Raw genomic sequence first — 57671 nt, forward strand, 5'->3', positions numbered from 1 at the left:
AGCGTCACCTGGCAGGGCCAGCACTATGCCCTGCCGACTCCAAGTCACTAATCGGCCCGACGGCCATAATCTGACGCTCTTGTTCACCTGGCCCCCTGCCCTGTTTGTCGACACGCTGACGACGATGGAGTACGCAGGCTATGTATCACACCGGGCCGGAGAATTCACTCGCCACGCAAGGGGGAGGTAGGAATGGGAGGGTGGCGGATTTAAACGATAAGAGTTAACGGGGCAAAATGTATCCATGTAACTGATGGCTTTTTATTGCGGGATCGCCTGTAGCAATAATCGACGCGCCAACTCGCCCAGGCTCAGGCTGTGTTGCATGGCCGCGCTACGTAGTGCCTTGAACGCCGCATCTTCGTCCAGCCCATGCTGCTTCATCAGCAACGCCTTGGCTCGGTCTATGAGCTTACGCTCCTCCAGCTTCTGGCTCATCTCCGCCACCGCCTGGCGCTGGCGCTGTAGCATGGCTTGCTGACCACGGGCCTGCTTGATCCAGGCCTCGACCGGTTCTTTCTCGGTGAGACGATGCGGCACCAAAGTGACGCCCCCATCCAGCAACTGCTCCTGGATCGCCTCGGGCAGCGGCTCGGCAAACAGCACCACGGGCAAGCCCTGATTAGCCAACGCCAAGCTGAGCACCCGCCACTCGGCAGTCAAACGACGACAATCGAGCATGGCACCATTGAGCCCAGAGGGCAGCCGCAGCGGATCACTGGATGAAGCCAGTACGGGATCATGCCCATAGCGGCTCAGCAGTAGCGCCAGACGATTAGCCTGGGCCACCTCATCGGCATGGATCAATATTCTGGAAAAACTCACCTGAGGGCCACTCCATCACATCACGCACACAAGAAGCCTGGAGCCGACTCTCGCATCTAGACCCAAGCGCTCAAGTTGCATTAATGTGGAATTATTATGCATCTTATGCGCAAGATTATTGGATATTCGCGGAAATGGATAGCATCCGCTGCGACTTATTCCCAGTAGCCTGGCTGACCATAGCGTAACCAGCGTCACTCAAGCCACCTGCTGCCACACCTCACGACTCACCTGTGCCAGCTGCTCACGTAGACGCACCACCTCGCCCACCATGATAAGCACCGGGCTTTCCCCCTTGAGCCGTGCCGCCTGAGAGGCCAGATTAGCCAGTGAACAGGTGACTACTCGCTGCCGGGAGCTAGTTCCAGCCACGATCAGCGCCACAGGTAGCGAGGGTTGAGCGCCGACACTCAGTAGCCCGGTGCATATGGAATCGGCCTGCTCCAACCCCATGTAGAACACCATGGTATGGCCGCCACTGACGAGCGAGCGCCACCCTTCAAATTGTAACTGCGCCGAGTCATCCGCCTCCTGCTGCAGATGTCCGGTCACCAGAGTCACAGAGCGCGCCAAGCCTCTGTGGGTCAGCGGGATACCGCAGCTGGCGGCACAGCCCAGTGCGGCGGTGATCCCCGGCACCACAGTAAAGGCAATGCCCGCCTGTTGCAGCACCAGCGCCTCTTCCCCTCCGCGACCGAAGACATAGGGATCGCCCCCTTTGAGACGCACCACCCGCTTGCCCTGTCGAGCCAAAGCCACCAGCAGGGCACTGATCTGCGGCTGTGAAAGCGTCTTAACCCCACAGCGTTTCCCCACATCATGGCGCTCAACATGCGCAGGGATCAGCGCCAGTATCTCCTCTCCCACCAAGCGGTCATAGACCACCACCTCAGCCTGCTCGATATGCCGCAGCGCCTTGATGGTCAATAACTCCATATCACCTGGGCCCGCCCCGACCAGTGCCACCGAACCTTGTTGATCTGCTCTCATCCGTGAACTCCTGTGATTCATTCCACCCACTAGCCGGTTAAAGGACTCTATGTTTATCCAGCAGCTTATCTACCTCGACCACACAGGTACCGCAGTTGGTGCCGCACTTGAGCAGCGCCTGCAATCCGGCCCGTTCGTTGACTCCCTGCAGGGCAATGGCATCGACTATTTGCCGCTCGCTGACCCGGAAGCAGGAGCAGACCATGCGGCTATCGCCAGCCAACGCCTGCTCCACTGTGGTAGAGAGCAGCGCCCCGGTCAGCGGCACCGCCAGTAATCCGGCTAACAGGCCCACATTGACCCGCCAGGGATCATCGCCACACAGCAACAGACCCGCTATGCGTCCCTGGTTGAGGGAAACCGCCACCCAGCCATTGCCCTTGAGGGGCAACTTGATCCACTGCCCTCGGCTTGCCAGGGCTTGCCATAACTGCTCGGCTCCCGACTCGGCATCAGCCAACAGACGGCACTCCCCCCCATCGACCGGACGCCGACTCCACCAGTTAGGCTCCCGGCCTAACCCGCAGAGATCGGGCTCATGTTGCCCTATCCAGATGGCATGCCAACGGGCGGCAAACGGTTTGACCTGCACCTGGGTCTGTTTGAATTGTGGCTGGCCTGAAAAGGGATCCACGACAGGGGCCACCAGACGGTTGACCCCCCCCCGGGCGGTGAAGCTGTCGCTCCAGTGCATGGGCATGAAGGCGTGGTTATCGGCCAGGCCATCATCCCGATCCAACCGGGCTAACAGCTGATCCCGCCGAGAGCCTAACCAGACCAGTTGTCCCTGCTCCAGGCCACTGGCCAGCAGGGTATGATGATTGACGCTCACTCTGGGGTAGGGCTCATTCTCCATCAGCCGAGGCAGGTGACCAGTGCGGGTCATGGTGTGCCACTGATCCCGCAACCGGCCGGTGTTGAGCAACCAGGCTCCCTGCTGCCACTCTGCCCCCAAGGCCAGAGTCTCATCCAATACCGGATCCTGCGGCTGGGTGGCCAACAACCTGGCCTTACCACTAGGCGTAGAGAAGCGCCCCTCCCCAAACAGGCGATCCGTACTCTTGATGCGGGCAGGGCCTGCGATACTCAGCTCAGCCGAGACCCGCAGCGGCCAGCGGGCCGGTTGCCAATTATCCAGGGCGGCGTCATCCAATCCCGCCATGGCACCCAAGTCCAACAGACGCTCCCCCTCATTCTCAAAGGCGGTCAGGGCGGCAAACTCGCGCAAAACATCATTGAGCCCGGTATAGGCAAATCCCTGGCTAAAGCCCATGCGTTTCCCCACCTCGGCCAGCGCCCACCAATCGGGTTTGGCCTCACCAGGGGGCGAGGTAAAGGCCCGCTGTCGGCTGATGCAACGCTCAGAATTGGTCACAGTGCCGCCCCGTTCTCCCCAACCAGCGGCTGGCAGCAGCAGGTGTGCAAACTTGGCTGTATCCGTGTTGGGAGTCATCTCAGATACGATCAGAAACTCACAATTAGCCAACGCCTCACGCACCCGAGCCGAGTCAGGCAGGGAGATGGCTGGATTGGTGGCAATTACCCACAGGGCGCGGATCTTCTTCTCCCGTACCGCCTCAAACAGATCGACCGCCTTGAGCCCAGGCTGGCGAGCTATACTTGGTGAGCCCCAGAAGCGTTGTACCCGTTCACAATCCCGCGCAGTAAAGCCCATGTGCGCCGCCAGTTGCGTGGCCAGGCCGCCCACCTCTCGCCCCCCCATGGCATTAGGCTGTCCGGTCATAGAAAAGGGAGAGGCGCCCGGTTTACCCACCCGCCCCGTCAATAGATGGGCATTGATGATGCTATTGGCCTTGTCGGTTCCTTGATTGGATTGATTGACCCCCTGGCAAAATAGGGTGACGCTCTTGGGCTCACGGGCAAACCAGCGGTAGAGGGCACGCAAATCCACCTCGCTCACCCCACACTGTTCGGCCACGGCCGCGAGCTCATACTCCGGACCATCCAGCATGCCGCACAGGGCGTCATATCCCTCCACATGGGCGGCCACATAGGCCTCATCCACGGCCCCGCTCTGCAGCAAATACCGACAGAGGCCATTGAATAGCCAAACATCACTACCCGGTCGAATGGCCAGATGCAGATCGGCCTGCTCGGCACTCATGGTCTTGCGCGGATCCACCACCACCAGTTTCATCTGGGGGTTACGAGCCCGCGCCTGCTGGATACGGCGAAAGATGACCGGGTGGGTCCAGGCCGTATTAGCCCCCACCAGCACCAAGAGGTTGCACAGCTCCAGATCTTCGTAGCAAGCAGGAACCCCATCCTCCCCAAAAGCCCGCAGGTGTGCGGTGACGGCTGATGACATGCAAAGCCGCGAGTTGGTGTCTATATTGGCCGCGCCTATGTAACCCTTCATCAACTTGTTGGCCACATAGTAATCTTCCGTCATCAGCTGGCCGGAGACATACAAACCAATGGCCTCAGGCCCGGACTCGGCAATGATTTGGCTAAAGCGCTGGGCAATCTCATCCAACGCCCCGTCCCAGCCCACATGTTTACCATGCAGTCGCGGGTAGAGCAGGCGGTTAGGATAAGCCATGGTCTCCAGCAGGCTCGCGCCCTTGATGCACAAAGCGCCCTGATTGGCAGGATGAGAGACATCTCCGGTCAGCTCTCCGGCCTCGATGCGGATGCCACATCCCACGCCACAATAGGCACAGGTAGTGAGGGTGGCGCCACTCACAGGCTCTGCGTTCATCGGCTTTATGCTTGTTGGGTCTGAGCTTGGGTCAGTCATACATCGGCTCCCTTCCCGGTTGGCGGGCAAAAAAAAGCGTCCCCCCTCTTGGTAGAGGGTCAGGGACGCCAGTGTCCAAACGTGCATTTAAAAACTAACAATTAATTAAAAGCAAAAGCCATGCCGTTTAACACTTTAGCCAGCCAGTGGGCACTCTTATCACTCCCACCCCACTTAAAGCTGGTAATAACTCACCACTTTGGGGCTTTTTGCCCGAGCAATGCATTAAAATAAGGCAAAGCAGGGCAACTCACCCCAAGCTCCATATTCCGCTCGCCCCCTGTGCTATTAACCGTTAGGGTATGCGCTAGGCTCGCGGCCTCAGCCATCCTCGGACCGGTTAGCGCCGCCTCACGACATTAGGGAGCAAGACGTGTCCATTGACTATGCCATACTGGAAAACAGCTTAAAAAAATTGGAGTGCCGTACTAACTTCCGGTTAAAAAAAATCACCGAATACATGTTACCCCACTGCAAACATGCCTTCTATCTGCATAGGGAGGGAGAGCATGGCAAACTGGTGTTGATGCCCGCCCTACAACCCTTTGTTGCCGATCTGGCCGCTATTCCTGGGGTGCGAGCTAAGGCCGACTTCTACCACAATGCCGAGATGACCCGCTTTCCCAAACGCCTGCATACCGGCAGGAGTGAAATTCACTATGGTTTGCCCTTTGAGTTCGATAACGAAGCGGCCGTCGAGGCCTTCATCGGCATGCTCTGTAGCATAGTGAACCCGAGTCAAGCGCCAGAAGATGAAGAAGAGAAAGCCCCTGACTGAAATTCAGAGAAGAAGCAGGCAAGACGCAGCATAGAGACAGCCTCAATGCAGAGGCTGATGATCACGGGCTCAACACCGGGCAGATCACTAATCCGGGAATTGAGTGTAAATCTCTTCCACGGCGGGGAGATGCGCCAAAAAGAGCTCCACCAGTTTCGGATCAAATTGATTGCCTCGACCCTGGCGGATATAGGCAACCGCATCGGCAAACGTCCAGGCACCCTTGTAGCAGCGCTTACTGACCAGGGCATCAAATACATCGGCCAAGGCGACAATGCGACCGGCTAGGTGGATTGCCTCCCCTTTGAGGCCTCGGGGATAACCACCACCGTCCCAGCTCTCATGATGTTCATGGGCTATGATAGCCGCCAGTTGCAACACCCGCTTTTCTGATTTAGTGAGTAACTCGAAACCAATTTGCGAGTGGGTTTGCATGGTTCCCCACTCTTCGCCATCCAGTTTTCCCGGTTTGTTGAGTACGCGATCCGGTATGCCAATCTTGCCCACATCGTGCAGGGGGGCGGCCTGACGTAAAAACTCCACATCCCGCTCACTCATCCCCACCAGCCTACCCAGCAAGGCCGACAACTCGCCTACCCGTTTGACATGGGCACCTGTCTCCTTTGAGCGGCGCTCCACCGCTTCACCCAATAGGTAGATGGTCGAACGCTGGGTCTCTTCAATCTCTTCCCGCAGCAACAGACTCTCATAGGTGATCGCCACGTTGGCCGTAAAGATCTCCAGCAGTTCGCGTGCATCACTGCTGATATTATCGGCAAAAGTCATATAGACCACGGTCTCGGCACCGGCCTTACTGTGGTAATAACAGGTAAAAAAGTGGGCGCCAAACTGACTGCGCCTATTGCGTAAGGCTGTATGGAAGGCTTCTCTCACTTCTGCTGGCAGGGTAGCCACATCTTCGTCAATATGCAGCTTGGAATAGGCATCGGTCGCCGCCAGCACCTTGTAATGCCCATCCTCGGCCGAGGCAGCATAGGCCTCGACTCGGCTCGCACAGACGCCATCGCCATTGAGATTGAGCAGGTAGTTAACCTGCTCCAGCACAGCCGAGGCAAACTTGCGCAAATTATTGGAGTCATACACCTCACTGATGGCATCAATGGCTCGCCTTAGCCCTTGCCGGGCTTTCTCCAGCCGCATTATGTCCCGATAGCCACGCAAGGCGGAGTAGAAGACCGTCAGCAGCTTGCCATGCGTTAGGTCCGTTTTCTCCTTGTAGTCGTTGATATCATAGGTTTTGATCACATGCTCTTCCGGAGCCTGCCCAGGCTGACCCGTACGCAGCACTATACGCACGTTGTGATTTTTGAGGTCTTCGCGAATAAACCGCGCCAGATCCAAACCAGCTGTTTCAGTTTCCATCACCACATCCAGCAGGATCAAGGCGATATCATTCCGAGCAGCCAGGACGCCACAGGCTTCGCCTGCGCTATAACAGTCGATAAAGGCCAAGCCGCGGCCATCAAAGGTAAACCCGGACATGACCAGCCGAGTGACATCATGCACGGCAGGCTCATCATCCACTATCATCACCTGCCAACAGGCAAGCTCATTGCGCTCCGCAGAGGGAACCGGTTCATCATCGATGAAGAGCAGATCATCACTCATGCGCTAACACCTCGTCAGATCGGACAGTCAAACCTCCCATTGGGGGCTTGGTGATCAGGAAGGAGCATGCCTCAACCTGAACGCCAAGACAGTTACCGCCACCCTACTGATACGACTACTTCACTGTTCAGATTAGTGCATATTTTCCACTTCAGGGGCCATCTGGTGACTTATTGTGAGCCGGCTAACAATGCGATTTGCTCACTCTGGCTCACTCTCGAGTGACAAAAACTGGGCAGGGTCATCGGTAAAGATCCCGTCCATGCCCCAGAGCCAGTGTTGAGACACGACGGCAGGGTCATTCACCGTGTAACAGAGCAGGTGATAACCCGCTTGCTTGATGGCCCGGGCCAAGTCGGCATCCAGGGCCAGATAGTCACAGTGCAGGCTGTAAGCGGCGATATCACGGAGCGCTTGCTGCCAGTTGGCAGGAACTGACTCATACAGCTGCCCGCGCCGCAGGTGCGGAGCCTGCTCCAGACAGAGGCGCAACGCCTGGTGGTTGAAGCTGGAGAGCAGCAACTTCTCATTCTCCTGCCACTGAGCAGCCAAGGTCTCCAAAACGGTCGTGACCAGTTGCTCAAGTCCTGGCCCCTCATGTTTGATCTCCAGGTTAAGCCCTAGCCCCAGCCGCTGAAGTTCAACTAAGGCCTCACTCAGGGTCGGCACCCGTTCGCCAGCAAACTCGTCACCAAACCAGCTACCGGCATCTAACGTTAGCACGGTAGCGAGCGGGGTTTGGCACAGCAAGCCATGACCATCGGTGCAGCGATCCAGCTCGTCGTCATGAAAGATCACCGCCGCCCCATCAACCAGTCGTGACACATCCATCTCGACCCAGCGCACCCCCAGTGCCGCTGCCGCCCGAAACGAGGCCAGCGTATTTTCCGGTGCCACCGCCGCGGCCCCTCTGTGCCCGATAATGCGCATATCGCGCTGGGCTCTATCTACCATCTCGCCCCCTCCTCATGACAACATCTCCCCGGCATAGCTCAATTGAGATAGACCAAACGATTAGGCAGCTCATTCTGCGGCGCCGTTGCCGGGAAGGTGGCGATCAGCAACTCACCTACTTGACGCACACAGGCGGCGAAACCCACCTCAGTTGCCCCCTGTTTTACGCTTTGGGTAAACGCGCTGACCATTTGCTGCCAACTCTCATCACTAATCCGTGCGGCTACCCCCTGATCGACCAGGATCTCCACATAGCGCTCAGCCTCAGAGACAAAGATCAGCACCCCCAGTCGGTCCCGGGTATGGTGTAACCCTTGCTCTAAAAACTGCTGACGTGCCATCAGGCTGGCTCTATGCCGCCGCACGCTCGAAGGCACCAAGCGCATCATCAGGGGCTGCCAACGAAACAGCAGCGAGGCAAACAACCAGATCAGCCATTGGTAGAGAAAGAGCTCCTGCCACTCCAACCAGAATCCCAGCTCATGAGCCGCAAATGGCGTCAACATGGCGATAAATGCCGCCCACAGGGTGGGGATATAGAGATACTCATCGCTCCTGCGTGCCAGCACAGTAACGATTTCAGCATCTGTCTGTTGCTCCACCGTCTGGATCTGTAATGCCAACGCATCGGCAAACTTGCTACTAATCAAACTCATATCGACTCCGTCACCAACTACCCGAGGCCCCACCGCCGCCAAAACCGCCACCCCCGCCACTAAAGCCGCCACCAGAGCCTCGCCCCGAACCGCCCCATCCGCCGCGCGAGGAGGTCCCACCGCGCAGTGCCTCTCTAAGCCAGAAAGGACCGAACAGGTGGAGCAGGGGGATACCGATAAAGATGCAGACAAACAGCAAAAACAGCAGTTCGTTATGGGAGGCGGCGCTGACTTTCTTGGGTTTATACTCCCCCTGGGTCGCCTGTATGATGGCCGCTACCCCGGCGCTCACTCCCGCAGCCATATTGCTATGCTTGAATGCCGGCAGGATCTGGCTCTGGATAATATTAGCCGCTATGGCATCGGGTAAGGCGCCTTCAAGGCCATAGCCGACCTCAATGCGCACCTTGCGCTCGTTGGGCGCTATGATGAGCAACACCCCATTGTTGTGCTCGCGGGTACCAATCCCCCAGGCCCGCCCCAATTGATAGCCATACTCCTCTATGTTGAGCTCCCCCAGCGAGGAGAGCGTCACCACCACCAGTTGGTTGCTGGTACTGCGCTCAAAACTGGCCAGTCTCTGGCTTAGATCATCGCGTTCACTGGCGCTCAACAGCCCGGCCTCATCCACCACCCGCCCGGTCAAAGCGGGAAAGGTCGGCTCGGCAGACAGCGCAAACGACAGGGATAACAGCAGTGTCAGCCCCAGCGTTTGCCACCACAGCCGCCACATCAGAATTTCACCTCAGGAGCCTCGGCGGCACCTGGTTTGGTCGCCTCATAACTGGCTCGCGGTTGCAGCTCGCTGTAGAGCAACTTATGCCAAACCAGACCGGGGAAGGTGCGCAGCTCGGTATTATAGGATTGCACGGCCGCTATGTAGTCGCGGCGCGCCACGCTGATCCGGTTCTCCGTACCTTCCAACTGGGCCTGCAGGCTCAGAAAGTTCTGATTGGCCTTGAGATCTGGATAGCGCTCCGCCACCACCATCAATCGCTGCAAGGCTCCGCCCAGTTGCGCCTGAGCCTGCTCAAACTGCTTGAGCTTGACCGGATCGGCTAAGGCGGCCGCATCCAACTTCAATCCCCCCACCTTGGCGCGAGCCTCGGTAACCGCCTGCAGGGTTGACTGCTCGTGAGTCGCATAGCCTTTAACCGTGGCGACCAGGTTCGGGATAAGATCGGCCCGTCGCTGATACTGATTTTCGACCTGTCCCCATGTGGCCTTGACCTGCTCATCCAGCGTCGGGATGCGGTTCACATCACAGCCGGATAGGCTCACCGCCAACCACAACACCCCCACACTCATCACCATACGGCGCCATAACATCATGCTTTCTCCCTTATTTAGGTTCCAGTTAACCCCAATCTACTCGCCAAACCCCCGACTGAACAGGGGCCAAGCCTAACGCTGTTGTTTATCCAAAGAGGTGTGCTCGACTGGAGCGACTCTTGGTGCAGAGGCGCGCTCCAGAACCGAGCCTAGTTTGCTAAGCAAGAGCGTCACCAACTCGCTGCGGATCTGCCCCAAGCGTGGCCGCTCATCCGTAGCAAACGGGATGGGACGGCATACCTGCATGGTTTGTAACCCCAGACGCGCGGTCAGCAGGCCGGCCCCCACCCCCTGAGCGACCCGAGCCGACAACCTGGCCGTAAGCTCAGCCCCCAACCAATCCAACCCCACATCTGTGATGAGCTCAGCGGCCCCGGCATAGAGCATGTGCCGGGCAATCTGCTTGAGCAGCCGAATACGACTCCAGTAACCCAGGCGAATGCCATAGCAGGCGGCGACCTCGTCAATCATCTTCAGGCTGCGCCAGAGAATGAGCAGCATATCGACGCTAGCCAACGGGCTCACCGCCACCAGCACGGCCGCCTCGCCACTCCAGCGCGAGACCCGAGCCCGCGCCTGACTATCCTGCTCAGCCAAGACACGCTGGCTGTAGAGTTGCAACTGTTCGGCGCTGCTATGGTGGAGTTCGCACTCCTCCTGCCAACGCGCAAATCCTTCCTGACGTAACGCCCCGGTCTGTGCCGCCAGGCGCTGGCAGAATTGACGCGCCCCATCCGACTGATTGTCACTCTGCAGTATTCTCGCTTGGCTCTGGCTGTCCTGCCGCTGCTTTAGCTGGCGCAACTCCTTGAGCTCGCACCACACTACGCGCACCCCGCCCAACAGCAGCAGACTCAAGGCCATGGACCAGAGCCCGCCAATAAGCCAGGACGCCTGCAGCCAGTGCCAGACAAACAGCAGTAACTGCAACAGACTCAGAACGGTGACACCCAGCAACCCCCAGCCCAAAGCCCCCAGGGGACGCTTAAGCAAGGTCGCCTGGATATCCGGTGTGGCGCCCGGCAAGGGGTCGAGATCCTCCGGCAGCAAGGCCTCGCCGGCCGCCATCTCGGCCGCGCAGAGGGTGATGGCCCCCTCCAGCGTGGGCTCTTCCTCATCAATCGGCAGCGGCAGATCGATGCGCCCCTGGGGCTTGGCACTCTCATGTTCCACTGTCATCGCAACTTGTCTCCCAGCAAAAATTCCAGCACCTGATCTAGTCGCAAATGAGGCATGGCTACGCCACGCCGCATGAGCGGAGGTTGCAAGGCAATGAAACCAAAACCTGAGTCGGCCTGGGCGGACCAGAAGTGCGCGCCAGGTCGGCGATTAGGAACTTCGCCGGGGAACAGGTGTACCGGCTCCCCGCTCAGGGTGGTGCCCTGCAAAGCATTAAGTAACCGCCCCTCATGGTTCACCTGCCGATACTCACTGGCTCGCACCGACGCTATGGGTAGACACTCGATCTCTATGCCCTCAAAGCGGGCTACGCCATAAGCCCGCTGTACCAGATCCCGCAGCAGGCTCTGCAGATTGCCGTGTTGGTCCGGCGTCACATGATCCGCCTTACTGGCGGCAAACAGCAGCTTATCGATGCGCGGGGCAAACAGTCGCCGTAACCAGCTGCTTTGACCATAGTTAAAACTCTGGATGAGTTGCGCCAGCGTCTGCTCCAGATCGAGCATGGCCGACTCTCCCGACTGCAGGGGTTGCAAGCAATCCACCAACACTATCTGGCGATCAAACGAAGCAAAATGGTCGCGGTAGAAACCCTGCACCAGGTGATGCTTGTAGTGGGCAAAACGCTCCTCCAGCATGGCCTGTAGGGAGCCAGGGGCCGCACTGGTAGACAGAGGCCCCCACACCCAGGGGACAAACTGCAACATGGGCGCGCCAGCATGTTCGGCAGGCAAGATAAAACGCCCTGGCTGGATCAGCGACAGACCCAGGGTACTCTTGCAGTGGTGCAACCAGCGGGTGTAGCTGGCCGCCAGGGCTCGCAGCGCCTCATCATCATGGGGGGCGGACAGAATGAGGGTAGAGCCCAACTGTAACCAGTCGGCCGCCGCACTGCGCAACTCTGAACGCTCGAGTTGAGCGCGCACCTGCTCGCTCCACTGCTGGTAGCTCATCTGTAACAGCGGTAAGTCCAGCAGCCACTCCCCAGGGTAGTCGACTATATCCAGAAACAGCGAACTGGCGTCACGACTCAAATGACGCAGCAGGGGGTGGTGAGTATGAAAGCGTAACTCCAGACGGATTTCACTCACCGCCCGGGTCGGCGCAGGCCAGGTGGGCGGCGCGCCATATAGGGCATCCAAACCCGCCTCATAGGGGAAGGTCGGAATATGGTGATTGAGTTGCGGCACTCGCTTGGCGCCTAACAGCCGTCCACTCTGCACCACTTGCCAATGGGGCAGGCGAGCGGAGAAGCCCACCTGCTCCAACTGTTGAACCAGTGCCGTGATAAAGGCGGTCTTGCCACTGCGTGACAAGCCGGTCACCGCCAGGCGCAGGTGCCTATCCAAGGAGCGATTGACCAGGGTTTGCGCCTGCTCTTGCCATTGGTGCCATTGATGCTTGTCAAACAGACTCATCATAACCTCTGCAAATCACGACGCAGTTGGTACTCTCGGGAGGTCACACACCGCTCCAGTGCCTGCAGCCGTTTATCCAACTGATCTAACTGCTGCTCCACCCGCTCCAGAGCCTCGGTGGGCATCAATCCCTGCTGCCAACCATGCTGTTTGACCTGAGCCGGGCCATGCCTCTTTCCTGAGGTCGACTGCGGCTTTTTATCGAGGAAAGCCCAAGCCGCCAGATAGAGTACCAAAGTAAGAAAGGAGGCAAAGATGAGCGCGGTGACGGCTACCAGACGCACGACCCATATCTCCACCCCCAGATAATCGGCAATACCGGCGCAAACACCGCCTAACGCCCCCCGACGGGGGTCTCGATAGAGTGGCTTACTCATGAAAATCTCCTTGACCCGCCTCGTTGGCCGCACGCCAACCCGGGGTTTCCACATCCAACAACCGCTCTAGTGTATGTACCCGCTCCTGCAGCCGCTCGCTTTGAGCCACTAGCGCATTGAGGCGCGCCATCTCCTGTTCATTGAGGCCCGCCCCCAGTTGGCGGTTGCTGCGGTAGTGCAGGATCAGCCAGATCGGCGCCACAAAGATCATAAATAGGATGGCCGGCACGACCAACACTAACCAAAACACTCCCATGTTACTCCTCCTTAGCGGGTGATGACGCCGTAGCTGCTGGCCCGGTAGCAGAGTGCAACTGCGCCTTCATAACGGCCAATTCACGCGAGATGGCATCATCGGCCTCCAGTTCGGCAAACTGCTGATGCAGACTGGGATTAGGATGATATACATCGGCCTTGCTCTCCATCTCCTCTATCTTGCGCTCCATCCGATCAAATTTCTCCATGATGGAATGGGGCGTTGCGCGCTGGCTATGTTGTTGCACATTGAGACGGCTCTCGGCGGCGGCAGAGCGCAATAGCATGGCTTTTTGCCTAGCCCGAGCATCCGCCAACTTAGCCTCCAGAAGCTGGATCTCGGCTTCAAGTTTGGCAATGCCCTCCTCGACTGCCTGGAACTCCTGGGCTAGGGCCGTGACCAGTTGCTGCTGTTTGCCCTTTTCGATGAGGGCCGCCCGCGCCAAGTCTTCCCGCCCCTTCTGCAGTGCCAGCTCAGCCTTGCTCTGCCACTCTTGCAGTTGCGTCTGATAGCGCTCCTGTTGACGCCAGAGTTCTTTCTTATCGGCCAGGAAACGAGCCAGATTCGCGCGCTCCCGCACCAACCCCTCCTCCATTTCCTGAATGATCAGCCGCACCATCTTGGGTGGATCTTCCGCCTTATCCAACATGTTATTGAGATTGGCATTCACAATATCGGCAATACGCGTAAACAAGCCCATGATCTTCTCCTGCTTTAGTCATCACGCCACGCTGGGCGACTCATGAGTGGCGACCATTTATTCAGCTTAGGCGGCCACTCGTCATATCTCTGCACATAATCTGTATATGGCAAGAGTCAGGCCAAGAATCAACGGCACATAACCTATTGATTTTTATCAGGCAAGATACCAAGAACGTGATGATGTGGTCTAAATCATGATTAAATTAACCAATTGTTGGTAAAATTAACCAAGCGTGAATCATACAAGGAGAGGCCATGCAGGATGAACGACTACTCGGTGAATCCAATGTCTTCGGTGAAGTCCTCGAGCAGGTATCACGTCTGGCCGTGATCCCACGCCCCGTCCTGGTCATTGGTGAACGAGGGACGGGTAAGGAGTTAATCGCTCACCGACTCCATTACCTCTCGGCCCGCTGGCAGCAACCCTTCATCTCGCTCAACTGTGCCAGCCTCAATGAGAGCCTGTTGGAGAGTGAGCTGTTTGGTCATGAAGCGGGCTCTTTCACCGGCGCCCAGAAGCGCCACCCTGGGCGTTTCGAGCGCGCCGATGGGGGCACCCTATTTCTGGATGAACTGGCCACCATGAGCGAGCGGCTGCAGGAAAAACTGCTGCGGGTCCTGGAATATGGTGAATTTGAGCGGGTGGGCGGCCAGCAACCCATACGCGTCGATGTTCGCCTGGTTTGTGCTACCAACGCCAACCTGCCACGACTGGCTGCAGCAGGACAATTTCGCGCCGACCTGCTGGATCGGATCGCCTTTGATGTGATCACGCTACCGCCGCTGCGCGCTCGCCAGGAGGATATCTTGCTGCTGGCCAGACACTTTGCCGAGCAGCTCTGCAGTGAACTGGGGATCGGTGACTTCAGCGGCTTTACACCTCAGGTAGAGCAGCAACTGCTGGCTCACCCTTGGCCGGGCAATGTTCGCGAACTGCGTAACGTAGTCGAGCGAAGTCTCTATCGCCAGGGAGAGCCGAGCCACCCCCTGCGACACCTGGTACTGGATCCCTTCTCCTCCCCCTGGTCGGACTCCGCCTTAGCGGCCCCCCAGGTGCCCGGCGTACTCGCACCCAGCTTTCCACTCGACTGGAAGGCCTATATGGCCGAATGCGAGATTCATATGATAACAAAAGCCCTACAGTTATCCCGTTACAATCAGAGAATGGCTGCACAATCCCTTGGCATCAGTTACGATCAGCTCAGAGGATTACTGAAAAAATATCGACTCTCGACCAAATCGGGAGCAGGGATGGATAGATGATGACTCGCTGGATTGGCCTTTTGCTTGGCCTGCTACTACTGGCACTGACCGGGTGCAAGCAGGATGATTTCTTTGCCAAAAATAGCGTGGTCTACTGCGTGGAAAGCTCACCCCAGGGCATGAATCCGCAACTCTACAGCGCAGGATCCTTGGGCTCGGCCCTCTCCCAACAGATCTATGATCGTCTGCTAACAATCAATCCCCATACCCAGCGTTTGGAAGGCGCCTTGGCCAGCAAGTGGCAGATGAGCCGCAATGGGCTGACCTATACCTTCACTCTGCGCCAGGGTGTTCGGTTTCACGCTGTCCCCTGGTTTACTCCGACTCGTACTTTCAACAGCGCTGACGTGCTGTTTAGCTTCTCCCGCCTGATTGATGAACAGCATCCGTTTCACGCTGTTTCTGGTGGCCGCTACCCGTTTTTCGATAACGTCAATTTCAAAGAACAAATTAGCTCCATTCGAGCGCTTAACGCTCAGCAGATCCAGTTTGAACTCAAACGGCCCAATGCCACATTTCTTGCCAATCTGGCCAGTGATTATGCGGTTATCTTGTCGGCCGAGTACGGCGCACAACTGCTAGGCAGCGGACATCCAGAACAGATTGATACCCTGGCAGTCGGTACGGGCCCGTTCTTGCAACAGGAGTTTCGGCTCGACGAGTTCATTCGCATGCATGGCAACCCCCACTATTGGGATGTGCCACCGACTCTAGAACGCTTGCTGTTTGACTACACCCCCAAACCCACCAAACGGCTGGCCAAGCTGCTGACCGGGGAGTGCCAGGTGATGGCCTATCCCGCCGCCAGCCAACTGGCCTTCATCCGCAAACAACCGAACCTGCTGCTAGACATAGAGAACAACCTCAATACTGCCTTCTTGGCCATCAATACCGAGCGGCGACCATTTAACGACCCCCTGGTTCGCCAAGCCATCGCCATGGGGATCAATCGAGATAACCTACTGAATGCGGTCTACTATGATACCGGCGAGTGGGCCAACAGCCTGCTGCCGCCCATCTCATGGGCCCATAATCCTAATCTGACGGAACATGATTATGATCCAGCAGGGGCCCGCACCCTGCTCAAAGCAGCCAATCTGCCCGCCGAGTTAACCATGAATCTTTGGATACCGGCCGGGGCCAAACCCTATAATCCCGATGCCTTGAAGACAGCTCAGCTGATCCAGGCCGACTTGGCCAAGATCGGGATCAAAGTGAAATTCACTCAGATGCGCTGGCCGCAGATGCGCACGCAACTACGTGAGGGGCGGCACGATGCGCTGCTCTTTGGCTGGTCAGCCGACACCTCGGATCCCGATAACTTCTTCCGACCGCTGCTCAGTTGTGGAGCCATCTCAACCCAGGGTTACAATTTTTCCCGCTGGTGTGATCACCATTTCGATGATTTACTGGATCAGGCCGCCGCCACCCCACATCTGGGTAGTCGGATTGAAGCCTACCAGCAGGCTCAAAGCCTGATCAGTGATCAGTTGCCGCTGATCCCCCTGGCACACTCACTTAACATCTATGCAGCCTGGAAAAACCTGCATAATCTGGAGCAAACCCCACTGGGGGGGCTCTCTTTTCAACGGGCCTTTCGAGATTAAACCATGCTGATCTATACCCTACGGCGTATCAACTTGCTGCTGTTTACCCTGTTGCTGCTCAGCTTTTTCGCCTACTGGCTGGAGTATGAACTGGGTGTCGATGAACACACCTCATTGTGGTCTGGCTATCTAGAGTACCTGCGCCATCTATTTGCCGGGGATCTGGGCATCTCCTCGCTCTCCGGGCGGCCTGCGCTGGAGATGATAGTCATCCATTTCCCGGCCACCTTTGAGCTGTGTCTAAGTGCTCTCATCATTGCCTTCGTAGTAGGGGTAACACTCGGTACCCTGGCGGCCCTGAATCAGGGTAAACCCCTAGATATAGTGATTAGCAGCTTCAGCGTGCTGGGTTCATCCATGCCCGTCTATTGGCTGGCCTTGCTACTGATCCTGATCTTCTCCATGACCCTGGGACTACTCCCCTCTTCAGGACAACTGAATCTGCTCTATGAAATAGAGCCCGTGACTGGGCTGACTCTGGTTGATACCCTGCTGAGCCAGGATGGTCACCAACTCTCGGCATTTTACAATGCCCTGCAGCACCTGTGCCTGCCCGCCGCCGCCCTGGCGCTGTTACCGACCACAGAGATCACTCGCCTGGTGCGTAACTCCATGATTGACGTGCTCAAGCAAAACTATATCAAGGCGGCATTCAGCCGTGGCTGGTCACCCTGGCGCGTCATCACCCGCCATGCCTTGCGTAATGCCCTGCCCCCCATATTTCCCATGCTCAGCATGCAGTTCGGGGCTGTGGTCACCTCAGCCATCATCATAGAGATGATCTTCGAATGGCCGGGTCTGGGGCGCTGGCTTATCGCCTGTATCATGGGGCGAGACTATGTGGCAATTCAGGCCGGACTCCTAGTGATCTCCAGTGTGCTGGCCGTTCTCAACATCAGTACCGAACTGCTGACAAACCTGTTATACCCAGTTAAGAGGAAAGAGCTGTATGGCCAGCAAGGTTAGGGCTTATCCCGAAATCCGCATCCCATCCCCCATTTGGCAGACCTGGCAAGCCTACAAGGAGAGCCCGGTCTCAATGGCCGCGTTTTGGGGATTAACCGTCCTGTTGCTGGTCATTGTCTTGGGCCCCTCGTTCAGCAGCCATGATCCGCTGCAGCAGAATCCGAATATGCTGCTGCAACCCCCGTCATGGGCGACAAAAGGAACCATCAACCACTTCTTTGGCACCGACGACTTGGGTCGTGACATCCTGGCACGCCTGGTTTACGGCGCGCGCCTGACTGTTGGCAGTGCCTTCATCGCAACCCTCATCGCCATGCTACTGGGGGGCACAGTGGGGGTGTTGGCGGGCATGAGTCGGGGGCTCAAATCCAGTGTCTTGCACCACATGCTGGATATGCTGCTCTCCATTCCATCTCTGCTGCTGGCCATTGTCCTGGTGGCAGTCATGGGTGCCAGCCTGGCCAATGCTACCTTGGCCATCACCCTAGCCCTGCTGCCCCAATTCATCCGCGCCACCCACAATGCGGTCAGCAATGAGATGCAAAAGGAGTATATAGTCGCGGTGCGCCTCGATGGCTCCCCACCCTTTCGTATCCTACGCCTGGCCATACTGCCGAATATAGTCGATACCCTGGTGGGTCAGACCACCCGCGCACTCTCCACCGCCATTCTGGATATCAGTGCCGTCTGCTTTCTCGGCATAGGTGCCCAGACGCCACAGCCTGAGTGGGGCAGCATGCTGGCTGATGGCATGGATTTCATCTACGTGGGTTCGTGGACCGTTACCCTGCCTGGACTGGCCATACTGCTCAGCGTGCTTGCCACCAATCTGGTCGGGGATGGGTTACGCAGAGCGCTGCAAAAAGGAATTGACTGATGCCATTGCTCGATATTCGCAACCTCACCATCGAGATTGACACTCCCCAGGGCCGCGTCAAAGCGGTCGACAAGGTCAGCATTACCCTGAACGAGGGTGAGATCCGCGGGCTGGTGGGCGAATCAGGGTCTGGTAAGAGTCTGGTTGCCAAGGCCATCATAGGGATGCAAAAAGAGAATTGGCGGGTAACCGCAGATCGTATGCGCATCGGTGACATAGATCTGATGAGCCTGAGCCCCCGAGAGCGCCGCAAGGTGATGAGTCGTGACATCGCCATGATTTTCCAAGAGCCCGTCTCCTGTCTGGACCCCTCGCTACCCATTGGTGAGCAACTGATCGAGGTTATTCCGAGTCGGGTCTTCGAAGGGAAATGGTGGCAGCGACTCTACTGGCGCAAGGCCCATGCCATAGGCCTGTTGCACCGAGTTGGCATCAAGGATCACCGCAAGGTCATGTCGGCCTACCCCCATGAGCTCTCCGCTGGGGTATGCCAAAAGGTGATGATCGCCATGGCGATCGCCATTCAGCCGCGGTTGTTAGTAGCCGATGAGCCCATCAGTGCCATGGAAGCCACCACCCAAGCCCAGCTGCTGCGCCTGCTGGATCGCATGAATCAGTTGCACAACACCACTATCTTGCTCATCAGCAATGACATCTCCACCATTGCCAATCTAACCGAGAGCATCACAGTCATGTACTGTGGTCAGATGGTGGAAACGGGCAGCCGGGAGCAGATCCTCGAAGAGCCCCATCACCCCTATACCGACGCCCTGCTCAACTCGATCCCTGATTTCAGCGGCCGGCTACCCCACAAGTCGCGGCTCAATGCCCTGCCCGGCGTCATCCCGCCGCTGCAGCACTTGCCGATCGGCTGTCGACTCGGACCCCGCTGCCCCTATGCACAACGACTCTGTATCCAGACCCCCCCCCTGACTCGGATCAAGGGCCACCAATATAGCTGCCACTTTCCACTCAATCTGGAGGAGCCGAAAAAATGAATGCAGAGCCTCTGCTGCGGGTTGAGAACATAGGCAAGAGCTTCATGGAGCAAGGATGGCTCTTTCAACGTCATCAGGTGACAGCCATTGAATCGGTCAGCTTCAGTCTCAATGCCGGTGAAACCTTAGCGCTGGTGGGTGAAGCCGGTTCGGGCAAGAGCACCTTGGCCAAGATCCTGGCCGGAGTGGTCACACCAAGCCATGGCGAGATCCTGGTCGATGGCGCCGCCATCCCCCATGATGACTACGAGCAAAGGTGCAAGTTGATCCGCATGATTTTCCAGGATCCCAACACCTCGCTTAATCCGCGCTTACGCATCGGTCGCATCCTGGAGGCGCCGCTGATGCTCAACACCGACATGTCACCTGAAGAGCGTGCGCACAAGGTGCAAGAGACCCTGCGTCTGGTGGGCCTGCTACCTGAGCATGCGCTGTTTTACCCCCAGATGATCTCGACTGGACAGAAGCAGCGGGTCTCCTTGGCCCGAGCCTTGATCATGAATCCCAAGATCATAGTAGCGGATGAGAGCTTCTCGAACCTGGATCTCTCGGTGCGCTCCCAGATCATCAACCTGTTGCTGAAACTCCAGGCTGAGTTGGGGATCGCCTATGTGATAGTGGCCAATGACTTAGGTCTAGTACGGCATGTCAGCGATAAGGTGATCATCATGCACCAGGGCAAAATGGTGGAAGCCGGTGCGACACAAGAGGTGTTTGCCAACCCGCAACAGGCGATCACCAAACGGCTGATCCAAAGCTACGGTCATGAGTATCGCCGCTAGCTGTAGATAGCGTAAGGGACGAGCCCATTGGCTCGTCCCTTAATGCCTCGACCAAGCATAGTGCAACGGCGGTACTCCCCGTAACATCAGCTGCTCAAGAGCCAAAATGCTGGCGGATCAGTTGCCCAAACAACTCCATGTGAGCAGACGAGGCATTGAGCGCTGGGATATAGTGGTAGGCTCGCCCTCCTGCCGCCAAGAACTCCTGTTTACCCGCTTCGGCTATCTCTTCAAGCGTCTCCAGACAGTCGGCCGCAAAACCCGGGCAGATAATATCCAGCTGAGTTTTACCCCCTTTGGCCAAGGCCACCAGGGTTTCATCCGTATAGGGGCGGAGCCAGGGCTCACGACCAAAGCGGGACTGAAAGGCTAACCCCCACTCCTCGGCTGAGAGCTCAAGCGCCTCCGCTACCAGCTGCGCCGTGGCATGACACTGCTCTGGATAGGGGTCCCCACGCTTGGCATAACGCTCCGGGATGCCATGAAACGAGAACAGCAGATAGCCTTGACCCGTTTGCTGCCACTGAGCCCGAACACTCTGAGCCAAAGCCGCAATATAGGCAGGATGGGCATGATACTCATCCAGAAACAGTTGTCGCGGTAGTCTCGGCTCGCGGGCCATGACCTTGGCCCAACCATCAAAGACGGAAGCCGTGGTGGTGGAGGAGTATTGAGGATAAAGAGGCAACAACATCACCTCACTCACCCCTTGGGCCTGCAATCGCTGCCAAGCCTCTCTGAGTGAGGGTTCACCATAGCTCATGGCCAGCTCGACCCGTTCACTGCGCCCTAGGCTGAGCAGGCTCTGCTGCAAGGCCTGCTGCTGCTGTCGGCTTATCACCATAAGTGGAGAGCCGCCTGCCTGCCAAATTTGGCGATAAGCTTTCGCCACCCGGCGGCAACGTAACGGCAGAATGAGGCCATACAACAGCGGCCACCAGAGCCAGCGGGGCAGATCTACCACCCGTTGGTCGGCGAGAAACTCGCGCAAGAAATCACGCACGCCCCGGGCCGTAGCGGCTGTCGGCGTCCCCAAATTAACCAGTATCACGCCTCGCAACGGCATATGACTCTCCTAAAATGCAAAAGGCGCCCGAACTTGACAGTACGGACGCCTAGTTGACTGGGATCAGTCGCTTAACCCAATAAAGCCGCCAACTGTTGGCTCACCGCCTCAACCGCTTGAGTACCATCCAGGCGCTCATAACGGGTGCGTGCTGCCGCAGCCTCTGCCTTGTAGTAACCCACCAGCGGTTCGGTCTGTTGATGATAGATATCCAGACGCTTGCGTACCGTGGTCTCTTCGTCATCGGCACGGATCACCAGATCCTCTCCGGTCACATCATCTTTACCTTCAACCTTGGACGGATTGAAAACCACATGATAAACACGCCCTGAGCCAGGATGAACACGGCGACCACTCATGCGCTTGACGATCTCTTCATCCGGCACATCAAACTCCAGCACAAAATCCACCACCACACCGGCTTCTTTCATGGCATCGGCTTGAGGAATAGTGCGCGGGAAGCCATCCAACAAGAAGCCTTTGACACAATCTTCCTGGGCGATGCGCTCCTTAACCAGACCAATGATGATGTCATCCGAAACCAACTGTCCCTGATCCATCACCTCTTTGGCCTTCAAACCGAGGGGAGTCCCAGCTTTGATAGCGGCACGCAGCATGTCACCGGTTGAGATCTGCGGAATACCGTACTTATCCATCAAAAATTGGGCTTGCGTACCCTTACCTGCGCCTGGAGCACCGAGCAGAATAATGCGCATAATAAAATCCCCTTTGGTTATGCGATGTAGGTCAAAAAGTCAGAGGCGAAAATTACACGCTTTCCTGCGATTGCTCAAGCCTTTGCTCACCATCCATTCGTTTGTGCTCGTAATAAGCCTGCTTTTGCAAGTACATGGCTTTATCCGCCATCTTATAGAGCAAGGAGAAGGGGGTGTGCAGGCTATCGGCATAACCCACACTGAAGCTGATGCCATGCTCCCTGCCCGCCAAGGTAGCCGGCATGAATTGCACCTCCTGCAACTTCTGCTGCAATGCCTCCTTGCAGGCCAGCCCCTCACCCTCCAGCAGAATGACAAACTCATCCCCACCAATCCGGTACAGTGAGCCGGAGCTCTCCTGCACACACAACCGCAACCGCTGAGCCACAGCCCGCAACAACGCATCCCCCGCCTCATGGCCCCGGCTATCATTAAGCGTTTTGAGACCATTGACATCAATGAGAAACAGACCGGCCTCCACATCCAGCGAGGTTTCCAGATCGCCCATGGTCTGCTCGAAGGCAATTCGGTTCCCTAATCCGGTCAACCCATCGGTACGGGCCCAGAAGGCCAGGCGATTGGTTAGGGCTCGATTCTCCAGGAAACTGCCCAACTCCCGGGCAAACAACAGCAGGCCCTTCAACTCCTCTTCGCGCAGGCTCGGGCTCTGCAGCAAAAACCAGCCCCCACCAAATGGCGGTGGAAAAGGGATGCTGTAAAGCCCATCGGCATAGCAATAATCTGTGATCCTAGGGAGCAGAGGCAGCATGATCTCCCCCTGATAATCAGGGTGGCGATACGAGTGTTTGGGTTCACTACCAATCTGGATAATAACCGCAAAGGGCAATCCTAACTCGCAAGCATGCAGACGCTTAACCACATGGCTCATGACGGTGTCGTCATCGCTGCCATGCCCCAGCTCCTGACGCAACAGGATAAGTTGGTTATAAAAGCGGTTGGTGATCTCGATACGTTGAAGAATGAGCGCCAATTTGTTGGTACGCTCCTGAACCTTCTCTTCCAGACTCTGGTTTAAACTACTCAGCTCCTGTAGATAGCGATCCTTGTCATTGGCCAGCATCGCCAGTTCGGCATTATTCTGCTCCAGGGTCGCCAACTGCTGACGGATGCGCCCCTGCATATCGATCAGTAATCGTTCGGTATGGGCAAATTCCCAGATCCGAGAAGGACGCCCCTCGATGGGCAAGCCAGACTCCATCTGCTGAATGGTACGGTACAGCGCATTAAATGAACGCAGTATGGGACGCGCAAATAGCACGAACACCCCCACCAGAATCGCCATCACCACCAACTGATAGCTGATGAATGGGCTGATCGCCTCGGCAACGGCCGCCCCCATATTTTCAGAGGAGCGGCTCACCTTGATGAGCAGATTTACATTGGGGGAGTAATCCTTCTCGCCCACCGCCAAACGTTCGCTCTGGCTTATCAAGCCAGGCGCATCTGGAGGTAACGCCAAGCCGATCTGCGTGATGGAGCTCTTGGCATGAGGGATCCCTTCTGTCTGCGCCAACAGATTGGACAAAGGCACGACAGCGATGAGAAATCCCTGCACCGACTCACTATTGCGTACTAAGAGGCTGGTAACGGTAGAGATAAACAGCAAAGCCTGGTGATCGCCATCCGGCACCAGATCCCGATCCTCGATGACCACGACTCGCCCGCCCAATACCCCCATCTCATAATCCCGGGCCAGGTTATTAATCAGCTCCTTGACCTCGGTGTTTCGCTCTATGGGCCGTAACTTGCCCCCATAGCTTTCCCGCACCCGCCCATCACGGGTAACCAGGTACATGGAGGAAACCACACTATAGCGGTTCATAAAAGACTCAAAGCGGGCGAGCACCTGGCTGGAATAGAAGAGGCTGGAGACCCCTTTGATGATGGTCTCATGTCCCGTCAAGAGCCGCAGTCCACCGGTCAGCGCCCCCATTTCATTATTCAACCCCTCCTTGATAACATAGGCCTCACTACCGAGCTCAGTCATCAGGGTCTGGGTGGCATATTGCTTCATGCCTTGATAGTGGACATAACTCAAGACGATGACAGGCAAGAGCGTCATGCAGAGGATTAACAACACAAAGAGCCGACTGAGTCGGATCATTGCCGTTTGCCCTCTTCAGCTAAGGACTGCATATAGGCCGCCGTCTCTTTGGCGTCATACTCGCCATCCAGAAACAGACGCAATGCCTTGCCCATGACCAACCAGACAATCAACATGTTACGATCGTTGGGCATCGCCAGACTCTGCTCAAGTTGGGTATGTAACACCTGCATATCCGGTGACATCTCTTTACTCATCTTATTCCCCACCTGCGCCACGGCCGGAAACAGCTTGGAGCGTTCATAGAGACGACGCTGGCTCTCCTCAGATAATAAAAAGCTAACCAGCTGCTCGGCCACAGCCTTTTTTGCCGGGGAGATATCCTCGCGGATAGCCAAGACATAGGAGCTACTGAGCGGCTTCATCGTCTTACCGCCCAGTTTGGGTAGTAACGCCACACCCAGCTTGTCACCCAGAGGTTCATGGAGCATCTGGTAGGCCCAATCACCATCAATCAGATAGTCCACTTCACCGCGCAAGAAAGCATGTTCATTACACATAAGTTCACACTTGGTACCCGGGAAACGGGCCAACGCCTGCTGGTAAGCCGCCAACGCCGCCACCATCTGCGGGGTATCCAGGGTAAAGTGGCTTCCCTTGAGCGGCCACCCCCCCTGGGCTGTCAAAAAAGGCATAAACCAGAAGGCCTGATCCGCAGGCCAAGCTAGACGCCCGGCGGGAATGTCATTCAGCTCATCCTGCGGCTTCACCTTGTCTTTGCGATAATAGAGCACCAGTTGGTTACCCATATTGATGGGTATGCCATACCAGAGACCATTGAGTTTGCCATCCTGACGCAAACCGTGCTGCTGCGCTATGGACTGTGGCCAGCTACCCAAACGGTACTCTTGTTGATTGCTTAGTTGATCGCTGGGAATGAAATAGAGATCCGGCAACAGGATCGAAGAGATCACCTTGTCGCGAAATTGATCCGCCCGAAAGTGTTGCTGCAATATTTGATGGCCTGTCTGCGTCTGGAAACGTTTGAGCTCGGGCTCTAGATGTTCAAGACTGTGGCCGTTCCACAAAGCTAAGGTTTCGGCCTGCAAATTAGCCGGAAGGAGAATAAACGAGAAGAGAAACAAGAGAGTCCGTAGCACAACTAACCCCTACCAGATCACCGACTTGATTTAATTGTCGCATCAAGTCGGTGATTGGCAACGACTAGTTTAGCAGGATGTGACTAACAACAGTCGATTGACTCGGGAGACAAAGCCCGCCGTATCGGGTAAGCCACCCTGCTCAGCCAATTGAGCCTGTTCAAGTAGCAACTCGCTCCACTCGACAAACAAGGAATCATCGCTCAGGCTGGCAATGCGTTTCACCAAACCATGTTCCGGATTCAGCTCCAGCACAAACTTCTGCTCTGGCACTTTCTGACCGGCGGCCTGCATCAACTTCATCATATGGCTACTCATACCATAGGCATCAGTGACCACACAGCTGGGGGTATCAGTGAGACGATGACTGATGCGGACATCCTTCACCTTGTCACTCAACGCCGCGCGTACTCGCGTCACCAGCCCCTCGTACTCTTTGGAGAGCTCTTCTTGTTGCTTGCGGCTCTCGTCATCTTCCAACTCACCCAGTTGCAGATCACCCTGAGTGACTGAGACAAACTGCTTACCGTCAAACTCAGTCAGATGGCTCATCAACCACTCATCGATGCGCTCCCACAGCAGCAGCACCTCCACCCCTTTCTTGCGCAACAACTCCAGATGCGGGCTCTTACTGGCCGCTAAATAGTTGTCAGCTATGATGTAGTAGATCTTGCTCTGCTTCTCTTTCATCCGCGCCACATACTCTTCCAGCCCGACTGTCTGGGCATCGGAGTCGGTGTGAGTGGAGGCGAAGCGCAACAGCTTGGCGATATCTTCCTGATGAGCATGGTCTTCAGCTGGCCCCTCTTTGAGCACATTGCCAAACTCACCCCAGAAGCGCTGATATTTTTCACTATCGTCCTTGGCCAACTTGTTCAGCATACCCAGTACCCGCTTGGAGCAGGCTTTGCGGAGCTGGGCCGTGATCTTGTTATCCTGCAGGATTTCCCGCGATACGTTGAGCGGCAGATCGTTGGAGTCAAGAACCCCCTTAACGAAGCGCAGATAGGTGGGCATGAATTGCTCGGCATCATCCATGATGAAGACCCGCTGCACATAGAGCTTCAGGCCATGCTTCTGCTCACGATTCCACATGTCCCAAGGCGCACGCGCTGGCACATACAACAGACTGGTGTACTCCTGGGAGCCTTCAACCTTGTTGTGGCCCCATACTAGCGGCGCCTCAAAATCATGACTGATATGCTTGTAAAACTCTTCGTACTCTTCATCTTTGATGTCGCGCGGAGTCCGGGTCCACAGTGCCGTGGCACGGTTAACCTGCTGCCACTCCCCGGTAGGGACGACTTTTTCAGCACCCTCTTCAGCCTCTGGCGCTTCAGGCAGCGTCCACATCTCCACGGGCACACTGATGTGGTCAGAATATTTCCCAATCACCGAACGCAGACGCCAATCGTCGAGGAACTCACTCTCCTCCGCTTTCAGGTGCAGTATCACATCAGTACCGCGAGTCGCCTTATTAATAGTGGCAACACGGAAAGAGCCTGAGCCATCAGACTCCCAGCTAACCCCCTGATCAGCATCGGCACCTGCGGCACGGCTCAGCACAGTCACCTTATCGGCGACGATGAATGCCGAGTAGAAACCAACCCCAAACTGGCCAATCAGTTGAGAATCTTTGCTCTGATCCCCCGACAGGTGGCTAAAAAATTCAGCTGTACCGGAGCGAGCGATAGTCCCCAGATGTTCAATCGCCTGGTCCCGGGTCATGCCGATACCGTTATCTGAGATGGTCAGGGTGCGCTGATCTTTATCGATGAGCAGGCGGACCCGCAACTGGCCATCCGCTTCATACAGCGCGGCATCGGAGAGGGCCTTGAAGCGCAGCTTGTCAGCCGCATCGGCTGCGTTAGAGATCAATTCGCGAAGAAAGACCTCCTTGTTCGAGTAGAGGCTATGCGCCATCAGGCTCAGCAGTTGCTTGACTTCGGTCTGAAACCCATGAGTTTCCATATGAACAGCTTCGGTCATCTTTGCTTTCCTTGGTATACCAGTGTGTTGAAACGACAAAAACTAGATGGGGGGCATAGCAGAGGTTTTCAACCCCGCACAGCGTCGGGGCTCGAAAAATGTGACTTACTCCAAGGGACGGCGGCCACTCAGGGAGTGAGAAAGGGTAGTGCCGTCGACCAGTTCGAGCTCACCACCGACAGGTACGCCATGGGCAATACGCGTCACGGCTACACCCGCTTGGCGCGCCAGGTTGGCAATGTAAAAGGCAGTGGCCTCCCCCTCCATGGTCGGGTTAGTCGCCAGGATCAGCTCATCCCATGGCTCTTGCTGCAAGCGCTGCTCCAGCAGATCCAATCCCAGCTCGCGCGGACCTATGCCATCCAGAGGCGAAAGATGGCCCATCAGCACAAAATAGCGCCCCGAATAGAGATGAGTCTGCTCCAGGGCCGCCACATCGGCAGGCGACTCGACCACACAGAGCTGCCGATTCTCGCTGCGCTTGGGATTGGCGCAGATAGCGCAACTCTCGTTTTCAGTGAAGGTACGGCAGTGTTGGCAGTGTCCTATCTCGCTCAGTGCTCGCGCCAAGGTCTGGGCTAACTTATGACCTCGAGTGCGTTCACGCTCCAGTAACTGGAACGCCATGCGCTGGGCTGACTTGGGGCCAACCCCGGGCAGAACCTGCAATTCCCGGATCAGATCATCCAGCAAAGGGCTGAACTTCATGGCAACTCCACAAACAACAAGGGGGGAAATTCCCCCCATTCAAGCTGGTTCACCCTATTCACCACTCGGCAACAGGGGAAGCACTCAGGTTAGAAAGGCATCTTGAAACCAGGAGGCAGTTGCATGCCACCAGTCACATCACCCATCTTGCTCTTGCTCTGCTCTTCGACCCGACGCACCGCATCATTTACCGCGGCGGCGATGAGATCTTCAAGCATCTCCTGATCATCAGCCATCAGACTTGGATCTATGGCCACACGGCGCACACTGTGACTGCCAGTCATGGTGACCTTGACCAAACCGGCACCGGATTCACCGATCACCTCCATGTTGGCCAACTCTTCTTGCATCTTCTGCATGCGATCCTGCATCGCCTGCGCCTGCTTCATCAGGTTACCCATCCCACCTTTACCAAACATGGCTCATCTCTCTGTAGGGTTGTCGATTAGTGCTTCAGTGGCAGGATACTACCAGCATCCAGTTGCGCACCAAAGCGTTGGATTAAAAATTGAATATGGGGATCCTGGGCTAACGCCTGCTCAGCCTCGATCAGTAATTGGGCATAGCGCTGCTGCTCGATCTGGGCGGGCGTCAACCCCGGCTGGCCCAATTCTACCTCGAGCTGCACCGCTTGTTGCAGATAGGAAGCAAAGGTTTCACTCAGGGTTTGCACGGCTTTGTCCGAAAGCAAATGACGCTGCTCGGCAGGCAGCGTCAGCACCCAGCGCCCCCCGTCCACCCTGCGTGCGGCGTGCAGCGCCAGTTGCCGCAGACGACCGCCTAACTGACAGGCCGCAATCAACTCCCCCCAAGCATCGCCACAACCCGTCAGCAGATCGTTGGAGCTCCAGCGAGCCTCGGCATCTGCGGCGCCCTGGGCTGACAGAGTCGCCGTGGCTGCTGCCACAACAGGTTTACTGGGGTGACTCTGTGCCGGACGCGTCACAATAGTGGCCTGGGACTGTGGCACCATGGCTGTGGCGGGGGTAACGGCTAACTCAACACGATTCCCGGCCTGACTATCCCATTCGTCTTGGTATGCCGCCAATGGCGGCAACTCCCACGGCGGCATATCCCCCGGCTCATCATGGGGTACAGGCGATGGTCCATTATCCGCAAGAGCCGCGGGCGGCGCTGGCGCAAAAGATGGCCCCGGGGCATGGCTCGACGCGGGTGATGCGCTTGCTTGGGCTGCAGAGAGTGGCGGGGTTGTAGCCAAAGGTGGCCGCAGTGAGCGCGCAGCAGATGTGGTCGGCGGCGGAGCGACGACGCTGGCGCCATCCGTGGCCTCTTTCTGCTGGCTGCGTAATCGATTACGCACCATCAGTAACTGTGAAATCCCCGACTCTGGCTGGGCCTCTGCTGGACTCGCCGCCTTCTCCACAACTATAGCCACAGCGCTCGCGCTATTTACCCGACCGGCCCCAGGCTCAACCGCAGGCGGCTCATCCCCCAAGCCCAAGGCAGCGGCCTGATCGATCAGCGCTTGCTGCTCAGCAAACAGGGCTTCCTCTTCCGGCTGCAAACGCTCGGGCTCCGCTGCTGAAACGGCAGCCTCTCTCATCGACGCCGGCATAGTCACAGTTGGCGCAGGAGAGGCTGACACTAGTTGACTAATCGTGGCGGGATCCCGGCCCTGGCTAGCGACGGGTTGCGACTCAACCACGAGCCGGGAACCCACAGCCTCGCCAGCACTCAGTGCGCCGGCTGGTCGCAGCTGAGCCGATGCCGGAGCGCGCCGCGGCGAAAAAGCCAGCATCCGCAGCAGGGTCATCTCCAGACCACTGCGGCCATCAGGCGCATAAGGTAGCTCTTTGCGTCCAGTCAAAGCGATTTGGTAATAGAGCTGGATCTCCTCGGCGGTGAAGAGTCGGGCCAACTCCTGCAACGGCTCATTGTCCAGCGCCAGTGGATCCAAGCCCCGCCCTAATAACTGGGCCAGCGCCACACGATGCAGCAAGGAGGCGAGCTCGGCATGCAACAGCTCAAAATCCGGCCCAAGTTGACTCACTTCGGCCACCTTGGCCATTAAGCCAGGGCCATCCAGTTGCTGCAGCTGATGCAACATCTGGTGCAGATGGCGATGATCCAAGGTGCCCAGCATGGCCAACACCTGGGCAAGATGAACCTGGCCATTACCATGAGCCAGCGCCTGATCGGTCAGACTCAAGGCATCCCGCATGCTGCCATCTGCCGCCTTGGCCAACGCCATCAAAGCCGGAGGCTCATAGGCTTGGCCCTCGGCATCCAGCACACGCGCCAGTTGTTCTATGATCTGCTCGCGATTAAGCGCCTTAAGATGGAACTGCAGACAGCGAGAGAGAATGGTCACTGGCAACTTCTGAGGGTCTGTGGTGGCAAGCAGAAACTTGACGTAAGGCGGCGGCTCTTCCAGGGTCTTCAGCAACGCATTGAAACTATGCCGCGAGAGCATATGCACTTCATCTATAAGGTAGACCTTGTAGCGCCCGCGGGCCGGACGGTACTGGACGTTATCCAACAGTTCCCGGGTATCTTCAACCTTGGTTCGCGAGGCGGCATCGATCTCCAGCAGATCAACAAAATTGCCCTGATCGATCTCGCGGCAACTGTCACACTGGCCGCAGGGAGTACTGGTAACTCCCTGCTCGCAGTTGAGGCACTTGGCCAGGATCCGGGCTATGGTCGTCTTACCCACCCCCCGCGTGCCACTAAACAAGTAGGCATGGTGCAGCCGCCCCTGCTCCAGGGCATTGATGAGAGCCGTCAGCACATGCTGCTGCCCTACGACTTGGTGGAAGGTATGAGGACGCCACTTGCGCGCCAGGACCTGATATCCCATGGCCTATATGTTTCCCTGTTTTATTAGCAATTACTCGCCGGCAAACTGCACCAGGCTCAAGGGCTCGACACCCGCGGCGATAAGCCGAGCCTCACCACCCAACTCAGGCAAGGAGATGACAAAGGCCGCCTGCTCGACAATGCCGCCGCAACGACGGATGAGTTTAACCGCCGCCTCGACTGTACCGCCGGTAGCCAGCAGATCATCAATCACCAGCACCTTGTCGCCAGGCGAAATGGCATCTTTGTGCATCTGCAGAGCGTCTTCACCATATTCCAGAGTGTAACTCTCCTCGAACACGGAGCGAGGCAACTTGCCCGGCTTGCGCACCGGCACAAACCCCAACCCCAGAGCCGCCGCCACCGGTGCGCCGAAGATAAAACCCCGCGCCTCGGTGCCCACCACCTTGTTAAGTGGCACATGGCGATAGTGTTCCACCAGCAGATCTATGGTGGCTTTGAACGCCTGGGGATGCTCCACCAAACTGGTGATATCGCGAAACTGGATACCCGGTTTAGGGTAGTCAGGGATGGTCTTGATGCATGAGGCGATAAAAGAGAGGGTTTCTGGCTGCATTAATAGTACCGGTTAAATAGATAGAAGCCCGCGTGTTAGAGATATCGGGCCCAACACTCACAGTGGCGCTAGCTTAGCAACCCCACTCTTCATTGCAACCTTTGCGGTGAGGAAGTCGTGGCGCACAGGGAAATCGGCCAGTTAGTAGACTTATCTGAATGAAAAAAGGGCAGCCTTATGGCTGCCCTTGACGAGTTGTATGGTGCTACAACCTGATCGGTATGGCTCTTAGAAGTTGTACTGAGCGCCCAGAGAAACGGCGTCGTTGTTATCTACACCTGCGGACTTACCATCTTCAATGCGGTACTCAACATAAGAGAAGAAGTTGCTGGTGAAGTTATACTGGGCATCGGCAACATAATAGCCGGTCACATCAGCACCTTGATCCTTCTGGTAGTAGCGGTTGTAGCCGCCCATGAAGGTCCACTTGTTCTCTGTGGTGTAAGAGCCATAGAGCTCCCAACCTTGCTCATCGGTATCAGCAGCACCAGCGTAGTAAGTCTTGGTGGCCGCGGTGTACAAACCGGCTGCATAGAAACCAGGAGCGCCTTGGGTACCGTAGGAAGTAGAGATAGCCCAACGATTGTTAGAATCCAGGTTGGTGTTGCTACCTACATTTTGATCAAAGTTACGGCTTTCAGCGCCCAGACCGACACCCATGCCAAAACCGAAGGTATAACCCAGGCTGGCGTTATAGGCATTGCTCAGGCCTTGAGAGGCATCGGCAAACTGGTAACCGGCAGAGGCACGGTAGCCACCCCAAGAGCCGCTATAGATAGCCTGCCCTTCTTGACGACCAGAGGTGTATGACTCATCACCCCAATCGTTGAAGAAGTCGGTCGCCGCCAGGGTGTCATAGAAGGCGGTGTCGGTCTGACCGAACAGGACCTTACCGGCTTGACCACCGTCAAAACCTAGATACAGGTGACGAGCGTAGAAATTTTGTCCCTTATCGCCAGCTTGAGCATCATTGTTGGCGGAAGATTGCTCGGCATTGACATGCCATTCACCACGGGCAAAAGCAGAAACCTGGCTGTTGATGGCGGTAGTGCCCTTCAGGCCAATACGACCAGTACCGATCAAGGTGGTCTTTTCTGCAGTCTTATCAAAACCACTCAAACGAGCCGCTTCTTTGTCGGCGATGTTAGCTTGGGCACGGCCATATACATCAAACTTTTGGCCATCTTTCTCATAGACGGTGGCCGCATTGGCGGATACTGCAAACAGAGCTGGAATGGTTACTGCAAGAAGAGTCTTTTTCATAATCGTTTGCCTACTGTAATTAATCACTAAGTCCTTGTTATTCCCTGTGGTAGTAGCGTTTCCGCCACTCAATTTTGAGACTAGCATACAAAATGTGAGGCGAGCAACAGAAAAAAGTGAACTATTCTGTTTCCTCGTTGTCAGCAGCATATTCGGTTAGCATTCAACGCCATATGCTGTTTCTCTGGCCATAACCATGGGTTTAGCACAGAGATTCAACTGCCTCACTCTCTCAAAATCGCCACGATTTTTGTTAGCCTGCTCACAACTCGCTATACTTACCCACCCCGGCCAGAGAGTCATCGATGATCCCCGATCCGATCAAAAAAGCAGTCAAGCTGAGTTATCAGAAGCTGGGTCAAGAACTAGCAGGTTTCATGCCAAGAAAGGAACAAAACTTTCTGGTGGCCGAGATAGTTAAGACCCTGTGCGGCGAATATGCCAGTAACAAACGCATTCTGGTGGCCGAAGCCGGCACCGGCATAGGCAAGTCCCTGGCCTACGCCCAGGCTGCCATTCCCTGTGCCAAACAGCTGAACAAGAAGCTGGTCATCTCCACCGCCACGCTCTCCCTACAGGAGCAGCTTATCCATAAGGATCTGCCCTTTTTCCGCTCGTTTAGCGCCACCGAATTCAGCTTTACCTTAGTCAAAGGACGTCAGCGTTACTGCTGCGTCCAACGGCTGGCTGATCTAACGGCCCAAGAGCAGCAACTCTCCTTTAGTGAGCTGCTGACGGTGCGCCCCAGCCCGGAGCAGAGCGCCTTATACCGTGAGCTGTGGCAAGCCTATAATGAAGGACGCTGGAGTGGCGACAGAGATAGCTGGCCAACCCAGTTGGACGAGGCATTCTGGCAGAGCATAGCCGCCGAACGACATCACTGTAATCCCATCCTCGGCCACCATGCTCAGTGTCCATTCCATCACGCTCGCAGCCGGCTAGATGAGATGGATGTCCTGGTCGTGAACCATGCGCTACTGCTGGCGGATCTGGCCTTGGGGGGCGGCGTGGTGCTACCGCCCCCCGAGGAGTGTTTCTATATTCTTGACGAAGCTCACCACCTACCAACTATTGCACGGGATCAGGGCGCAGCCCTCTGCAACCTGCAAGCGAGCCAAGCTTGGCTCACCAAGATGCCCCATCTTGGGGAAAGTGCAGCAAAAATAGTGCAAAATGGTCACTTGGCTCGTGCCGTCGAAGAGATCAGCCATCAGGTCTATGCCTGCCAGCACGATATCAAGCAGCTCGTTAGCCTGATCAACAGCCAGTCCGCTTGGTTTAAAGAAGATCCCCACCACCGCTTCCCCATGGAGCCGCTGGCTCCACCCTTGGCTGAACTGGTGACCAGCCTGGCAGAGCAAACCCGCAAGCTGGCTCGCAATCTGGAACGCTGCCAGCAGGCATTGACCGAGTCGATCAAGGAGGGGAAAGGCCGTCAACCTGCCGAGGAGCAGTTACTCGCCGAACTGGGATATGCCCTGAATCGAGTGACGCAGATGCAAGAGTTATGGCACCTCTACCGCAGTACAGGTAATACCCCGCCGATTGCCAAGTGGATTGTCAAAGAGGAGGCGAGCCAGGAGCTGACCCTCCATGCCGCCCCCCTGGAGATGGGCGGTTGGCTACAACAACAGCTCTGGTCACGCTGCCAGGGCGCGATCATACTCTCGGCCACCCTGACAGCCCTGAACCGCTTCGATCACTTCCGGGCACAAGCCGGATTGGGGTCTGAGGATGGCACTCGCTACCTGAGGCTGAAATCCCCCTTTGATTACCAGCAGGCTGAGCTACTCATCCCAACCATCTCCTGTGAACCGAGCGATCCCGGCTACACCCTGGCGCTCATCGAGCGGCTGCCCGATTTTCTGGATGGTCAATTGGCAACACTGATCCTGTTTGCCTCCTACTGGCAGATGCAGGAGGTGGCCAGCGGACTGCGCGCCCTAGGCCATACGCTGTTAGTGCAAGGCGAAGCATCGCGCGAGGCCCTGCTAACTTTACACAAGAGCCGCTGTGAATTCGGCACCCCCAGCATACTGCTGGGCACAGGCAGCTTCTCTGAAGGGCTGGATCTGCCGGGAAACCAACTGACTAACCTCATCATCACCAAGCTCCCCTTCGCCGTTCCCACTTCCCCTATTGAAGCGGCGCTCGCCGAGTGGGTCGAGCGCAAGGGCGGCAATCCCTTCTTGCAGATCACCCTGCCCGATGCCTCACGCAAATTGATCCAGGCCTGCGGCCGACTGATCCGCAAGGAGGGGGACAGCGGCCGGATAGTCCTGCTGGATCGTCGCTTGGTCACCCGTCACTACGGCAAGGGGCTCCTCGATGCCCTGCCCCCTTTCCGTCGATCCATCCACTATTGAGACCCTGTTCCCTTGTGTCAGCGTTCCATCCACGCCTGAGGCCCTGATCCCTTTGCCTCAACGCGCCATCCACTATTACTAGCTCTCTGTTGCTGGGACAGGGTAAAGCTGCAAGAATGGCCAGGCGTCATCAGTTCGACGCCAAAAATATATTTAAGGAGAGACGATGCGCTTGACACACTGTTTCATCGGAGTCGGGAGCCTGCTGTTTGCCATCGGCGCTTGGGCTGCGACCGCCATTGCCATACCGCACCCTTATGTGGCCTACCTGCTGGATGGCAAGCCGGTTAGCAATGATCTCTTCTCTTCTCGCTCATCCCTCACTCTCTCGCCTGGCCCGCACCAACTGGTGATCCGTTTCGAAGGGACCTTCAAGGATCAGAGCGAAAGCCGGTTGCTCAGCGGCGAGCCTGTTGTCATCAACCTGGTCACCAAACAAGATCAACAACTGGCCATCGAGTTTAGCTATCCACGCAGTTACAGCGCAGCAGAGCAATACCTGAAGCAACAGAAGCTGCAGTTTATCGACCAGCGTACTGGGCATGCGGTAAAGGCTGACTATTTCGTGATGCCAAAGAAAGAGGGCCTGCAAATAGGCCGCAACTATCAAGAAGAGCTGATCGCCATGGGTAAAGCCTTCGCGCAACCCGCAGGCCAAGCAGCGGCCCCCCAGGTCACAGCTCAAGCCGTGGCGGGCACAGCAGCCGTTGCCGCAGCAGCACAAATCACACCGCAAACAACCGCCAAAGGGCAAACCCTGGATAAGAATACCCAGGCGCTTGAGATGCTTAAATACTGGTATAACCAGGCTAATGGCGATACACGCAAGGCGTTTCAGTATTGGGTCATATCCCAGCAATAACCACGCTGACACACACCGAGCTTAGTCGGGAAACAGATGTAAAAAAGGCGCCTAATGGCGCCTTTTTGTTTAGTGCTCAAATTCAGATCACCTTGGCGATGGCCTGACACAGGGCATCTATGTTGCCACTGGTGATCCCTGCCACGCTAATGCGCCCTGAACCCACAATGTAGACAGCGAACTCATTCTTCAGCCGCGCCACCTGCTCCTTATTCAGACCAGAGAAGGAGAACATGCCATTTTGCTCTGTCATAAAGCTGAAGTCCTGGCTGACGCCATGGCTCTTCAACTTGGCCACAAAGAGCTCACGCATTTGCCATATGCGGTCCCGCATCTCCTTCACCTCGGCCACCCATTGGGCTTTGAGAGTCGGATCCTTGAGCACTGTGGTGACGACAGCGGCACCATGAGCTGGCGGGTTGGAGTAGTTGGCTCGGATCGCGGCCCGCACCTGGCTAAAGGCCACACCGGCAACACTATCTGACTCAGTCACCAGAGTGATGGCACCAACCCGTTCATTGTAGAGACCAAAGTTTTTCGAGAAGGAGCTAGCGACCAACAATTCCCGATTGTAGCGGGCAAACAGACGCAAGCCTGCGGCATCTTCATCGACCCCCCGAGCAAAGCCTTGGTAGGCGAAATCGAAGAAGGGCAGCAGTTTGCGTTCGGCGCAGAACTTGGCCAGCGCTTCCCACTGCTCCATAGTGGGATCTATGCCGGTGGGGTTATGGCAACAGCCGTGCAGCAGGACCACATCCCCCTCTTTAGCGGCAGCCAAAGAGCTCAACATGCCCTCAAAATCCAGGCCACGCGTAGCCGGGCTGTAATAGGTATATTCACCGGTTTCCAGACCCGCGGCACCAAATACCTGGAAGTGGTTTACCCAGGTAGGATTGGAGATCCAGACCTTACGGCTCAACTTTTGGCGGGAGAGAAACTCGGCGCCGATGCGCAAAGCACCAGTACCACCGGGCGCCTGTGCGGTACGGGCACGTTTGCTGGTGACAATTTCATTGTCAGCACCAAACAGCAACTGTTGCACCAGTTGGCCATAGTCGGCATTGCCTTCGATGCTCAGGTAGTTTTTGGTTTTCTCGGTTTCCAGCAGGATCTGCTCAGCCGTCTTGACACAATTGAGAATGGGCGTGTCACCAGCATCATTCTTGTAGATCCCTACACCCAGGTTGATCTTGTGGCTACGGGTGTCATTTCGAAACTCGTCGGTCAGACCCAGGATGGGATCGGCGGGTGCAGCTGTTACCTTTTCAAACATGTTTGTCCCTGTCTTTGCTTGGTTTGTATCGATGGCGGCAGGCCGAGTCGAGGACCTGGGCGTCAATAGGGCGCACCAGACGGGCGCGCCAGCCAGTTATACCACCCAACGGGGTGGTAAAAAATGATTTTTGCCTCTGATAACCCACATCTGAGTCATACATTCTCCCCCGAGAGTTGATGGCTAGAAAACAGCACCAGACTCTCCTGCTCCAACCACAGTTGCTGGCTGATAAGCGGCGCCAATAAATTTTGCAAGCCTGAGGGTAACTTGATCTCATCCCAAGCCACATCAGCAGCCAAAGGGCGGCCATAACAGGCAGCCAGTTGGCTGACATCTTGGGGTAACGGCAACCGCAAGGGACGCTTTAGCCGCTCGGCTAACGCCATGGCTTGGGCCAACGCCTTCGGATGCCAGTCACACAGATGCCCCCAGGCAAAGCCGGGTGTTAATCGCAAGAGAAATTGTTCGGCCAGTTGCGTATGGGCAGCAGGGGCCAGCAGCAGCAACTCGTCGGCGGCAGGCGCCAAGGTTACAAAGGCAGCCCGGCTATCCACTGTGATGAGCCGCGCGGGGGCTCGCTCCTGCCACAACACCTTGTGCAGGCGCTGTAGCGCAGCCTCAGGCAGGATCAGCTCGCCGAGTAACGCAAGCTGCGGCCTAGCATCTAACAGTTCACCCTGGGCAAAGAAGAGTGAAAAGTGGCCATAGCCTCGCAACCTGAGCAGTCCGTCCTGCACCGGCTGAGTGCCCTCAGCGACCAGGGCAGCAAGCTCGAGCTCAGACCAGGCATGCTGCCGCCCACCTTTAAGCAGCGCCGCCAGTACATGGCGGTGGCAACGCGCAGGCAACTCCAAGGCCAAGGTTTGCAAAGCGCTCTCGGCATCTGGCCGAGCTAACAACGCGTGCTCTAGTAGCGCCTGTTGCAGATGATAACGTCCGGCTCTGGTGGCTTGATAGCAGCCGAGTTCCGGCAACGCCTCCACCCACCCCTGCTCTTGCCACAGGGTCAGTTGCATCAAGGCCCAACGCTTGCGAGCCTTAATGCTGGGTTGCGCCACCAAAGCCTCCACCAGCAAGCGGGTCGGCTTATCCTCCAGTCCGTCGATCTTCACCCTGCATCCCTGCTTTAAGAGAACTTATTGCCGCTGGCGTATCTTGCGGATACCCGCCTCGTAGAAGCCTTCACTCCCCCCTTCCGGCCGGGTCTGAAAATACTTGAGAAACCACATGTACTGTTCACGGCGCGGCTCCAGCAAGATCTCAATCTCCTCATTCATCTTACGCGTGTCGGCCACCAGATCGTCTGTCGGGTAGGGCTGCAATGCCGGACGGAAGATGAGCTCATAACGGCGTGATCGCTGATCATACGAGCAAAACAGCGGGAATACGGTGGCGCCCGTCAATTTGACCAGCTTGGGCAGTGCCGGCAGCGTCGCCTTGGGCTGACCAAAAAATGGCACAAACAGGCTGGCCTCTGGCCCATGATCCTGATCGGGTAAATAGAAGAAGTGAAAGCCATCGCGCATGGACTTGATCACCGGCTTGATGCCGCTACTGCGCTCATACACCTTGCCGCCGAAGCAGGCCCGTTGCCGATTGATAAACCAGTCATACACCGGATTCTTGGCACTGTGCATCATGGTGCACATGGTAAGGCCTTGAGCTGTGAGATAGAGCCCGGCCATGTCGATGGCCCAGGAGTGAGGGATCATGAAAATCACCGGTTTCCCTTGCGCCAACACAGGCGCCACATGCTCCCACCCCTGCAACTTGAAGCGCCGCAGGAATAGGGCTCGCGGTAAAAAGGTAGCTTCGGCGAAGGCGAAGAAGGTCTTGAGTCCAACCTTGATGGAATCCAGGAGCAGGGCTTCACGCCCCACCTCATCTAACTCGGGAAAACAGAGCTCAAAGTTGGTGCGCGCTATGTAACACTGCTTCTTGGAAAAACGGATCACCAAAGGTGCAAAACTGCCCGCCATGGCGTCACGCCATCTGACTGGCAGCCAGGAGAGCAGCGCCAGCAGACCCAGACTAAGCCAGGTTAACCCATGTTTAGGATGGAGAAACGCCCACTGAAAGCGATGATCAAAAACCGGATCGCGAGATATCGACATGAAAAATCCGTAGCAGATGAAAGAGGTGACGCCTGGCATGATAAAGAAAAGCCCGAGCAAGATCATCTGCCCGGGCCTATTCGTGTTGACTCAGACGTAAGCCAAAATTTGCTGTGCTAATGCCTGCTTGGCCTTCTCATCCAACCAACTGGCTTCGACAGAATTGAGTGCCAACTGCCGTAACTGCTCTTTGGATGCCTGCAGGTGATCCACCAAGGCCTGGTAGTTAGCCCCCATATAGCCCCCGAAATAAGCCGGGTCATCGGAATTGACAGTGACGCAGAGCCCCTTATCCAACAGCGCCAGAATATTATGTTGTGCCATATCCGAAAAGACACGCAAACGGACATTGGAGAGCGGACAGACGGTTAGTGGCATCCGCTCTGCAGCCAGACGCGCAATCAATAAGGGATCATCACTACTGCGCACACCATGATCGATACGATCCACATGCAACAGATCCAAGGCATCCCAGATATAGCTGGCAGGCCCCTCCTCTCCGGCATGGGCCACCAGGCGAAAGCCCAGTGACTTGGCCTTGGCAAAGACACGGGCAAATTTTTCCGGGGGATTACCCAGCTCGGAGGAATCAAGCCCGATGCCGTGGATAAGTTGCCGATAGGGCATGGCCTGCTCCAACACGGCAAAGGCCGACTCCTCACTCAGATGACGCAAGAAACTGAGGATCAGGCGACTGGTGATGCCATACTGCTGCTCCGCCTGCTCCAGAGCGGCCTGAATACCGTGAATAACGGTTGCCAAGGAAATGCCGCGCTCTGTGTGCGTCTGCGGATCAAAGAAGATCTCGGTATGCAGCACCTTATCTTGGTGACAACGTTCCAGATAGGCCCAGGTGAGATCGTAAAAATCCTGCTCCTTTTGCAACACGGCCGCCCCTTGATAGTAGAGGTCGAGGAAGGATTGCAGATCAGTGAACTGGTAGGCCGCCTGCAGCGTCACCACATCAGGATAGGGCAGCACCACCCCATTCCGTTTGGCTAGGGTAAACAGTAACTCAGGTTCGAGCGTCCCTTCGATATGCAGATGCAACTCAACTTTAGGCAACCCGGCAACAAACCTGTTCATTCAACACTCCCCCACACAACTCAGCGCCAACAGGCATAAATAAAAGCGGCCAATTGTAGGTGGATGTCACGGGAAAAACCTCGACTAAATCGAGATTCGGCTTCGAAACCAGGTAAAAATCGCGCTCAATCACAGAGGCATGGAGATATTGCGCTCATGACGCCTCTGGTTTGTCTTGCAATGCCCTCCCCAGCCAGTTACAAACAGCGAGTATCGATTATCTCTTGCTGAGGAGTGTTGTTTGAGTAACAAGCGAAGTGTCATCTGCGATATTGACGGCGTGATCCTGCACAATAATACGCTCATCCCGGGAGCCAATGAGTTTGTGCACCGACTGATTGAACAAGAGACACCCCTGCTCTTTCTCACCAACTATCCGGGCCAAACCCCCAAAGATCTACAAAACCGTTTCCAGGCGGCAGGGGTCAATGTTCCGGAGGAGTGCTTCTATACCTCGGCCATGGCCACCGCGGCCTTCCTCACTCGTCAGGAGGGGCGCAAAGTCTATGTGGTGGGTGAAGGGGCGCTTACTCATGAGCTCTACATGGCAGGCTTTAGCATCACGGATATAGATCCTGATTTTGTGGTAGTTGGCGAAACCCGAAACTATAACTGGAACATGATCCAGCTGGCGGCCCAATTTGTGGCCCGTGGGGCCCGCTTTATTGCCACCAACCCGGACACTCACGGACCCCACATGTACCCGGCCTGTGGGGCCTTGTGTGCCCCGATCGAGCGCATGACTGGCAAACAGCCCTTTTATGTGGGCAAACCCAGTGCCTGGATCATCCGCGCCGCGCTGAACAAGATGCAGGCCCATTCGGAGAGCACGATCATCATAGGGGACAATCTACGCACCGATATTTTGGCCGGATTTCAAGCGGGTCTGGAGACTGTGCTGGTGCTCTCGGGCGTCAGCAAGATGAGTGATATCGACCAGGTACCGTTTCGTCCTAATCACATCTTCGAGTCTGTGGCTGACATAGATCTGATTTAAGACGTCTATTTTCCAGCCATTCGCACCATTCTTGGCCCTCAATGACCCGAAACTGACATTTCTGCTTGCAGAGGGTTGGCGCCCTCTGGCAGATTGGCGGGTGAGGAATGAAAAGGACAAGTGGGCCAACGTGGGGCCCAACTATTCGAGGATAAAGGAAGCATGTGTTCTATTTTTGGTATTCTGGACATCAAGTCCGATGCAGTAGCCTTGCGCAAGACTGCGTTGGAGATGTCCAAGCGTCTGCGTCACCGCGGCCCTGACTGGTCCGGTATTTATAGCACCGACAAGGCGATTCTGGTTCACGAGCGTCTCTCTATCGTGGATCCGGGTAATGGTGCGCAACCGCTCTATAACCCTGAACGAACTCACGTCCTGGCCGTTAACGGCGAAATCTATAATCACAAGGAACTGGAAAAGACACTGACTGTCGACTTCCAATTCCAGACTGGCTCGGATTGCGAAATTATCCTGGCCAAGTACAAGGAAAAGGGTCCGGCCTTTTTGGATGAGATCAACGGTATCTTTGCCTTCATCCTCTACGATGCCGAGCAAGACGCCTATCTCATTGGCCGTGATCACATGGGCATCATCCCCATGTACATGGGTTACGATGAAAACGGTAACTTCTATGTTGCCTCCGAAATGAAGGCGCTGACCCCAGTCTGCAAGAGCGTGCAAGAGTTCCCACCAGGACACTACCTGTGGAGCAAAGACGGCGAGCTTACCCGCTACTATGAGCGGGACTGGATGGAGTACGACAACGTCAAGGACAATGTCACCGACAAACTGGCGCTGCGCGATGCCTTGGAAGACGCGGTCAAGCGTCAACTGATGTGTGACGTACCCTACGGTGTGCTGCTCTCTGGTGGTCTGGACTCCTCCATCATCTCTGCCGTCACCAAGCGCTATGCGGCTCGTCGTGTGGAAGATGATGGCAAGTCAGAAGCCTGGTGGCCCCAGTTGCACTCCTTCGCCGTAGGCCTCAAGGGCTCACCGGATCTGGCCGCGGCGCAAAAAGTCGCCGACCATCTGGAGACCATCCACCATCAGATCACCTTCACGGTGCAAGAGGGTCTGGATGCGCTGCGTGATGTGATCTATCACCTGGAAACCTACGACGTCACGACGATTCGTGCCTCTACCCCCATGTACCTGATGGCTCGCTACATCAAGGCCATGGGCATCAAGATGGTGCTCTCCGGTGAAGGCTCCGATGAGCTGTTCGGTGGCTACCTCTATTTCCATAAGGCTCCTGATGCCAAGGAGTTTCACGAAGAGACAGTGCGTAAGCTCTCCCAGCTGCACATGTATGACTGCCTGCGTGCCAACAAGTCCATGGCGGCTTGGGGCGTGGAAGGCCGTGTACCCTTCCTGGACAAGGAGTTCATGGATGTGGCCATGCGCCTCAATCCTAAGGACAAGATGTGTGGCAACGGCAAGATCGAGAAGCACCTGCTGCGTGAGGCCTTTGAGCACTACCTGCCTAAGGAAGTGGCATGGCGTCAGAAGGAGCAGTTCTCCGATGGCGTGGGCTACTCCTGGATCGATAGCCTGAAGGTGCATGTTGAAAACGAAGTGAGCGACCAGATGTTTGAAGCGGCCGCGTTCCGCTTCCCGATCAACACCCCGTTGACCAAGGAAGCCTACTTCTATCGCGCCATCTTCGAAGAGCACTTCCCACTGGAATCAGCTGCCCGTTGCGTGCCTTACGGCAAGTCTGTCGCCTGCTCCACGCCCAAGGCATTGGAGTGGGATGAACAGTTCAAGCTGATGGCCGACCCCTCAGGCCGTGCCGTCATGGGTGTGCACAACGAGGCACTCAAAGCCGATTAAGGTTAGTTCATACTGCAACCAGTAAAGGCCTGCAACTGCAGGCCTTTTTTATGGCTGCTTTATCACGTCAGCGAAACAGAAGAGTCCAAGCTTGCACCAACATGCGTCTTTCTCCCCATCAGTGGATTCTATTGATCCCACCTCACGCACCAAATTTGCACCTTACCTTGATACAGCGCTAACTCTATTCAGTTCGATCCATTGATGTTAAAATAGTTTGATAAAAATCAATTTCTACGTGATGAGCTCTATGATCCCGGATAAGAAACTTGGCAAAAGAGTGCAGTTAGGCGGGTGTGCCATCCATTGTCAGGATTGCAGCATCAGTCAGCTTTGCATTCCATTCAGTTTGAATGACAACGAGTTGGATCAACTCGATAATATTATTGAGCGCAAGAAGCCTATTCAGAAGGGTGAAGCCCTATTCAAGGCTGGCGACGAGCTCAAATCCCTCTATGCCATTCGCTCCGGCACCATCAAGTCTTACACCATCACAGAGCAGGGAGATGAGCAGATCACCGGCTTCCATCTGGCTGGCGATCTGGTGGGCTTTGATGCCATCCATCGCCAGCAGCACCCCTCATTTGCCCAGGCCCTGGAGACCTCCATGGTCTGTGAGATCCCTTATGACATACTGGATGATCTCTCCGGTAAGATGCCCAAGCTGCGTCAGCAGATCATGCGGCTGATGAGCAATGAAATCATGGGTGATCAGGAGATGATCTTGTTGCTCTCCAAGAAGAATGCGGAAGAGCGACTGGCCGCCTTCTTGTATAACCTCTCCACCCGTTTTGCCGAACGGGGCTTTTCCGCCCGCGAATTCCGCCTCTCCATGACCCGTGGCGATATTGGCAACTATCTGGGCCTCACGGTCGAAACCATCAGCCGCCTACTGGGACGCTTCCAGAAGCTGGAGCTTATCAAGGTGAAGGGTAAATACGTCACTATCGTCAACAACAACTCCCTCGCCGAACTGGCGGGGATGCCCTCCTGCCCCGCTAGCTGATCTATTGCACGGCCTGACAATACTCAATTTGTTGGCCGTGCTCATACTTTCTGCCCCTATTTAAGCTAACCTAGTCTCAAGCGAACTCTTTTTTCGATGTTCGAGGGGGACTCATGATCAAGTACCGCAATCTTCTGGTTGTCATCGATCCCAATATGGAGACGCAACCAGCGCTGTATCGTGCTGTGGAGATAGCCCGCTTGCAGGATATCGCCACCATCAAAGTGTTCATGCCTATCTATGATTTCTCCTATGAGATCACCTCCATCCTCTCATCTGAAGAGCGGGAGGAGATGCGTACCGGCGTGGTGGCCCAGCGCGAGGAGTGGCTGGAGACGCTAATCCAACCCTATCGCGATGAAGGATTGCATTTGGATCTCAAGGTGATCTGGCACGGCCGCCCCTTTGAGAGCATCTTGCAGGAGTGCCAAAGCTTCCAGCACGATCTCATCATCAAGAGTGCCCACCAGCACTCGTTACTGGAGACCTTCATCTTCACCCCCACCGACTGGCATCTGATCCGCAAAGCCACAGTGCCCCTGCTGCTGGTGAAAGAGCATGACTGGCCCGCCGATGGCAATATTCTGGTGGCGTTGAACTTCAGCAATGAGCCCGAGCAAAATACGCTCAATCTCAAGCTGTTACGTGAAGCCAGCCAGGTGGCTCACTTGGTCAAAGCCAAGTTGCATCTGGTCAATGCGGTGCCGGCTCCTGCGGTCAACATAGCCCTGGAAGTGCCCGGCTTCACTCCGGAGATCTATAACGAGGCCATTCGCCAACATCATGTGACCATGATGGCCGACTTTGCTGCCAGGCATCACATTCCCACCGAGCAAACCCATGTGCTGGACGGACTGCCCGAAGATGTGCTGCCAGAGCTGGCCCAGCAACTGGACGCCGAACTCATTCTGCTGGGCAGTGTGGGGCGTACGGGCTGGTCTGCCGCGCTGATAGGCAACACAGCCGAGCAAGTCATCGACAGTCTCAATTGCGATCTACTGGTGCTGCGCGCCGATCCAGCCGCCACAGAGTAAGTCGCAACCACCCTTGCCGTCATTCGGGAGCTGGCTATAATAGCGGCCTATTTTCTCCCGGATGACCGCACCATGTCTGACGAACCGAACAGCAAACAGATCTACAACCTCAACAAGCTACAGAAGCGCCTGCGGCGCCATGTGGGTCAGGCCATCTTCGATTTCAACATGATTGAAGAGGGCGACAAGGTGATGGTCTGTCTCTCCGGCGGCAAAGACAGCTACAGTCTGTTGGATATACTGCTTAATCTGCGGGCCAGCGCCCCCATCCACTTCGATATCGTAGCGGTGAATCTGGATCAAAAGCAGCCCGGCTTTCCTGGCCATGTGCTGCCGGAATATTTGGCGACCCTGGGTATCCCCTACAAGATAGTGGAGGAGGACACCTACTCCATCGTTAAGGATAAGATACCGGAAGGCAAAACCACCTGCTCTCTCTGCTCACGCCTGCGCCGTGGCATTCTCTATCGCACCGCAACCGAACTGGGGGCCACCAAGATAGCCTTGGGTCATCATAGAGACGACATTCTGGAAACCCTGTTCCTCAACATGTTCTTCGGTGGCAAGATGAAGTCCATGCCACCGAAACTGGTGAGCGATGATGGCAAGCATGTGGTGATCCGCCCCTTAGCCTACTGCAAGGAGAAGGATCTGATCCGTTACGCCGAGTGGAAGGCCTTCCCCATCATTCCTTGCAACCTGTGCGGCTCTCAGGAAAACCTGCAACGCCAAGCCATCAAGCAGATGCTGCAAGAGTGGGACAAGCGCTTCCCCGGTCGTATCGAGACCATGTTCAAGTCATTGCAAGATGTGGTGCCTAGCCACCTGCTGGATCACAAGATCTTCGATTTCAAGAGCATTGACCGTCACAGCGGCATCATCAATGGTGGGGATATCGCCTTCGATAAACCCGAGATAGCGCCCGTGCCGCTGCTGGATATCGAGGAGAGCGACAAGCTGCAGATCATCGAGCTCACCTGATCTGCACTGCGCTTCAAGCTCCGTAGTAACAAAAAGCCCGGGTCAAATGACCCGGGCTTTTGCACTCTAGAGCGCGTCTTAAGCGCTGAGGCGCTCCTCACCACTGACATAGCCGAAGCCACGCAGCCCCACCACATGCACATGTTCGTGCTTGCCATGAACCTTACGGATCAGCTTATAGGTGGTGCCCTTCTCTGGGCTGATGTTTTCCGGGGCGGCGATCAGCAGTTGCATATCCTGCCGCTCACAGAGCTCGAACAGGGTGGCGATGGACTTGGCATCCAACCGCGCCGCCTCATCGAGGAACAGCAGACGGCAAGGCAGAATATCCTTGGCGCGCAACCGCTTGGCATCTTCTTCCCAGCTCTGCAGCACCATCAGCAAAATAGCCTGACCCGTCCCTATCGCCTCACCCGTGGAGAGGGCCCCACTCTCGGCCCGTAACCAGCCATCGACACCACGCTGAACTTCGATCTCCAGCTCCAGATAGTTACGGTAATCGAGTAGCGCCTCACCCAGCACCTGATGGCTGCGCTCGCCCTGGTCGATATGTGGATTCAAGCGCTGGAACAGCTTGGCCATGGCCTCGGAGAAGGTGATCTCCCCGTCGGCAAACAAGTCCTGATGCAGTGTGGCCTGATCCCCCAGGGCATTGAGCAGACGGGCATAGGCCTCGCGCACGTTGACGTTGAGCCGCACCCCGCGCACCTGACCAAAGGTGATATTTTGCAGCCCCTGGTTGAGCACCCGGATCCGGTTCTGCTCACGACGTATGATGTTGGTGATCTTGGCCGCCACCTCGGTTGAGCTCAAGGAGAGGTGCGCCTCTCGCTGCTTGAGTTCATCAGCCAGACGGGAGAGCTCGATTTCCATCTCCTCTATGGCCTCCACCGGATCATCTGAACGGATAATATCGTGGCGGATACGCTCCTTGAGATAACGATAGACCACCACATAGAAGCCCACCTTCTGCTCCGTGTTGCGGTTGCCTTCGGAGAGTCGCAGCGCATCCCGCAGCTCTTCATCCTGACTCACCGCCAGACGCAAGGCGCCCAGGGCCTTATCCGACATTGAGCGCAGCTCGTCGGCATCCAGATAGGCCAGCTCGCGGCGATTCAACCGCTTCTCCACATCATTGTCCCGGGCCAGGCGCAGCACCCGGTTCCAGCTCTGTTTGTGGTGGATCAGCAGCTTGCGTGCCAGACGATAATCCTTGCCCTCATGGCCCAACCGCGCCTGAATGCTGTCGATATCCCGGCGACATACCTGGAATTGCGCCTCGGCTTGGGTGCGGCGAGAGCGGGTGCGCACCAGTTGCTCCTCCACATCCCGCTTATGATGGCGCGCCTTCTCCTCCATATCCGGAGTTATGGTCAGCCCCATGGCGGCCAACTCCTGCTCGAACTCTCCCAGCGTCTGGCGCTTGGCCTCCACGCTGGAGTGCAGAGCCGTCTTCACCTGCATGGACTCAGTGAAGCGCGCCTGGATCTGGCTAACCGAACTGGTCAACTGCCGACGGGCCAGCTCGGCCTCCGCCAGCTTGGCCTTCAAGCGTTCGCTGATCTGGGAGGTCTGCCCCAGCATGGCTTCGGCATCCTGATAGGCAAAATGACCACTGCGAGCCAGCAACTCATCCAGGGTAAAACTGCGACGCCGCGCCTGGGTCAGCTGTTGCTCCGCCTCGTCATAGCCTTGCTGTAACTCATCGAGATTCTGCGGATCTTCCCGCAACAGATGGGCCTGGGAGGCCAGCTCATCCAGCCATGGCCCCTTGTGCCGCAAAAATGTCTCAGCCTGCTGCAGTGCGGCTAATTCAGCTTGCGCCAACTGCAAGCGCTCGCTGTCATCGCCCGCGTTGAGCAGATGCAGCAGGGGGCGCAATCGCTGAATGAGAGCCAACGCCGCTCGGGCTGACTCCTGATTGGCTCGGTATTGTGCATCCTGCTGTTGCCGCTCACCCTGGGCGCTTTGCAGCTCACGCATCTTGGCTTGCAACAGCTCCAATTCTGCCTCGGGATCGGCCTCAAAAGCGACGCTCAAATGCTCGGCAATAAATTGACTGAAGTGGTGATAGGTGCGGCTATGCTTTTGTTGCTCAAATGCAGAGGTTGCATAGGCATCAATCAGCGCCTCACGCTCCTGCTCCAGCACCGCCACTCGTTGCTCGCGGGCCGCGCGGCCAAATAGCGGCACCTTGGGGTAACGGGAGTAGCGCACCTGACGCTCGCTGGCGCGCACCACCAGCGCCTGCTCTAGCTCTCGAGCATCCAGTAGATCCTCATCAAAGGATTCAGGATTGCCCTGCACCAGGTAGATATCGTCCGGCACATCCTCCAGACTCTTCAACCGCTCTATGGCCCCTTCCAGATCGGCGACGACCACGGCAGCACGAGCGGGTCCATACAGCGCTGAGTAATAGGGCGCATCCTCTATGTTGATGTCATCGTAGACATCACACAGCAGCACCCCATCCAACTGTTCGGCTACGCGCGCAAGGCGCTCGTCTACTTCGCCCCCCACATTTTGTAGACGACGGATCTGGGCCTCCAGCTCCAGCTTGCGCTGTTGCAGCCGATTCTTCTCGCTCTCGGCCTGCCGCTCTCGCTCCAGGGCCTTGTGCATCGCTTGCGAGACGGCCTGCGCATTTTCCAGCGGCTCAGCCGCCAGCTCACGCAACTTATCGAGTTTCTCTTGGGCCACCAACCAGGCCGGGGCCACTTTTTTGAGCTGCTCGATGCGAGTACGGGCTTGAATGAGTTGCTGCTCTACCTGAGCCGCCTGTTGCCGTCCACCTTCCAACTGCTCGGTCAAGGAGTCCAGACGAGCCTGCTGCTCTTCACTCACTAGCTCCAGGCTCTCTTCATCCACTACCTGGATCTGGTAGTGACGCTGCAACTCCTGGCTATGACGTTGCGCCAGTTGGCACTGTTCACGCTCGCGCTCCAGATCGCCCACCGCCCGCTGGATCTGGGTAGTGCGCGCCAACAGATCTCGCGACTGCTGGCTCTGGCGCAGCAACTGCTGGGCCGTCTCCCAGGCCTGCTCCCGCTCGACGGGCCCCGCTATCTTGCCCAACAGGGTCAGAGTCGACTCATACTGGCTGGCCGCGGCCTTGGCCAGATTGAGGCGCTGCTGCACCGCGAGCAGGGCATCGGTCAACTGCCGCTCCTGCTCCTTGAAACGACCCTGCTGGTGAGCCACACCGGTCACATCCAGATCCGGCAACTGACACAGCTCACGGGCACTCTCCAAGGCCTTGATGGCTTGGCGATACTGAATAGCTCGGGTCTGCTGAATGTCCAGCGCCTGCTGATAATCGGCCAACTGGGTCTTAAGGCTATCCACCTCCCCTTCGGTCAGTTGCTTTTTCTGCTCCAGATCCTGGCGCTGTTCACCCAGCTCCTCGACCATAGCCAATTGCTCTTCCAGGCGCATGGCCAGCTCGCTGACATCCTCCCGGTACTGTTCAATCTTTTTACCCAGGGCCACCCCGTTGATCACCTTGGCCAGCAGCTCGGAGGCCGCCTCCAGCTCATCCGTCAGGTGTTTTTCCCGTGCCTGCATCTGCTCGGCTTCATCGGCCAGGAAGATGGCGCGCTGCTTCTCTTCGCGCAGCAGACGGTGCTTATCCTGCAGTTGCCGCCGCCCAGCCAGTGCCGTCTCGGAGAGATGCGCCTTCTCTGTGCTGTTCCGCATGTAGTCGGCCGCCACATAGTGGGTGGTCTCTGTAATGAGGTTACGGAACAGATCCCGCTGGGACTGGGTCTCATGGATGGCATCCAGAGTGCGGCGGTTCTCATAGATGGCAGCCTCCATATCCTGGAACGCCTTGCGCACCCCGGAGTTTTCCGGCAGCAGGTATTCACGCAAGGAGCGGGTGATGGAAGAGGAGATACCGCCATAGAGTGAGGCTTCGATCAGGCGATAGAAACGGGCCCGATCTTTTTGATCCCGCATCTTCTTCGGCAATATGCCGTACTCGAACATGAAGTTGTGATAATCGGTCACCGAATTGAACTTGGCGACTTTCAAGGCACCCAGTTCGGCGGCCACCTTACGCAAGTCGGCAAAGGGACGCACCTTGGCCTTGTCGCCATCGAGCTTCTCCAGCAGCAACTCGGTAGGCTGGATCCCCTCGGGCACCTCCAGCAAGGCAAAGGGGGTGATGTTGACCTTGTTATCGCGGTTCGCCACCTGCTCCAGATGTACACCAACCCAGATGCGCTGATCCCGGGAGTTTTGCACGTCGATCAGCGAATAGCAGTGGCCCCGCTGCAGCTTGCCATACAGCCCCTTGTCACGGCTGGCACTGGAGCTGCCCGCCTCTGTGGTGTTGCGGAAATGGAGCAGAGTCTGATCGGGAATGAGCGCCGTGATAAGCGACGCCATGGTGGTGGATTTCCCCGCCCCATTCCCGCCAGAGAGCGTAGTTACCAGTTGGTCAAGTTCGAAGGTCCGGGCAAAGAAGCCGTTCCAGTTGACCATAGTCATTGATTTAAACTTACCGCGCATGGTTATACGTCCAGTCCCAGTTGTTCTTCATCCAGCTCATCTTCACTCTCATCCAGAAGGTGCTCACTGGTGGGCAACTCATCATCATGCAAGATGGCCTCGCCTTCGCGGATCATGCGCAGTTGCACGGCGCGAGGATCCTCATCGCTGCGCACATCGGCGCCAAAACGGAACACCGCTTCGTTGACCCGAAACTTATCACCGCTGCCAATAGAGACCACCATGCCCAACCGCTTGAGGCGGCGCAGGGAGGTGCGCATCTTCTCCAGCAGCTTGCGTTTATCCAGATCCGAGCCACCGCTACGCTGGTTTACCATGCGCAGCAGTTGTTTATCATCGGCCAGGGTCAACAGCTCCTCCTGCAGATCAGTCAAGGAGAAGAGTCCTTCATTGGCCAACCGCTCCGGGCTGAGGTAGAGATAACAGAGCACCTTGCCTACCAACATGTCGAGTTCGGAGAGCACAGAGGTGCCGATCTCGGACGTCGAGCGCGGACGCAGATAGAAGAAACCCTCCGGCGCCTTGATGAACTCGACCTGATAGCGGCCATAGAAGCGCTCCAGCTCATCATGAAACTCCAGCAAGAAGGAGTGATTCTGCAAGTCATCCGGGCTGATATGCCGGCCGCTACGCAGCCAGGTATCCAATTTGGGAAACAGCGGGTTAGCAATGGCCTGCGCCATGCGCAGGGCCAGTGGAAATTCAGTATTGATCAATGACATGGGCCTGTACCTTAGCTCCCGCTCCGTTGATGGGTTTCCATTTTGGCTGTTTGGCGCCGGTTAGCTCGGCCTCGGCATGGCCTAAGCGAATGGCGGCATCGATGAGCAGACGGGCCACATCGAAATGCTGATATTGGGGGTAGCTGGTTAAATAGTCGCGCAACACCTCGGCCATATCCAGGGGCTTGCCCAGCTCCCGGAAGGCATCCAGATGCACCTGGATGCGCTCCACCAGTTGGTTATTCACATCCAGCATCTCATGGTACTCCAGCTCGGTGGGCAGCTCGCCTGTCACCTCATCACCATGGAGTGCCAGTGTCTCATCACGCAGCTCCAGCAGACGGTGCTCCTGCGCCACCACCATCAGCCAGTTATGGTTCTGGAAGTCGCGGATGGAGTCCCGCAGCCGCTGACTGAAGGCACGGTTTTTATCCATGTCGATGGCGGTACGGATAAACTTGTGCACATGGCGATCGTAGCGGGCCCAGAGCTCGATACACTGCTGGCCCCAGCTGATGATGGCATCCAGCCGCGCCTGCAGGGCATGGGTCAGCTCATCGATATGGAGCAACTCTTCCCGCCCCTGGCACGCCTCCTGGATGTTGAGCAGACCATCTTGCAGATCATGGCCTGCGGCATCCAGCGTATCCTGCAGCTCGCGCAGGGTCTGGCCGGTTTCCCGCAGCAGTTTTTCACAACTGTGGATCGCCTGGGTCCAATCCTGGTTCAGCAGATCGGCGATCTCCGCCTTCACCTGGTTCTGATGCTCATCCATGGCCCGCTGGGTCAAGTCGATGCGGGAGAGGATCTCCTCCACCGAGAACTTGAGTCTGGGGTAAACCTGCTCGTTCCAGTGCGCCAGCTCATCGTTTTGGCTGGCCGCGGCATAAGCCTTGCTCAGCTCACTGGCCACCTGCTCCAGCAGCAAGGAGAGCTTGATGCTGCTCACCTCTTTTTGTTCGACGAAGAACTCGACTATGCCCACCGCCAGGCGCGTCAGACGATAGAGGCTCTCGCCCTCCACCGGATCGGCATTGAAGCGGGAGAGCAACTTCTGTCGCACCAGTTCATTGATGGCATTGTTAGCCCTGTGGGTCTGGGTCTCATCCATCTGCTCGAAGATCTGGCTCACATAGCCAAAGGCATCGTGTAACGCCGCTTCGGTGAGCTCCTGGCTGGTATCCCCCCGGGACAGGGCCGAGATGGCAATGAGAAAGGCCAACTTGTCGTTGGCCAGGGTCAGCGCCAGCCCCTCTTGTTTCACCCACCCCACCAGCTCCGGCAGAGTACGCTCCACTGGGGAGTGGAAGACAACCTCAGTCATAACATGTTTTCTCGATAGACTTGGATAAGGGTCGTTGCGCCATCACATGGATGTAACGGCCCAACGACACATAGGGCTCTTGACGGCAGTAACGCTGCTCCATCTCCAGCAGATCATCAAATTTCTCCTGCTGATCCTGCTTGTGGCGCATGTAATCATGGATCACCCGCACGCCAGTTTTACCTATGAGCTTGAGCCCGCCCCGCTGCAACCAGTCATATACCTCTTCCGGTACCTGGGGATTATTGGGGGTCAGCTTCTGTTTGCGCTTCTTGATGAGCCCGGCGCGTATGTAGTCGAAGTTGCCCACAACCAGGCTCTGAAACAACAGCGCATGACGGTTGTAAAACAGCAGCGACAAAATACCGCCAGGAGCCAAAAAACCGAGCAAGGATAACAAGGTCTGCCGAGGTTCACTCAGCCATTCCAACACGGCGTGACACAGTATGAGATCAAACTCACCCACAATATGCTGATCCAGCTCCTGGATCGGACAGTGGATGAGGCGGATACGATCGCCTAATCCCTTGGCCTCGATCTGCTCGCGGCCCAGCTCCAGCATCTCGGCCGAGAGATCGCATAGCTCAATCTGATGCCCCATAGCTGCCAGCTGTTGGGCAAAATAGCCAAAGCCGCCACCAGCGTCCAAGATGCGCAGAGGCCGGTCGCCCAGTCGGCTCAGGCAACCTTGTAGATCCTGCCAGACCACAGCCGCCCGGATCCGCCCCTTGCTTGTGCCATAGATATTTTGGGCAAATTTATCTGTCAGGCCATCGAAGCTATGATCCATGCTCACCCTAACGGTTCCGTTTCACTCAAAGGAGGGCTATTCTGGCACATCGCCTAACCCCTGCAAACGGCACCGATTGCAGCTGCTCAGAGATCACTCATGTTCTGGTTAAAAAAATGGCTTGGCGGGCTTTTGATGCCCCTTCCCCTCGGTTTGACCCTACTGTTACTGGGGCTGCTGCTGCTCTGGTTCACGCGGCGCCAGAAGCTAGGCAAGGGGCTTTGTACCCTGGGCACACTGTTACTACTCTGTTTTTCGCTACGCCCCGTGGGGGTAGATCTATTGCGTCCTCTGGAGCAGCAATACCCGCCCTTCCCCACAACTCAGCAGGTCGATTTTATTCTGGTCCTCGGCCACGGCCATGTCAGTGACCCGTCAGTCCCTTTAACCAGCCAACCTACTAGCACCACCTATGCACGGATCCTGGAAGCCATCCACCTCAAGCGGCTCAACCCTCAGGCCAAACTGGTGCTCTCAGGTAATGTCAGCAGCGATCCTCTCTCCTGCGCCGAGATGTACGCCCGCATCGCCGAGTTTTATGGCATTCCCCGCCGCGATATGATCCTAATCGAGGACGCCTTCGACACCCAGGATGAGGTCGCTCACTATGGCCAAATCATAGGCCAACATAAGGCCGCCCTGGTCACCTCGGCCAGTCATATGCCCCGCGCCATGGGACTCATACGTCAGGCTGGATTTGAGGTGATCCCCGCCCCCACCGACTATCTGGGGCGAGAGGAGCAGCGCCCTGTCCCCTCCTATGGCTATCTCCCAAGTGGACGCTATCTCATCTATTCCGAGACAGCCCTGCATGAGTGGGTAGGCCAGATTTGGCACAAACTTCGTGGACAGTCCAAAGATTGAACATTGTCTAGGATAAAAACTGATATGGATCAGTAAATTCCTTAAAATAATACCAAGCATGATCAAGCCCTGACTATTCGGGGCGGTCATCAGCTCTTATAATGGCCCACAGCTAACACATCTGGAGGATGAATAAATGAGACAACCATTGGTAATGGGTAACTGGAAGTTGAACGGCACCAAAGCCTCTGTAGAAGCCCTGGTTAAAGCACTGGTTGAACCAGCTGCCAAGGCTGAAGGCGTTGAAGTAGCCGTCTGCCCGCCGGTTATCTTCCTGGGTTTGGTTGAGAAACTGGCTGAAGGCTCCCGCATTCAGTACGGCGCACAAAATGCTGACGTACACACTTCCGGCGCGTTCACCGGCGAAAACTCTCCGGCCATGCTCAAGGAGTTTGGTTGTAAGTATGCTCTGGTTGGTCACAGCGAGCGTCGTACTCTGCATGCCGAGAACGATGACGTGGTTGCCGCCAAGTATGAAGCCATCCAGAAGGGTGATCTGATCCCGGTTCTGTGTATCGGCGAAACTCTGGCTCAGTTCGAAGCTGGCCAGACCAACAGCGTGGTGGAAACCCAGCTGAAGGCCGTTATCGACCGTTGCGGCATCGACTCTTTCACCAAGGCTGTCGTTGCCTACGAACCTGTATGGGCCATCGGTACCGGCAAGACTGCCACCCCAGAAATTGCCCAATCTGTACACGCACATATCCGCGCCTACCTGGCCGGTTTCAGTGCTGACGTGGCTGCCAAGGTACAGATCCTGTACGGTGGCTCCGTAACTGGTGCTACTGCTGCTGATCTGTTCGGTCAAGCAGACATCGATGGTGGTCTGGTCGGCGGCGCTTCTCTGAAGCCTGACGATTTTGCCCAAATCATCGCTGGCGCCAAGCAATAATCCACGTGAGGGCGTCATAAGACGCCCTCACCGTGTCTGCACCTGCAAGCCCATGGCGTACTTTCCCTCTGTGACGGGGGGCCTTGTGTGAAAGTAACGCCACTGCCATACTCCTGCGATTCGGCAGCCCATGGGCACCCTGGCGCGACACGGGGGCCTGCCTGCCCCACCAATTTATACAAGAAACTTCGACTTATAGAGGCACACTATGATCAAGAAAATTGGTGTTCTGACCAGTGGCGGTGACTCACCAGGCATGAACGCAGCCATCCGTGCTGTAGTTCGCGCCGGTCTGTCTGCCGGTCTGGAGGTTTATGGTATTCGTGATGGCTACCTGGGCCTGCATCAGGACCGCATTAGCAAGTTAGAGCGCCACAGCGTCTCTGACGTGATTAACCGTGGTGGTACCTTCCTGGGTTCGGCTCGTTTCCCGGCCTTCAAAGAAGAGTCAGTCCGTCGCGAAGCCATCGAAAACCTGAAAAAACATGGTATCGATGCACTGGTCGTGGTGGGCGGTGATGGCTCCTACATGGGCGCCAAGAAGCTGACCGAGATGGGTTACCCCTGTGTTGGTTTGCCGGGCACTATCGATAATGACATCGCCGGTACCGAGTTCACTATCGGCTTTGACACTGCCTTGAACGTGGTCATGGAAGCCATCGACCGCCTGCGTGATACCTCCACTTCCCACAAGCGTATCTCTGTGGTCGAAGTCATGGGTCGTCACTGTGGTGACCTGGCCATGTCAGCCGCCGTCGCTGGCGGCGCCGAGTTTGTCGTGGTTCCGGAGAAAGGCTTTAACAAGGCTGAGCTGCTGGCCCAGATCGATGATGGTATCTCCAAGGGCAAGCGCCACGCCATGGTGACCATCTGTGAGCACGTCACCGATGTGAATGCCCTGGCCAAGGAAATCGAAGCCCATACCGGCCTCGAAACCCGCGCCACCATTCTGGGTCACATTCAACGTGGTGGTAGCCCGACGGCGCGTGATCGTATCATGGCCAGCCGCATGGGTGCCTATGCTGTTGAGCTGCTGCTCACCGGCGTGGGTGGTCGTTGCATTGGTCTGCAAGAGAACAAGCTGGTACATCACGACATCATCGACTGCATCGAGAACATGAAGCGTCCGTTCGATGACGAGATGTTCGAACTGAGCCATAAGCTGTTCTAATAGCTGGCTAAGTTCGCGATAAAAAAAGGAGGCTGTCGCCTCCTTTTTGTTTTCCTGTTATCTGGATCCTCAGTGCAGGATCCGCGCTCGCAGCGTGCCATCAATGGCTTTCAACATAGCCAGCGCCTCTTCACTGCGCTCGGTTTCCACATCGATCACCACATAACCGATATTGGCTGTCGTCTGCAGGTATTGCGCCGCAATATTGATGTTTTGCGTGGCAAACGCCTGGTTGATCTGGTTAAGCACACCAGGCTGATTACGGTGGATATGCAGCAAGCGACTGACCTGGCCCAGCACAGGCAACGAGACTTCGGGGAAGTTGACAGCCGTTAGGGTGGAGCCATTGTCGGAGTAGCGTACCAACTTGTTCGCCACCTCGATGCCGATGTTCTCCTGAGCTTCTAGGGTCGAGGCACCAATATGCGGCGTCAGGATCACATTATCAAAGCGCTGCAGCGGTGAGGTAAAGCGCTCCTTATTGGTCGCAGGCTCTACCGGATAGACATCCAGGGCTGCGCCAGCAATATGCTTGCTCTCCAGGGCGGCCACCAGATCGTCGATCACCACCACAGTGCCGCGTGAAGCATTCAGGAAGATGACATTGGGCTTCATCTTGGCAAACTGCTCGGCAGCTATCATGTCACGAGTCGCTTCGGTTTCCGGCACATGCAGGGTCACCACATCCGCCAGCGCCAGCAATTCATCCAGTGAACTGACCTGTTTGGCATTGCCCAAAGAGAGTTTGTTCTCGATGTCATAGTAGTAGACCTGCATCCCCAGGCTCTCGGCGAGAATGCCCACCTGAGTACCTATGTGACCATAGCCTATGATACCCAGCTTCTTGCCGCGGGCTTCCACCGAGTTGTTGGCGCTCTTGTCCCACTCGCCTCGATGGGCCTTGGCATTCTTCTCGGCTATGCCGCGCAACAGCAGCAGATACTCACCGGTCACCAGCTCAGCCACACTGCGGGTGTTGGAATAGGGGGCATTGAAGACCGGGATGCCTAATGCCTCGGCGGCGGCCAGATCCACCTGATTGGTGCCAATGCAAAAACAGCCTACCGCCACTAATTTGGGCGCAGCAGCCAGAACGGCATCAGTCAGCTGGGTACGGGAGCGAA

The 57671-nt window shown here is 56.6% G+C and carries 50 protein-coding genes (2 of these 50 running past the window's edge); 17 read left to right on the forward strand and 33 right to left on the reverse strand.

The features are described from left to right. The 4 genes from ACZYTD_RS12205 to ACZYTD_RS12220 all read right to left on the reverse strand — a co-directional run. Positions 1-48, reverse strand: the start of a protein-coding gene (locus ACZYTD_RS12205) for a UvrD-helicase domain-containing protein (RefSeq protein ID WP_463892367.1). Its footprint begins 2736 nt before the window's first position; only the first 48 of its 2784 coding nucleotides appear in the window; its start codon is at positions 46-48; the stop codon falls past the left edge of the window. Between the two features lie 213 nt (positions 49-261). Continuing rightward, positions 262-825, reverse strand: a complete 564-nt coding sequence (locus ACZYTD_RS12210) for an ANTAR domain-containing response regulator (RefSeq protein WP_463892369.1) — start codon at positions 823-825, stop codon at positions 262-264. Positions 826-1023: 198 nt separating this feature from the next. Next, positions 1024-1815 carry a uroporphyrinogen-III C-methyltransferase gene (cobA, locus tag ACZYTD_RS12215; RefSeq protein ID WP_463892370.1) on the reverse strand — a complete coding sequence of 264 codons (792 nt, stop codon included), beginning with the start codon at positions 1813-1815 and terminating at the stop codon, positions 1024-1026. Between the two features lie 37 nt (positions 1816-1852). Continuing rightward, complete coding sequence (locus tag ACZYTD_RS12220; protein WP_463892371.1) at positions 1853-4537, reverse strand: nitrate reductase; 2685 nt, start codon at positions 4535-4537, stop codon at positions 1853-1855. 412 nt (positions 4538-4949) lie between these two features. On the opposite strand from ACZYTD_RS12220, the gene ACZYTD_RS12225 reads away from it, so the two are divergent. Further along, on the forward strand, positions 4950-5354 hold the full coding sequence (locus tag ACZYTD_RS12225; protein ID WP_463892372.1) for a hypothetical protein: 405 nt from the start codon (positions 4950-4952) through the stop codon (positions 5352-5354). An 87-nt stretch (positions 5355-5441) separates the two neighbouring features. Here the strand turns inward: ACZYTD_RS12225 and ACZYTD_RS12230 are convergent, their stop codons facing one another. The 10 genes from ACZYTD_RS12230 to pspA all read right to left on the reverse strand — a co-directional run bounded on the left by ACZYTD_RS12230 (position 5442) and on the right by pspA (position 13855). Continuing rightward, positions 5442-6983: a DUF3369 domain-containing protein gene (locus ACZYTD_RS12230; protein WP_463892374.1), complete on the reverse strand. Its 1542-nt coding sequence runs from the start codon at positions 6981-6983 to the stop codon at positions 5442-5444. Positions 6984-7184: 201 nt separating this feature from the next. Then, the gene (locus ACZYTD_RS12235) at positions 7185-7937 is read right to left on the reverse strand and encodes a glycerophosphoryl diester phosphodiesterase (protein WP_463892375.1); all 753 of its coding nucleotides are present in this window, start codon (positions 7935-7937) and stop codon (positions 7185-7187) included. A gap of 38 nt (positions 7938-7975) precedes the next feature. Beyond that, positions 7976-8593, reverse strand: a complete 618-nt coding sequence (locus ACZYTD_RS12240; RefSeq protein ID WP_463892377.1) for a TPM domain-containing protein — start codon at positions 8591-8593, stop codon at positions 7976-7978. Positions 8594-8603: 10 nt separating this feature from the next. After that, positions 8604-9326, reverse strand: a complete 723-nt coding sequence (locus ACZYTD_RS12245; protein ID WP_463892379.1) for a TPM domain-containing protein — start codon at positions 9324-9326, stop codon at positions 8604-8606. Continuing rightward, on the reverse strand, positions 9326-9925 hold the full coding sequence (locus ACZYTD_RS12250; RefSeq protein WP_463892381.1) for a LemA family protein: 600 nt from the start codon (positions 9923-9925) through the stop codon (positions 9326-9328). Before ACZYTD_RS12250 ends, ACZYTD_RS12245 begins: the two co-directional genes overlap by 1 nt. Positions 9926-9997: 72 nt before the next feature. Beyond that, complete coding sequence (locus ACZYTD_RS12255; protein ID WP_463892383.1) at positions 9998-11104, reverse strand: YcjF family protein; 1107 nt, start codon at positions 11102-11104, stop codon at positions 9998-10000. Beyond that, positions 11101-12525, reverse strand: coding sequence for a YcjX family GTP-binding protein (locus ACZYTD_RS12260; protein ID WP_463892385.1), 1425 nt, complete (start codon positions 12523-12525; stop codon positions 11101-11103). The genes ACZYTD_RS12255 and ACZYTD_RS12260 overlap by 4 nt, the downstream gene beginning before the upstream one ends. Further along, positions 12522-12899: an envelope stress response membrane protein PspC gene (gene pspC / locus ACZYTD_RS12265; RefSeq protein WP_463892387.1), complete on the reverse strand. Its 378-nt coding sequence runs from the start codon at positions 12897-12899 to the stop codon at positions 12522-12524. Before pspC ends, ACZYTD_RS12260 begins: the two co-directional genes overlap by 4 nt. Beyond that, a complete protein-coding gene (pspB, locus tag ACZYTD_RS12270) occupies positions 12892-13155 on the reverse strand; it encodes an envelope stress response membrane protein PspB (RefSeq protein ID WP_463892389.1) in 264 nt (87 codons plus the stop codon). Before pspB ends, pspC begins: the two co-directional genes overlap by 8 nt. A 1-nt stretch (position 13156) precedes the next feature. Further along, a complete protein-coding gene (gene pspA, locus ACZYTD_RS12275; protein WP_463892391.1) occupies positions 13157-13855 on the reverse strand; it encodes a phage shock protein PspA in 699 nt (232 codons plus the stop codon). 257 nt (positions 13856-14112) lie between these two features. Here pspA and pspF point away from each other — a divergent pair, with 257 nt between their 5' ends. Genes pspF through ACZYTD_RS12305 form a run of 6 tightly spaced genes read left to right on the forward strand, consistent with a single transcriptional unit; the run spans position 14113 to position 20350 of the window. Next, complete coding sequence (gene pspF, locus ACZYTD_RS12280; protein WP_463892393.1) at positions 14113-15120, forward strand: phage shock protein operon transcriptional activator; 1008 nt, start codon at positions 14113-14115, stop codon at positions 15118-15120. Further along, complete coding sequence (locus ACZYTD_RS12285; RefSeq protein WP_463892395.1) at positions 15117-16727, forward strand: ABC transporter substrate-binding protein; 1611 nt, start codon at positions 15117-15119, stop codon at positions 16725-16727. The genes pspF and ACZYTD_RS12285 overlap by 4 nt, the downstream gene beginning before the upstream one ends. 3 nt (positions 16728-16730) lie before the next feature. Further along, positions 16731-17693, forward strand: coding sequence for an ABC transporter permease (locus ACZYTD_RS12290; protein WP_463892397.1), 963 nt, complete (start codon positions 16731-16733; stop codon positions 17691-17693). Beyond that, positions 17677-18570 carry an ABC transporter permease subunit gene (locus ACZYTD_RS12295; RefSeq protein WP_463892399.1) on the forward strand — a complete coding sequence of 298 codons (894 nt, stop codon included), beginning with the start codon at positions 17677-17679 and terminating at the stop codon, positions 18568-18570. The genes ACZYTD_RS12290 and ACZYTD_RS12295 overlap by 17 nt, the downstream gene beginning before the upstream one ends. Continuing rightward, positions 18570-19568, forward strand: coding sequence for a peptide ABC transporter ATP-binding protein (locus ACZYTD_RS12300; protein ID WP_463892401.1), 999 nt, complete (start codon positions 18570-18572; stop codon positions 19566-19568). Before ACZYTD_RS12295 ends, ACZYTD_RS12300 begins: the two co-directional genes overlap by 1 nt. Continuing rightward, a complete protein-coding gene (locus tag ACZYTD_RS12305) occupies positions 19565-20350 on the forward strand; it encodes a peptide ABC transporter ATP-binding protein (protein ID WP_463892403.1) in 786 nt (261 codons plus the stop codon). Before ACZYTD_RS12300 ends, ACZYTD_RS12305 begins: the two co-directional genes overlap by 4 nt. Before the next feature lie 94 nt (positions 20351-20444). Here ACZYTD_RS12305 and hemH read toward each other — a convergent pair whose 3' ends face one another. The 10 genes from hemH to ACZYTD_RS12355 all read right to left on the reverse strand — a co-directional run bounded on the left by hemH (position 20445) and on the right by ACZYTD_RS12355 (position 32714). Continuing rightward, positions 20445-21416, reverse strand: a complete 972-nt coding sequence (hemH, locus tag ACZYTD_RS12310; RefSeq protein ID WP_463892405.1) for a ferrochelatase — start codon at positions 21414-21416, stop codon at positions 20445-20447. A 71-nt stretch (positions 21417-21487) separates the two neighbouring features. Then, the gene (gene adk, locus ACZYTD_RS12315) at positions 21488-22132 is read right to left on the reverse strand and encodes an adenylate kinase (protein WP_463892407.1); all 645 of its coding nucleotides are present in this window, start codon (positions 22130-22132) and stop codon (positions 21488-21490) included. 52 nt (positions 22133-22184) lie between these two features. Continuing rightward, positions 22185-24257: a sensor domain-containing diguanylate cyclase gene (locus ACZYTD_RS12320; RefSeq protein ID WP_463892409.1), complete on the reverse strand. Its 2073-nt coding sequence runs from the start codon at positions 24255-24257 to the stop codon at positions 22185-22187. Then, positions 24254-25357, reverse strand: coding sequence for a sugar ABC transporter substrate-binding protein (locus ACZYTD_RS12325; RefSeq protein WP_463892411.1), 1104 nt, complete (start codon positions 25355-25357; stop codon positions 24254-24256). Before ACZYTD_RS12325 ends, ACZYTD_RS12320 begins: the two co-directional genes overlap by 4 nt. A 69-nt stretch (positions 25358-25426) precedes the next feature. Next, entirely contained in the window at positions 25427-27346 is a 1920-nt protein-coding gene (gene htpG, locus ACZYTD_RS12330; protein ID WP_463892413.1) for a molecular chaperone HtpG, read from the reverse strand. 105 nt (positions 27347-27451) lie between these two features. After that, complete coding sequence (gene recR, locus ACZYTD_RS12335; protein WP_463892415.1) at positions 27452-28054, reverse strand: recombination mediator RecR; 603 nt, start codon at positions 28052-28054, stop codon at positions 27452-27454. Between the two features lie 89 nt (positions 28055-28143). Continuing rightward, positions 28144-28473, reverse strand: a complete 330-nt coding sequence (locus ACZYTD_RS12340; protein ID WP_463892418.1) for a YbaB/EbfC family nucleoid-associated protein — start codon at positions 28471-28473, stop codon at positions 28144-28146. A gap of 26 nt (positions 28474-28499) precedes the next feature. Further along, positions 28500-30875 (reverse strand): DNA polymerase III subunit gamma/tau, encoded by a 2376-nt coding sequence (gene dnaX, locus ACZYTD_RS12345; protein WP_463892420.1) that lies wholly within the window; start codon positions 30873-30875, stop codon positions 28500-28502. Positions 30876-30905: 30 nt separating this feature from the next. Beyond that, a complete protein-coding gene (apt, locus tag ACZYTD_RS12350) occupies positions 30906-31451 on the reverse strand; it encodes an adenine phosphoribosyltransferase (RefSeq protein ID WP_463892422.1) in 546 nt (181 codons plus the stop codon). A gap of 228 nt (positions 31452-31679) precedes the next feature. Beyond that, the gene (locus ACZYTD_RS12355) at positions 31680-32714 is read right to left on the reverse strand and encodes a porin (RefSeq protein ID WP_463892424.1); all 1035 of its coding nucleotides are present in this window, start codon (positions 32712-32714) and stop codon (positions 31680-31682) included. Positions 32715-33019: 305 nt separating this feature from the next. Between ACZYTD_RS12355 and dinG the strand changes: the two genes are divergently transcribed. Next, a complete protein-coding gene (gene dinG / locus ACZYTD_RS12360; protein ID WP_463892426.1) occupies positions 33020-35080 on the forward strand; it encodes an ATP-dependent DNA helicase DinG in 2061 nt (686 codons plus the stop codon). 166 nt (positions 35081-35246) lie between these two features. After that, on the forward strand, positions 35247-35942 hold the full coding sequence (locus ACZYTD_RS12365; RefSeq protein WP_463892428.1) for a YccT family protein: 696 nt from the start codon (positions 35247-35249) through the stop codon (positions 35940-35942). A gap of 82 nt (positions 35943-36024) precedes the next feature. Here the strand turns inward: ACZYTD_RS12365 and ACZYTD_RS12370 are convergent, their stop codons facing one another. The 4 genes from ACZYTD_RS12370 to ACZYTD_RS12385 form a co-directional block, all read right to left on the reverse strand. Beyond that, a complete protein-coding gene (locus ACZYTD_RS12370; RefSeq protein ID WP_463892429.1) occupies positions 36025-37215 on the reverse strand; it encodes an amino acid aminotransferase in 1191 nt (396 codons plus the stop codon). Positions 37216-37370: 155 nt separating this feature from the next. Next, positions 37371-38330 carry a hypothetical protein gene (locus ACZYTD_RS12375; RefSeq protein WP_463892431.1) on the reverse strand — a complete coding sequence of 320 codons (960 nt, stop codon included), beginning with the start codon at positions 38328-38330 and terminating at the stop codon, positions 37371-37373. A gap of 24 nt (positions 38331-38354) precedes the next feature. Beyond that, positions 38355-39332 (reverse strand): lauroyl-Kdo(2)-lipid IV(A) myristoyltransferase, encoded by a 978-nt coding sequence (gene lpxM, locus ACZYTD_RS12380; RefSeq protein WP_463892433.1) that lies wholly within the window; start codon positions 39330-39332, stop codon positions 38355-38357. Positions 39333-39422: 90 nt separating this feature from the next. Continuing rightward, positions 39423-40418 (reverse strand): adenosine deaminase, encoded by a 996-nt coding sequence (locus ACZYTD_RS12385; RefSeq protein WP_463892434.1) that lies wholly within the window; start codon positions 40416-40418, stop codon positions 39423-39425. 241 nt (positions 40419-40659) lie between these two features. Here ACZYTD_RS12385 and ACZYTD_RS12390 point away from each other — a divergent pair, with 241 nt between their 5' ends. The 5 genes from ACZYTD_RS12390 to ttcA all read left to right on the forward strand — a co-directional run bounded on the left by ACZYTD_RS12390 (position 40660) and on the right by ttcA (position 46272). Further along, positions 40660-41415: an HAD-IIA family hydrolase gene (locus ACZYTD_RS12390; RefSeq protein WP_463892435.1), complete on the forward strand. Its 756-nt coding sequence runs from the start codon at positions 40660-40662 to the stop codon at positions 41413-41415. A 162-nt stretch (positions 41416-41577) separates the two neighbouring features. Beyond that, the gene (asnB, locus tag ACZYTD_RS12395) at positions 41578-43251 is read left to right on the forward strand and encodes an asparagine synthase B (RefSeq protein WP_463892436.1); all 1674 of its coding nucleotides are present in this window, start codon (positions 41578-41580) and stop codon (positions 43249-43251) included. A gap of 250 nt (positions 43252-43501) precedes the next feature. Beyond that, entirely contained in the window at positions 43502-44257 is a 756-nt protein-coding gene (locus ACZYTD_RS12400; protein ID WP_463892437.1) for an FNR family transcription factor, read from the forward strand. A gap of 113 nt (positions 44258-44370) precedes the next feature. Next, a complete protein-coding gene (gene uspE / locus ACZYTD_RS12405) occupies positions 44371-45291 on the forward strand; it encodes a universal stress protein UspE (protein ID WP_463892438.1) in 921 nt (306 codons plus the stop codon). A 72-nt stretch (positions 45292-45363) separates the two neighbouring features. After that, positions 45364-46272, forward strand: a complete 909-nt coding sequence (gene ttcA / locus ACZYTD_RS12410; RefSeq protein ID WP_463892440.1) for a tRNA 2-thiocytidine(32) synthetase TtcA — start codon at positions 45364-45366, stop codon at positions 46270-46272. A 78-nt stretch (positions 46273-46350) separates the two neighbouring features. On the opposite strand, the gene mukB is transcribed toward ttcA, so the two are convergent. The 4 genes from mukB to cmoM are packed head-to-tail and all read right to left on the reverse strand — an operon-like array spanning position 46351 to position 53626. Next, positions 46351-50784, reverse strand: a complete 4434-nt coding sequence (gene mukB, locus ACZYTD_RS12415) for a chromosome partition protein MukB (RefSeq protein WP_463892442.1) — start codon at positions 50782-50784, stop codon at positions 46351-46353. A 2-nt stretch (positions 50785-50786) separates the two neighbouring features. Continuing rightward, positions 50787-51506, reverse strand: coding sequence for a chromosome partition protein MukE (mukE, locus tag ACZYTD_RS12420; protein ID WP_463892443.1), 720 nt, complete (start codon positions 51504-51506; stop codon positions 50787-50789). Then, positions 51487-52830, reverse strand: a complete 1344-nt coding sequence (gene mukF, locus ACZYTD_RS12425) for a chromosome partition protein MukF (RefSeq protein WP_463892444.1) — start codon at positions 52828-52830, stop codon at positions 51487-51489. Before mukF ends, mukE begins: the two co-directional genes overlap by 20 nt. After that, entirely contained in the window at positions 52823-53626 is an 804-nt protein-coding gene (gene cmoM, locus ACZYTD_RS12430; RefSeq protein ID WP_463892445.1) for a tRNA uridine 5-oxyacetic acid(34) methyltransferase CmoM, read from the reverse strand. Before cmoM ends, mukF begins: the two co-directional genes overlap by 8 nt. A 93-nt stretch (positions 53627-53719) precedes the next feature. On the opposite strand from cmoM, the gene elyC reads away from it, so the two are divergent. The 3 genes from elyC to pfkA all read left to right on the forward strand — a co-directional run bounded on the left by elyC (position 53720) and on the right by pfkA (position 56547). After that, positions 53720-54484 (forward strand): envelope biogenesis factor ElyC, encoded by a 765-nt coding sequence (gene elyC / locus ACZYTD_RS12435; RefSeq protein WP_463892446.1) that lies wholly within the window; start codon positions 53720-53722, stop codon positions 54482-54484. A gap of 136 nt (positions 54485-54620) precedes the next feature. Beyond that, positions 54621-55376, forward strand: a complete 756-nt coding sequence (gene tpiA / locus ACZYTD_RS12440) for a triose-phosphate isomerase (protein ID WP_463892448.1) — start codon at positions 54621-54623, stop codon at positions 55374-55376. A 208-nt stretch (positions 55377-55584) separates the two neighbouring features. Then, positions 55585-56547, forward strand: coding sequence for a 6-phosphofructokinase (pfkA, locus tag ACZYTD_RS12445; RefSeq protein WP_463892450.1), 963 nt, complete (start codon positions 55585-55587; stop codon positions 56545-56547). Between the two features lie 69 nt (positions 56548-56616). Here the strand turns inward: pfkA and serA are convergent, their stop codons facing one another. After that, on the reverse strand, positions 56617-57671 hold the 3' portion of the coding sequence (gene serA, locus ACZYTD_RS12450) for a phosphoglycerate dehydrogenase (RefSeq protein WP_463892451.1). 175 nt of this gene lie beyond the right edge of the window; the window shows 1055 of its 1230 coding nt (coding positions 176-1230); the start codon falls outside the window, past its right edge; it ends in the stop codon at positions 56617-56619.

Source organism: Pseudaeromonas sp. HNCC25DJ180 (genome assembly GCF_055413345.1).

Bases quoted from the DNA above. Each gene is read 5' to 3' on its own strand.
- cobA (WP_463892370.1), bottom strand. From the start codon at position 1,815: ATGAGAGCAGATCAACAAGGTTCGGTGGCACTGGTCGGGGCGGGCCCA.
- ACZYTD_RS12220 (WP_463892371.1), bottom strand. From the start codon at position 4,537: ATGAACGCAGAGCCTGTGAGTGGCGCCACCCTCACTACCTGTGCCTAT.
- ACZYTD_RS12230 (WP_463892374.1), bottom strand. From the start codon at position 6,983: ATGAGTGATGATCTGCTCTTCATCGATGATGAACCGGTTCCCTCTGCG.
- ACZYTD_RS12235 (WP_463892375.1), bottom strand. From the start codon at position 7,937: ATGGTAGATAGAGCCCAGCGCGATATGCGCATTATCGGGCACAGAGGG.
- ACZYTD_RS12240 (WP_463892377.1), bottom strand. From the start codon at position 8,593: ATGAGTTTGATTAGTAGCAAGTTTGCCGATGCGTTGGCATTACAGATC.
- ACZYTD_RS12245 (WP_463892379.1), bottom strand. From the start codon at position 9,326: ATGTGGCGGCTGTGGTGGCAAACGCTGGGGCTGACACTGCTGTTATCC.
- ACZYTD_RS12250 (WP_463892381.1), bottom strand. From the start codon at position 9,925: ATGATGTTATGGCGCCGTATGGTGATGAGTGTGGGGGTGTTGTGGTTG.
- ACZYTD_RS12255 (WP_463892383.1), bottom strand. From the start codon at position 11,104: ATGACAGTGGAACATGAGAGTGCCAAGCCCCAGGGGCGCATCGATCTG.
- ACZYTD_RS12260 (WP_463892385.1), bottom strand. From the start codon at position 12,525: ATGATGAGTCTGTTTGACAAGCATCAATGGCACCAATGGCAAGAGCAG.
- pspC (WP_463892387.1), bottom strand. From the start codon at position 12,899: ATGAGTAAGCCACTCTATCGAGACCCCCGTCGGGGGGCGTTAGGCGGT.
- pspB (WP_463892389.1), bottom strand. From the start codon at position 13,155: ATGGGAGTGTTTTGGTTAGTGTTGGTCGTGCCGGCCATCCTATTTATG.
- pspA (WP_463892391.1), bottom strand. From the start codon at position 13,855: ATGGGCTTGTTTACGCGTATTGCCGATATTGTGAATGCCAATCTCAAT.
- pspF (WP_463892393.1), top strand. From the start codon at position 14,113: ATGCAGGATGAACGACTACTCGGTGAATCCAATGTCTTCGGTGAAGTC.
- ACZYTD_RS12285 (WP_463892395.1), top strand. From the start codon at position 15,117: ATGATGACTCGCTGGATTGGCCTTTTGCTTGGCCTGCTACTACTGGCA.
- ACZYTD_RS12290 (WP_463892397.1), top strand. From the start codon at position 16,731: ATGCTGATCTATACCCTACGGCGTATCAACTTGCTGCTGTTTACCCTG.
- ACZYTD_RS12295 (WP_463892399.1), top strand. From the start codon at position 17,677: ATGGCCAGCAAGGTTAGGGCTTATCCCGAAATCCGCATCCCATCCCCC.
- ACZYTD_RS12300 (WP_463892401.1), top strand. From the start codon at position 18,570: ATGCCATTGCTCGATATTCGCAACCTCACCATCGAGATTGACACTCCC.
- ACZYTD_RS12305 (WP_463892403.1), top strand. From the start codon at position 19,565: ATGAATGCAGAGCCTCTGCTGCGGGTTGAGAACATAGGCAAGAGCTTC.
- hemH (WP_463892405.1), bottom strand. From the start codon at position 21,416: ATGCCGTTGCGAGGCGTGATACTGGTTAATTTGGGGACGCCGACAGCC.
- adk (WP_463892407.1), bottom strand. From the start codon at position 22,132: ATGCGCATTATTCTGCTCGGTGCTCCAGGCGCAGGTAAGGGTACGCAA.
- ACZYTD_RS12320 (WP_463892409.1), bottom strand. From the start codon at position 24,257: ATGATCCGACTCAGTCGGCTCTTTGTGTTGTTAATCCTCTGCATGACG.
- htpG (WP_463892413.1), bottom strand. From the start codon at position 27,346: ATGACCGAAGCTGTTCATATGGAAACTCATGGGTTTCAGACCGAAGTC.
- recR (WP_463892415.1), bottom strand. From the start codon at position 28,054: ATGAAGTTCAGCCCTTTGCTGGATGATCTGATCCGGGAATTGCAGGTT.
- ACZYTD_RS12340 (WP_463892418.1), bottom strand. From the start codon at position 28,473: ATGTTTGGTAAAGGTGGGATGGGTAACCTGATGAAGCAGGCGCAGGCG.
- dnaX (WP_463892420.1), bottom strand. From the start codon at position 30,875: ATGGGATATCAGGTCCTGGCGCGCAAGTGGCGTCCTCATACCTTCCAC.
- apt (WP_463892422.1), bottom strand. From the start codon at position 31,451: ATGCAGCCAGAAACCCTCTCTTTTATCGCCTCATGCATCAAGACCATC.
- ACZYTD_RS12355 (WP_463892424.1), bottom strand. From the start codon at position 32,714: ATGAAAAAGACTCTTCTTGCAGTAACCATTCCAGCTCTGTTTGCAGTA.
- dinG (WP_463892426.1), top strand. From the start codon at position 33,020: ATGATCCCCGATCCGATCAAAAAAGCAGTCAAGCTGAGTTATCAGAAG.
- ACZYTD_RS12365 (WP_463892428.1), top strand. From the start codon at position 35,247: ATGCGCTTGACACACTGTTTCATCGGAGTCGGGAGCCTGCTGTTTGCC.
- ACZYTD_RS12370 (WP_463892429.1), bottom strand. From the start codon at position 37,215: ATGTTTGAAAAGGTAACAGCTGCACCCGCCGATCCCATCCTGGGTCTG.
- lpxM (WP_463892433.1), bottom strand. From the start codon at position 39,332: ATGTCGATATCTCGCGATCCGGTTTTTGATCATCGCTTTCAGTGGGCG.
- ACZYTD_RS12385 (WP_463892434.1), bottom strand. From the start codon at position 40,418: ATGAACAGGTTTGTTGCCGGGTTGCCTAAAGTTGAGTTGCATCTGCAT.
- asnB (WP_463892436.1), top strand. From the start codon at position 41,578: ATGTGTTCTATTTTTGGTATTCTGGACATCAAGTCCGATGCAGTAGCC.
- ACZYTD_RS12400 (WP_463892437.1), top strand. From the start codon at position 43,502: ATGATCCCGGATAAGAAACTTGGCAAAAGAGTGCAGTTAGGCGGGTGT.
- uspE (WP_463892438.1), top strand. From the start codon at position 44,371: ATGATCAAGTACCGCAATCTTCTGGTTGTCATCGATCCCAATATGGAG.
- ttcA (WP_463892440.1), top strand. From the start codon at position 45,364: ATGTCTGACGAACCGAACAGCAAACAGATCTACAACCTCAACAAGCTA.
- mukB (WP_463892442.1), bottom strand. From the start codon at position 50,784: ATGCGCGGTAAGTTTAAATCAATGACTATGGTCAACTGGAACGGCTTC.
- mukE (WP_463892443.1), bottom strand. From the start codon at position 51,506: ATGTCATTGATCAATACTGAATTTCCACTGGCCCTGCGCATGGCGCAG.
- mukF (WP_463892444.1), bottom strand. From the start codon at position 52,830: ATGACTGAGGTTGTCTTCCACTCCCCAGTGGAGCGTACTCTGCCGGAG.
- elyC (WP_463892446.1), top strand. From the start codon at position 53,720: ATGTTCTGGTTAAAAAAATGGCTTGGCGGGCTTTTGATGCCCCTTCCC.
- tpiA (WP_463892448.1), top strand. From the start codon at position 54,621: ATGAGACAACCATTGGTAATGGGTAACTGGAAGTTGAACGGCACCAAA.
- pfkA (WP_463892450.1), top strand. From the start codon at position 55,585: ATGATCAAGAAAATTGGTGTTCTGACCAGTGGCGGTGACTCACCAGGC.